The sequence below is a fragment of the Klebsiella sp. A-Nf5 genome (genome assembly GCF_002810545.1).
Classification (GTDB): domain Bacteria; phylum Pseudomonadota; class Gammaproteobacteria; order Enterobacterales; family Enterobacteriaceae; genus Klebsiella; species Klebsiella variicola.
This window is the reverse complement of sequence record NZ_PIOG01000222.1, coordinates 227,127-283,852: the sequence shown is the minus strand read 5'-3', so window position 1 is coordinate 283,852 and position 56,726 is coordinate 227,127. Positions and strand designations below refer to the sequence as shown.

The 56,726-nt window shown below is 57.5% G+C and carries 54 protein-coding genes, 1 pseudogene and 1 other annotated feature (1 of these 56 only partly in view); of the genes and pseudogenes, 26 read left to right on the top strand and 29 right to left on the bottom strand.

The features are described 5' to 3' along the window. Window positions 1–68: 68 nt before the first annotated feature. From CWM53_RS21875 to mnmH, 4 genes are all read left to right on the top strand, one after another. The gene (locus CWM53_RS21875; RefSeq protein ID WP_060876188.1) at window positions 69–407 is read left to right on the top strand and encodes a hypothetical protein; all 339 of its coding nucleotides are present in this window, start codon (window positions 69–71) and stop codon (window positions 405–407) included. Between the two features lie 96 nt (window positions 408–503). After that, a complete protein-coding gene (purE, locus tag CWM53_RS21865; protein ID WP_074386698.1) occupies window positions 504–1,013 on the top strand; it encodes a 5-(carboxyamino)imidazole ribonucleotide mutase in 510 nt (169 codons plus the stop codon). After that, on the top strand, window positions 1,010–2,077 hold the full coding sequence (purK, locus tag CWM53_RS21860; RefSeq protein ID WP_008805468.1) for a 5-(carboxyamino)imidazole ribonucleotide synthase: 1,068 nt from the start codon (window positions 1,010–1,012) through the stop codon (window positions 2,075–2,077). Before purE ends, purK begins: the two co-directional genes overlap by 4 nt. Before the next feature lie 111 nt (window positions 2,078–2,188). After that, window positions 2,189–3,265 carry a tRNA 2-selenouridine(34) synthase MnmH gene (mnmH, locus tag CWM53_RS21855; RefSeq protein ID WP_100729378.1) on the top strand — a complete coding sequence of 359 codons (1,077 nt, stop codon included), beginning with the start codon at window positions 2,189–2,191 and terminating at the stop codon, window positions 3,263–3,265. Window positions 3,266–3,372: 107 nt separating this feature from the next. Here the strand turns inward: mnmH and CWM53_RS21850 are convergent, their stop codons facing one another. After that, window positions 3,373–4,518 carry a porin gene (locus tag CWM53_RS21850; protein WP_074386700.1) on the bottom strand — a complete coding sequence of 382 codons (1,146 nt, stop codon included), beginning with the start codon at window positions 4,516–4,518 and terminating at the stop codon, window positions 3,373–3,375. 91 nt (window positions 4,519–4,609) lie between these two features. Here CWM53_RS21850 and CWM53_RS31300 point away from each other — a divergent pair, with 91 nt between their 5' ends. After that, window positions 4,610–4,738, top strand: coding sequence for a hypothetical protein (locus CWM53_RS31300; protein ID WP_165784178.1), 129 nt, complete (start codon window positions 4,610–4,612; stop codon window positions 4,736–4,738). Here the strand turns inward: CWM53_RS31300 and ybbP are convergent. Beyond that, window positions 4,700–7,114: a putative ABC transporter permease subunit YbbP gene (gene ybbP, locus CWM53_RS21845; RefSeq protein ID WP_100631444.1), complete on the bottom strand. Its 2,415-nt coding sequence runs from the start codon at window positions 7,112–7,114 to the stop codon at window positions 4,700–4,702. The genes CWM53_RS31300 and ybbP overlap by 39 nt on opposite strands. Next, window positions 7,111–7,797: a putative ABC transporter ATP-binding protein YbbA gene (ybbA, locus tag CWM53_RS21840; RefSeq protein WP_074386810.1), complete on the bottom strand. Its 687-nt coding sequence runs from the start codon at window positions 7,795–7,797 to the stop codon at window positions 7,111–7,113. Before ybbA ends, ybbP begins: the two co-directional genes overlap by 4 nt. Here ybbA and tesA point away from each other — a divergent pair. Genes tesA through CWM53_RS21825 form a run of 3 tightly spaced genes read left to right on the top strand, consistent with a single transcriptional unit; the run spans window position 7,768 to window position 10,103 of the window. Next, window positions 7,768–8,391 carry a multifunctional acyl-CoA thioesterase I/protease I/lysophospholipase L1 gene (gene tesA / locus CWM53_RS21835; protein WP_165785114.1) on the top strand — a complete coding sequence of 208 codons (624 nt, stop codon included), beginning with the start codon at window positions 7,768–7,770 and terminating at the stop codon, window positions 8,389–8,391. The genes ybbA and tesA overlap by 30 nt on opposite strands. Beyond that, a complete protein-coding gene (locus CWM53_RS21830; RefSeq protein WP_165785110.1) occupies window positions 8,381–9,190 on the top strand; it encodes an SDR family oxidoreductase in 810 nt (269 codons plus the stop codon). Before tesA ends, CWM53_RS21830 begins: the two co-directional genes overlap by 11 nt. 58 nt (window positions 9,191–9,248) lie before the next feature. After that, complete coding sequence (locus CWM53_RS21825; protein WP_074386703.1) at window positions 9,249–10,103, top strand: co-chaperone YbbN; 855 nt, start codon at window positions 9,249–9,251, stop codon at window positions 10,101–10,103. 96 nt (window positions 10,104–10,199) lie between these two features. On the opposite strand, the gene fetB is transcribed toward CWM53_RS21825, so the two are convergent. Together fetB and fetA are read right to left on the bottom strand one after the other, a co-directional pair. Beyond that, window positions 10,200–10,982, bottom strand: coding sequence for an iron efflux ABC transporter permease subunit FetB (gene fetB / locus CWM53_RS21820; protein WP_012968803.1), 783 nt, complete (start codon window positions 10,980–10,982; stop codon window positions 10,200–10,202). Further along, entirely contained in the window at window positions 10,969–11,646 is a 678-nt protein-coding gene (gene fetA, locus CWM53_RS21815; protein WP_074386704.1) for an iron efflux ABC transporter ATP-binding subunit FetA, read from the bottom strand. Before fetA ends, fetB begins: the two co-directional genes overlap by 14 nt. 140 nt (window positions 11,647–11,786) lie before the next feature. On the opposite strand from fetA, the gene CWM53_RS21810 reads away from it, so the two are divergent. Together CWM53_RS21810 and CWM53_RS21805 are read left to right on the top strand one after the other, a co-directional pair. Beyond that, window positions 11,787–12,704: an SPFH domain-containing protein gene (locus CWM53_RS21810; protein ID WP_074386705.1), complete on the top strand. Its 918-nt coding sequence runs from the start codon at window positions 11,787–11,789 to the stop codon at window positions 12,702–12,704. Continuing rightward, window positions 12,701–13,159, top strand: coding sequence for an NfeD family protein (locus CWM53_RS21805; RefSeq protein WP_061155507.1), 459 nt, complete (start codon window positions 12,701–12,703; stop codon window positions 13,157–13,159). The genes CWM53_RS21810 and CWM53_RS21805 overlap by 4 nt, the downstream gene beginning before the upstream one ends. Here the strand turns inward: CWM53_RS21805 and cueR are convergent. Then, a complete protein-coding gene (gene cueR, locus CWM53_RS21800) occupies window positions 13,156–13,566 on the bottom strand; it encodes a Cu(I)-responsive transcriptional regulator (protein ID WP_002892208.1) in 411 nt (136 codons plus the stop codon). The two genes, CWM53_RS21805 and cueR, sit on opposite strands and share 4 nt — an antisense overlap. A gap of 107 nt (window positions 13,567–13,673) precedes the next feature. Here cueR and copA point away from each other — a divergent pair, with 107 nt between their 5' ends. The 3 genes from copA to ybaK all read left to right on the top strand — a co-directional run bounded on the left by copA (window position 13,674) and on the right by ybaK (window position 17,780). Next, entirely contained in the window at window positions 13,674–16,175 is a 2,502-nt protein-coding gene (gene copA / locus CWM53_RS21795) for a copper-exporting P-type ATPase CopA (protein ID WP_100729379.1), read from the top strand. A gap of 129 nt (window positions 16,176–16,304) precedes the next feature. Further along, window positions 16,305–17,099: a TraB/GumN family protein gene (locus CWM53_RS21790; RefSeq protein WP_100729380.1), complete on the top strand. Its 795-nt coding sequence runs from the start codon at window positions 16,305–16,307 to the stop codon at window positions 17,097–17,099. A gap of 201 nt (window positions 17,100–17,300) precedes the next feature. Beyond that, window positions 17,301–17,780: a Cys-tRNA(Pro)/Cys-tRNA(Cys) deacylase YbaK gene (gene ybaK / locus CWM53_RS21785; RefSeq protein WP_004204728.1), complete on the top strand. Its 480-nt coding sequence runs from the start codon at window positions 17,301–17,303 to the stop codon at window positions 17,778–17,780. A 105-nt stretch (window positions 17,781–17,885) separates the two neighbouring features. On the opposite strand, the gene ushA is transcribed toward ybaK, so the two are convergent. Continuing rightward, on the bottom strand, window positions 17,886–19,538 hold the full coding sequence (ushA, locus tag CWM53_RS21780) for a bifunctional UDP-sugar hydrolase/5'-nucleotidase UshA (protein WP_032734896.1): 1,653 nt from the start codon (window positions 19,536–19,538) through the stop codon (window positions 17,886–17,888). Between the two features lie 295 nt (window positions 19,539–19,833). On the opposite strand from ushA, the gene CWM53_RS21775 reads away from it, so the two are divergent. Continuing rightward, window positions 19,834–21,054 carry an MFS transporter gene (locus tag CWM53_RS21775; protein ID WP_100729381.1) on the top strand — a complete coding sequence of 407 codons (1,221 nt, stop codon included), beginning with the start codon at window positions 19,834–19,836 and terminating at the stop codon, window positions 21,052–21,054. 225 nt (window positions 21,055–21,279) lie between these two features. Further along, on the top strand, window positions 21,280–22,956 hold the full coding sequence (gene ybaL / locus CWM53_RS21770) for a YbaL family putative K(+) efflux transporter (protein ID WP_061155513.1): 1,677 nt from the start codon (window positions 21,280–21,282) through the stop codon (window positions 22,954–22,956). 34 nt (window positions 22,957–22,990) lie between these two features. Here the strand turns inward: ybaL and CWM53_RS21765 are convergent, their stop codons facing one another. From CWM53_RS21765 to CWM53_RS21720, 9 genes are all read right to left on the bottom strand, one after another. Continuing rightward, complete coding sequence (locus CWM53_RS21765; RefSeq protein ID WP_074386709.1) at window positions 22,991–24,295, bottom strand: inosine/guanosine kinase; 1,305 nt, start codon at window positions 24,293–24,295, stop codon at window positions 22,991–22,993. A 63-nt stretch (window positions 24,296–24,358) separates the two neighbouring features. Next, window positions 24,359–25,321, bottom strand: a complete 963-nt coding sequence (hemH, locus tag CWM53_RS21760) for a ferrochelatase (protein ID WP_100631440.1) — start codon at window positions 25,319–25,321, stop codon at window positions 24,359–24,361. A gap of 128 nt (window positions 25,322–25,449) precedes the next feature. Next, window positions 25,450–26,094: an adenylate kinase gene (gene adk / locus CWM53_RS21755; protein WP_002892184.1), complete on the bottom strand. Its 645-nt coding sequence runs from the start codon at window positions 26,092–26,094 to the stop codon at window positions 25,450–25,452. Window positions 26,095–26,316: 222 nt separating this feature from the next. Next, entirely contained in the window at window positions 26,317–28,191 is a 1,875-nt protein-coding gene (gene htpG / locus CWM53_RS21750) for a molecular chaperone HtpG (protein WP_012542661.1), read from the bottom strand. A 112-nt stretch (window positions 28,192–28,303) separates the two neighbouring features. After that, window positions 28,304–28,909 (bottom strand): recombination mediator RecR, encoded by a 606-nt coding sequence (recR, locus tag CWM53_RS21745; protein ID WP_008805449.1) that lies wholly within the window; start codon window positions 28,907–28,909, stop codon window positions 28,304–28,306. After that, window positions 28,909–29,241, bottom strand: a complete 333-nt coding sequence (locus CWM53_RS21740) for a YbaB/EbfC family nucleoid-associated protein (protein ID WP_061155516.1) — start codon at window positions 29,239–29,241, stop codon at window positions 28,909–28,911. Before CWM53_RS21740 ends, recR begins: the two co-directional genes overlap by 1 nt. A gap of 57 nt (window positions 29,242–29,298) precedes the next feature. Continuing rightward, a complete protein-coding gene (dnaX, locus tag CWM53_RS21735; protein WP_074386710.1) occupies window positions 29,299–31,206 on the bottom strand; it encodes a DNA polymerase III subunit gamma/tau in 1,908 nt (635 codons plus the stop codon). Beyond that, window positions 29,902–29,966, bottom strand: a sequence feature (DnaX frameshifting element). Its footprint overlaps the gene before it by 65 nt. Window positions 31,207–31,298: 92 nt before the next feature. After that, a complete protein-coding gene (gene apt / locus CWM53_RS21730) occupies window positions 31,299–31,850 on the bottom strand; it encodes an adenine phosphoribosyltransferase (RefSeq protein WP_012542663.1) in 552 nt (183 codons plus the stop codon). 150 nt (window positions 31,851–32,000) lie between these two features. After that, window positions 32,001–32,378 (bottom strand): DUF454 family protein, encoded by a 378-nt coding sequence (locus CWM53_RS21720; RefSeq protein WP_008805444.1) that lies wholly within the window; start codon window positions 32,376–32,378, stop codon window positions 32,001–32,003. Between the two features lie 69 nt (window positions 32,379–32,447). Here CWM53_RS21720 and priC point away from each other — a divergent pair, with 69 nt between their 5' ends. The 3 genes from priC (at window position 32,448) to CWM53_RS21705 (ending at window position 34,128) form a co-directional block, all read left to right on the top strand. Next, on the top strand, window positions 32,448–32,975 hold the full coding sequence (gene priC, locus CWM53_RS21715; RefSeq protein ID WP_061155518.1) for a primosomal replication protein N'': 528 nt from the start codon (window positions 32,448–32,450) through the stop codon (window positions 32,973–32,975). Window positions 32,976–32,987: 12 nt separating this feature from the next. Next, window positions 32,988–33,161 (top strand): pleiotropic regulatory protein RsmS, encoded by a 174-nt coding sequence (gene rsmS, locus CWM53_RS21710; RefSeq protein WP_008805442.1) that lies wholly within the window; start codon window positions 32,988–32,990, stop codon window positions 33,159–33,161. Between the two features lie 67 nt (window positions 33,162–33,228). Further along, entirely contained in the window at window positions 33,229–34,128 is a 900-nt protein-coding gene (locus tag CWM53_RS21705) for an Rpn family recombination-promoting nuclease/putative transposase (protein ID WP_074386712.1), read from the top strand. 35 nt (window positions 34,129–34,163) lie between these two features. Here the strand turns inward: CWM53_RS21705 and mscK are convergent, their stop codons facing one another. Next, window positions 34,164–37,511: a mechanosensitive channel MscK gene (mscK, locus tag CWM53_RS21700; RefSeq protein ID WP_100729382.1), complete on the bottom strand. Its 3,348-nt coding sequence runs from the start codon at window positions 37,509–37,511 to the stop codon at window positions 34,164–34,166. A gap of 127 nt (window positions 37,512–37,638) precedes the next feature. Continuing rightward, window positions 37,639–38,289 carry a multidrug efflux transporter transcriptional repressor AcrR gene (gene acrR, locus CWM53_RS21695; RefSeq protein ID WP_100631438.1) on the bottom strand — a complete coding sequence of 217 codons (651 nt, stop codon included), beginning with the start codon at window positions 38,287–38,289 and terminating at the stop codon, window positions 37,639–37,641. A 142-nt stretch (window positions 38,290–38,431) separates the two neighbouring features. Here acrR and acrA point away from each other — a divergent pair, with 142 nt between their 5' ends. From acrA to maa, 5 genes are all read left to right on the top strand, one after another. Continuing rightward, on the top strand, window positions 38,432–39,625 hold the full coding sequence (gene acrA, locus CWM53_RS21690) for a multidrug efflux RND transporter periplasmic adaptor subunit AcrA (RefSeq protein ID WP_074386714.1): 1,194 nt from the start codon (window positions 38,432–38,434) through the stop codon (window positions 39,623–39,625). Window positions 39,626–39,647: 22 nt separating this feature from the next. Continuing rightward, a complete protein-coding gene (gene acrB, locus CWM53_RS21685) occupies window positions 39,648–42,794 on the top strand; it encodes a multidrug efflux RND transporter permease subunit AcrB (RefSeq protein WP_074386715.1) in 3,147 nt (1,048 codons plus the stop codon). A 481-nt stretch (window positions 42,795–43,275) separates the two neighbouring features. Beyond that, window positions 43,276–43,650, top strand: coding sequence for an Hha toxicity modulator TomB (gene tomB, locus CWM53_RS21680; protein WP_074386716.1), 375 nt, complete (start codon window positions 43,276–43,278; stop codon window positions 43,648–43,650). A gap of 26 nt (window positions 43,651–43,676) precedes the next feature. Beyond that, on the top strand, window positions 43,677–43,895 hold the full coding sequence (locus CWM53_RS21675; protein ID WP_002892050.1) for an HHA domain-containing protein: 219 nt from the start codon (window positions 43,677–43,679) through the stop codon (window positions 43,893–43,895). A gap of 157 nt (window positions 43,896–44,052) precedes the next feature. Further along, complete coding sequence (gene maa, locus CWM53_RS21670) at window positions 44,053–44,619, top strand: maltose O-acetyltransferase (RefSeq protein WP_074386717.1); 567 nt, start codon at window positions 44,053–44,055, stop codon at window positions 44,617–44,619. Here maa and CWM53_RS31290 read toward each other — a convergent pair. Beyond that, window positions 44,591–44,722, bottom strand: a pseudogene (locus CWM53_RS31290) (hypothetical protein). The gene maa and the pseudogene CWM53_RS31290 sit on opposite strands and share 29 nt — an antisense overlap. A 33-nt stretch (window positions 44,723–44,755) precedes the next feature. On the opposite strand from CWM53_RS31290, the gene CWM53_RS21665 reads away from it, so the two are divergent. Continuing rightward, entirely contained in the window at window positions 44,756–45,226 is a 471-nt protein-coding gene (locus tag CWM53_RS21665) for a YlaC family protein (RefSeq protein WP_061155526.1), read from the top strand. Here CWM53_RS21665 and CWM53_RS21660 read toward each other — a convergent pair. Further along, the gene (locus CWM53_RS21660) at window positions 45,195–46,652 is read right to left on the bottom strand and encodes a PLP-dependent aminotransferase family protein (protein WP_074386718.1); all 1,458 of its coding nucleotides are present in this window, start codon (window positions 46,650–46,652) and stop codon (window positions 45,195–45,197) included. The two genes, CWM53_RS21665 and CWM53_RS21660, sit on opposite strands and share 32 nt — an antisense overlap. Before the next feature lie 100 nt (window positions 46,653–46,752). Here CWM53_RS21660 and CWM53_RS21655 point away from each other — a divergent pair, with 100 nt between their 5' ends. Further along, window positions 46,753–47,451 carry a GNAT family N-acetyltransferase gene (locus CWM53_RS21655; RefSeq protein WP_074386719.1) on the top strand — a complete coding sequence of 233 codons (699 nt, stop codon included), beginning with the start codon at window positions 46,753–46,755 and terminating at the stop codon, window positions 47,449–47,451. Here CWM53_RS21655 and ykgO read toward each other — a convergent pair. The 3 genes from ykgO to CWM53_RS21640 all read right to left on the bottom strand — a co-directional run bounded on the left by ykgO (window position 47,448) and on the right by CWM53_RS21640 (window position 49,038). Beyond that, window positions 47,448–47,588, bottom strand: a complete 141-nt coding sequence (ykgO, locus tag CWM53_RS21650; protein ID WP_002892018.1) for a type B 50S ribosomal protein L36 — start codon at window positions 47,586–47,588, stop codon at window positions 47,448–47,450. The genes CWM53_RS21655 and ykgO overlap by 4 nt on opposite strands. Beyond that, window positions 47,588–47,851, bottom strand: a complete 264-nt coding sequence (locus CWM53_RS21645; protein WP_074386720.1) for a type B 50S ribosomal protein L31 — start codon at window positions 47,849–47,851, stop codon at window positions 47,588–47,590. The genes ykgO and CWM53_RS21645 overlap by 1 nt, the downstream gene beginning before the upstream one ends. A gap of 116 nt (window positions 47,852–47,967) precedes the next feature. Continuing rightward, complete coding sequence (locus tag CWM53_RS21640) at window positions 47,968–49,038, bottom strand: LacI family DNA-binding transcriptional regulator (RefSeq protein WP_008805430.1); 1,071 nt, start codon at window positions 49,036–49,038, stop codon at window positions 47,968–47,970. A gap of 270 nt (window positions 49,039–49,308) precedes the next feature. Between CWM53_RS21640 and CWM53_RS21635 the strand changes: the two genes are divergently transcribed. Beyond that, window positions 49,309–50,580: a maltoporin gene (locus tag CWM53_RS21635; protein WP_061155530.1), complete on the top strand. Its 1,272-nt coding sequence runs from the start codon at window positions 49,309–49,311 to the stop codon at window positions 50,578–50,580. Between the two features lie 137 nt (window positions 50,581–50,717). Here CWM53_RS21635 and CWM53_RS21630 read toward each other — a convergent pair whose 3' ends face one another. From CWM53_RS21630 to CWM53_RS21605, 6 genes are all read right to left on the bottom strand, one after another. Then, window positions 50,718–51,032 carry a glucose PTS transporter subunit EIIB gene (locus CWM53_RS21630; protein WP_012542670.1) on the bottom strand — a complete coding sequence of 105 codons (315 nt, stop codon included), beginning with the start codon at window positions 51,030–51,032 and terminating at the stop codon, window positions 50,718–50,720. A 64-nt stretch (window positions 51,033–51,096) separates the two neighbouring features. Then, the gene (locus tag CWM53_RS21625; protein WP_074386721.1) at window positions 51,097–53,154 is read right to left on the bottom strand and encodes a beta-galactosidase; all 2,058 of its coding nucleotides are present in this window, start codon (window positions 53,152–53,154) and stop codon (window positions 51,097–51,099) included. A 30-nt stretch (window positions 53,155–53,184) separates the two neighbouring features. Then, complete coding sequence (locus tag CWM53_RS21620) at window positions 53,185–54,387, bottom strand: arabinogalactan endo-beta-1,4-galactanase (protein ID WP_100631437.1); 1,203 nt, start codon at window positions 54,385–54,387, stop codon at window positions 53,185–53,187. A gap of 4 nt (window positions 54,388–54,391) precedes the next feature. After that, entirely contained in the window at window positions 54,392–55,243 is an 852-nt protein-coding gene (locus CWM53_RS21615) for a sugar ABC transporter permease (protein ID WP_004204761.1), read from the bottom strand. 10 nt (window positions 55,244–55,253) lie between these two features. Continuing rightward, window positions 55,254–56,561, bottom strand: coding sequence for a carbohydrate ABC transporter permease (locus CWM53_RS21610; RefSeq protein ID WP_008805425.1), 1,308 nt, complete (start codon window positions 56,559–56,561; stop codon window positions 55,254–55,256). A gap of 62 nt (window positions 56,562–56,623) precedes the next feature. Then, window positions 56,624–56,726 carry the 3' end of a maltodextrin ABC transporter substrate-binding protein gene (locus tag CWM53_RS21605; protein WP_100729383.1) on the bottom strand. The gene runs 1,130 nt beyond the window's last position, so 103 of the gene's 1,233 nt are visible here — the last part of the coding sequence; its start codon lies beyond the right edge, outside the window; it ends in the stop codon at window positions 56,624–56,626.

Here is a 56,726-nt window from a genome sequence, read left to right as displayed (position 1 = left end):
GGCGAAGGTGCGCGCTTCCCCGCGTCCTGCATGCTAGTCTCCCACGACATCACTCTCAAGGAACGAGCATGAACAGGAAAAAGTGGAGTCAGCCGCTGATGTGGGGAATGATCATCGCGATCCTCAATCCGTTAGGGGTAAGTTATATCGCCTTAATCGGCGTCGCTATCGGCAACACGCTGACGTTTGTCTGGTGTGCAATGCTGGCGTGGGCCATCTATTTCTATGCCATTTATTTGCTCTGTACCCGCCCTCACGATAGTCGGCTGGTACAAATCTATTTACTGATTATGGGCACCCTGATGCTCCCGTGGGGGTTAGTGCTGCTTATCACCTGTATCATGAATGAGATAAAGGCCAATAAGCCGCGATCGACGTCATCACTGAACGAGACAAAAGACGGCTAACCATGCGCACGCAACCGTTTTCCTTGCTGGCAGTTCATGCTATTCTCTGTGGCCTCTAAAGCAGTGTGAAACACACCCACAGGAGTTTTAAGACGCATGTCTTCCCGCAATAATTCGGCGCGTATCGCCATCGTGATGGGGTCCAAAAGCGACTGGGCTACCATGCAATTTACCGCAGAAATCCTTGATGCCCTGAACGTTCCGTACCATGTCGAGGTGGTCTCCGCCCATCGCACGCCCGATAAGCTGTTCAGCTTCGCTGAAAGCGCCGAAAGCAATGGCTATCAGGTGATTATTGCAGGGGCAGGCGGCGCGGCACATCTGCCGGGCATGATTGCGGCGAAAACCCTGGTGCCAGTGCTCGGCGTACCGGTTCAGAGCGCGGCCTTAAGCGGTGTCGACAGCCTCTACTCCATTGTGCAAATGCCGCGCGGCATTCCGGTCGGTACGCTGGCCATCGGCAAAGCCGGGGCCGCTAACGCCGGCCTGCTCGCCGCGCAGATCCTCGCTCAGCATGATGCCGAACTTCACCAGCGCCTGAGCGCCTGGCGTAAGGCGCAAACGGATGAAGTGCTGGATAACCCGGATCCGCGGGGTGCGGCATGAAACAGGTATGCGTGCTCGGTAACGGTCAGTTAGGTCGCATGCTGCGCCAGGCCGGTGAACCGCTGGGCATCGCCGTCTGGCCGGTGGGGCTGGAAGCCGACCCGGAAGCGGTGCCTTTCCAGCAGAGTGTCATCACGGCAGAAATTGAACGCTGGCCGGAAACCGCCCTCACCCGCGAGCTGGCCCGCCATCCGGCGTTCGTCAACCGCGATGTCTTCCCGATTATCGCTGACCGCCTGACGCAAAAGCAGCTATTCGACAAGCTTGGCCTCGCCACTGCCCCGTGGCAGCTGCTGGCGGATAAAAGCGAATGGCCGGCGGTGTTTGCTCGTCTCGGCGAGCTGGCGATCGTTAAGCGTCGCGTCGGCGGCTACGACGGCCGCGGCCAGTGGCGCCTGCGCGCTGACGAAACCGCGCAACTCCCGGAGGATAACTACGGCGAGTGCATCGTCGAGCAGGGGATTAACTTCTCCGGCGAAGTGTCGCTGGTGGGCGCCCGCGCTCATGACGGTAGCACCGTCTTCTACCCGCTGACCCGCAACCTGCATCAGGACGGTATTCTGCGCGCCAGCGTGGCCTTCCCGCAGGCCAATGCCCGCCAGCAGGAACAAGCGGAAAGCATGCTGACGGCGATCATGAACGAGCTGAACTACGTCGGCGTGATGGCGATGGAGTGCTTCGTCACCGCCGAGGGGCTGCTGATCAACGAGCTGGCGCCGCGCGTGCACAACAGCGGCCACTGGACGCAAAATGGCGCCTCCATCAGCCAGTTTGAACTGCATCTGCGAGCGATTACCGACCTGCCGCTGCCGCCGCCGGTGGTCAACAGCCCGTCGGTGATGATCAACCTGATCGGCACCGATCTCAACTACGACTGGCTGAAGCTGCCGCTGGTGCACCTGCACTGGTACGATAAAGAGGTGCGTCCGGGTCGTAAAGTCGGCCACCTGAACCTCACCGACAGCGATACCGATCGCCTGAGCGCGACGCTGGAAGCGATCAAGCCACTGCTGCCGCCGGAGTACACCAGCGGCCTGTTCTGGGCGCAATCGCAGCTCAGCTAAGCCCTTCGTGCCGGGGATTTGATCTATCCCCTTCCCCGGCACACCTTGAGGCGCGTACAATCCCCCCCTTGCTATAAAGCCCATTTCTGTTTTGACTTCAGAGGATACCCCATGACCAATGGGACGGATTATCGCGCCATTCTCGCCAGCGATACGCCACTGATTGACGTACGCGCCCCGGTGGAGTTTAGCCAAAGCGCGATGCCGGCGGCGATCAACCTGCCGCTGATGAATGATGAAGAACGCGCCGCGGTCGGCACCTGCTACAAGCGCCAGGGGCCAGAGGCAGCGCTGACGCTCGGCCATAAGCTGGTTGATGGCGACCTGCGCGCCAGCCGGATCCAGGCGTGGCTGGAAGCCTGCGCCCGTTACCCGCACGGTTACCTGTGCTGCGCCCGCGGCGGCCAGCGATCGCATATCGTCCAGCAATGGCTGAAAGAAGCTGGCGTGGATTACCCCCTGATCGTCGGCGGCTATAAAGCGCTACGCCAGGCGGCGATCCAGGCCACCGACGAACTGGTGCAGCGCCCAATCGTGCTGATTGGCGGCTACACCGGCAATGGCAAAACTCAGCTGGTTTGCTCGCGCACGGACGGTATCGATCTGGAAGGGCTTGCCCATCACCGCGGTTCTTCATTCGGTCGAACCCTGCAGGATCAGCACCCACAGGCCACCTTTGAAAACCATCTGGCGGTCAGCCTGCTTAAAAAAGCCGAACAGCAGACCCGCTGGGTGCTGGAAGATGAAGGCCATATGATCGGCGCCAACCATCTGCCGGAGTGCCTGCGCCTCCGCATGGCGCAATCGCCGCTGGCGGTGGTGGAAGATCCGTTTGATGTTCGCCTCGAACGGCTGCGCGAAGAGTATTTCGATCGCATGTATCACGACTTTATCGCCGCGTATGGCGAAGAGAAAGGCTGGCAGACATACGGCGAGTACCTCCATCACGGTCTGTTTGCCATCCGCCGTCGCCTGGGGCTGCAGCGTTTTGCTCAGCTGACTGAACGGCTCGATGAGGCGCTGGCGCAGCAGCAGCGCACAGCCAGCACCGAGGCGCACTTCGCCTGGCTGGTGCCGCTACTGGAAGAATATTACGATCCAATGTATCGCTATCAGTTGGGGAAAAAAGCCGGGAAGATTATTTTTCGTGGCAACTGGCAGGAAGTCGCCGCCTGGCTGGCGAAGTAATCGCATGCTCTATTGTCCCGGCTTGCGGCGTAAACGCCTTAGCCGGGCTAGCGGTCGGCGCGATTTGTAGCCCCGGTAGCGCAGCGCGACCGGGGGGTTGTGACCGCTTAGAAGTCGTAACGCAGACGCACCAGGTTCATATCCCCCAGGTTGTCGGTGCTGGAGGTAAACACGTGTTCGTAGTCAACGCGGAAACCGTAATCCAGCTGGAAGCTGATCCCCAGACCGTTATCGATACGCTGATAGTTGCGGCCATTCACGTACTGCAGGCGGTCGCCCATAAAGTACGGCTGAATAGATTTAACAGCGTATTGATTGATCGGGAATTTATAGCCCGCAAAATATTCAATCCCCCAGGCGTCGCCGGCGAAGTAGTTATGCACATCGGTTTTTTTGGTGGTGAGGAAGTTCTGATACCAGCCGCCGCCAAAGGAGAAGGTCCAGTTATCCGGGGTCCAGCTCAGCGCGGTACCGACGATGTTCTGGTCATAGGTTTTGTTGTCGGAACTTGACGGGTCGCGCATTTCGGCGCGAGTGTAGTTCCACGCGGTCCCCCAGGTCAGGTCCTTCATGATGTGGTAGTCCGCACCAATAGAACCGCCGCCTTTACGCTTGTAGCGCAGGCCGTTGCCAGGCAGATACTCACTATCTTCGAACAGATAAGAGCCGTAAAGATCGACATCACCCACGGTTTTCTTATATTTCAGCATATTACGTGAACGATAAGAACCATCGTAATCGCCGTTAATACCGTTGCCTGGGGCCTGTCCGATCATATCGTAGTCCCAAATATCGGTTTTCGCGCCGACCACATCATAGTAAATGCTGTTCTGCTGCCCGTAGGTTAACGTCCCCCAGGTATCGCTTTTCAGGCCGGTATACAGCATGCGGCGGGTGGTATTGTTTGCGCCTTCCGCGTAGTGGTTATCCCAGTCAAACAGTGCCGGAATGTTCACCCCCAGTTCGTAGTAGCTGATCCAGCTAATATCATCGAACAGGTAGTAATCCGCCGCGAAGCGGAAACGGGTGCCACCGTCGAAACCGTTACGCTTATAGGATCCTTTATCACCATCGCCGCTCATCATGTTGAACTGCGGACGAATACTCCCGCCGACGGTAAAGTTAAGCCGACTTAACGGATCGCCCGCCTGCGGATCTTGTTTCAGCAGCGTGATCTCCGCGTGGGAAGCAAATGACGTTAACGCTAATGCTGCGCCGATCGAGATCGCCAGCGCTTTTATTTTATGTGCCATAGTTTTTCCTTGATTAATAAGCAACCTTATATTTACCAGCTGAATATTAACCGCGAATCCACACAGTGTGTTGTCGGTTTTTTAATGTTTTGTGCGCTTAAAAATCAACTGGTTATCAATTTGTGCGCTTAAAATAAAAGCGCCGCCAAAAACGGCGGCGCATCATCGAAATGCAATAATCTTACTGGCTAAACTGGCGGAACAACGCTTTCCCTTTTAACAAACGCAGCCCCAGCCCGCCGCCGCACAGAGATAACAACACCGCTCCCGTCAGCGGCAGCATCACCCACAAGCGCCAGTCCGGCGCCCAGGGGAAATCAAAGACTCGGGTCTGCAGCATCGCCAGCGCCACTTCCGCGCCTATCGCCGCCACCAGTCCGGAAACCAGCCCCAGCAGGGCAAACTCCGCCCACAGCGTGGCACGCAGCAGAGATTTACCGGCCCCCAGCGTGCGCCAGACCACCAGCTCCTGATGCCGCTGGCGCATACCGACCTGGACCTGCGCCAGCAACAACAGCACGCCGCAGGCCGTCACCAGGCCCACCATCACCTCCAGCGCCCGGCTGACCTGGGAGAGCACCTGGCCGACCTGACGCAGGATGGCGCCGATGTCCAGCAGGCTAACGGTGGGAAACTCGCGGTTCAACTGGGTCAGCATCGCGGGACCGTTATCCCAGCGGAAGCTGGTGAGCCAGCTCTGCGGCTGCCCGTCCAGCGCCCCGGAGGGGAAAATAAAGAAGAAGTTTGGCCGCAGGCTCTCCCAGTCAACTTTGCGCACGCTGCTGACCTTCGCGCTGAAGTCCTGGGTATCGCCGGTAAAGGTCACCGTATCGCCGATCTTCACCCCCAGCCGCTGCGCCAGTCCCTCTTCAATCGACACCTCGCCCGGCTTCGGCGGCCAGTTGCCGGCCACCAGCGGATTATGATCCGGACGATCGGCGCTCCAGGTCAGATTGAGTTCCCGGTTAAGCGCTTCATCTTTGTTACCGTCCGTGGAGTGACCGTTGATCTGCGTCAGACGAGCCCGGACGATCGGATAAAATTCCGCCGCCCGGGTCTGGTGTTCGGCGAGGAAAGTCTTCACCGGCATTATCTGCTCAGGGGCGATATTGATCAGAAAGTAGTTCGGGCTTTCCGGGGGCAGCTGCTGCTGCCAGCGGTCAAGCAGATCGCCGCGCAGCACCAGCAGCAGCGCCAGCAGCATAAACGACAGGGAAAACGCCGCCAGCTGGCTGAGGGTCGACCACGGCTGGCGCAGCAGGCGGTTCACCGCCAGGCGCAGCGGCAAGGCTTTGAGCGTCAGGCGTTTGAGCAGCCACAGCAATCCCCAGCCCACCAGGCCGCACAGCAGCGCCAGTACCACTGCCCCGGCCAGTACAGACCACAGCAGCGGGCTGCCGCCCATCAGCCAGGCCAGCCCCCCGACCACTATCGCGCAGACCACAGGAATATAGTGTTTCAGCGGCCAGACGTTAGCCACGACATCCTGACGCAGCACCCGCAGCGGCAGGGTCGCCAGCAGCAGTCGATACGGCCGCAGGCCCACCAGCAGGGAAATGACGCCTGTCGCCCCGATAGCCCACAGCCACGGCCAACCGCTGGCAGCGGGTAGTGCGGCGGGCAGCACCGGTTTGAGCATCAGCAACAACAGGCGCTCCAGCGCCAGGCCCACAACCCCACCGGTTATCACCGACAGCGTCAGCAGCAGCAGCCACTGACCGACGATAAGCTTGCGCAGCTGCGCCCGCCCCGCGCCCAGCGTCTTCAAAATCGCGACCAGATCGTAGCGGCTGCGACAGTAGTGGCTCATCGCCACCGCCACCGCGGCGACGGCCAACAGCAACGTCAACAGCGCGGATAACAGCAGGAACTGCTGCGAGCGTTCGAGGGATTTGCCCAGCGCGCTGTCGTCCTGTTCGAGGCCAATCCAGCGATGTTCCGCGCCGAGCTTCGGCAGCAGCCATTGTTCATAATCCGCCAGCTGTTGCGCGTTACCGGCGAACTTATAGCGCCATGCGACGCGACTGCCGGGCTGCACGGCCCCGGTTTTTGCCACGTCGGCCATATTCATCATCAGTCGCGGCGCCATCTGGAAGGGGTTAAACCCCGCGTCTGGCTCCTGAATCACTTCCCCGGCAATACGCAGCGTGGCATCGCCCACGTCAATCGTATCGCCGGTTTTCAGGTTCAGGAGCGCCATCAGCCTTGGCGCCAGCAGCACGCTCCCCGACTGCGGCCTCAGCCCCGGCGGTTGCGTTTCGAGGGTGCCATACAGCGGATAGCGGTCGTCCACCGCCTTAACGTCCGCCAGCTGCGGCGTATCACCGGCGAATGTCATGGTGGCGAAGCTCAGCTGCTCGCCGACGGTCAGCCCTGACTTCCGCGCTTGCGCGATCCACTCGGCGGGTACCTCGCGGGAACTGCGCAGCGTACGGTCGCCGGCCATAAACTCCCGGCTTTGCTGGCTAAGGCCTTTCTCCATCCGATCGCTTATCGACCCCAGAGCCAGCACGCAGGCCACAGAGAGACTTAACGCCAGCCAGACGATCAGCAGCGACGGCGAGCGCCATTCGCGCCAGAACCAGCGGGCGATCATGCTTCCTCCCGCAATTGGCCATCCACCAGGCGCAGACGGCGATCGCAGCGCGCCGCCAGCAGCGGATCGTGAGTGACGAGGATCAGGGTGGTACCGTGTTCGCGATTAAGCGAGAACAGCAGATCGGCAATTTTGTCCCCGGTCTGGCGATCGAGGTTGCCGGTGGGTTCATCAGCGAACAGGAGGGCCGGGCGACCATTAAAGGCCCGGGCCAGCGCCACCCGCTGCTGTTCACCGCCGGAGAGTTGCGCCGGCAGGTGGTGCAGGCGTTTGCCAAGCCCCAGTTGCTCAAGCAGCGCGCGGGCATCGCCCTGACTCTCGCTGTCGCTGGCGCCGCGCAGCAGCGCCGGCAGCTCGACGTTCTCCAGGGCGTTGAGCGTTGGGATCAGCATAAAGGACTGAAAAACAAAGCCAACGTGCTGCGCCCGCAGCGCCGCCCGCGCCTCTTCATCCATTTGGTGCAGTGGTTTGCCCAGCATTGAGACTTCCCCGCTGCTGCCATCGTCCAGGCCAGCGAGGATCGCCAGCAGGGTCGATTTGCCGGAACCCGACTCACCAATCAAGGCGATGGTCTGCTGCGGTTTGACAACCAGCTCAACTCCGGTGAGGATGGAGAGCTGATGCTCTCCCTGACCGACGGATTTCTTAAGATGATGAACTTCAAGTATGTTTTCCGCTGGCATGTGCCTTTCCTGTTTTTGTTCCTGTTTACCTGCCGCGCGATGGCGGCGGACACGCTGCTAATACTCGGCGACAGCCTGAGCGCTGGCTATCGAATGGCGGCCAACGCCGCCTGGCCTGCGCTGCTCAATGAGAAGTGGCAGGCGAAAACGCCGGTAGTGAACGCCAGCATCAGCGGCGATACCTCGCAGCAGGGGCTGGCCCGCCTGCCTGCGCTGCTTAAGCAGCATCAGCCGCGCTGGGTGCTGGTTGAGCTCGGCGGTAATGACGGACTGCGAGGCTTTCCACCGCAGCAAACCGAGCAGACGCTGCGCACCATTATCAAGGATATCAAAGCGGCCAACGCCGAGCCGCTGCTGATGCAAATTCACCTGCCGGCGAACTATGGCCGCCGTTATAATGAAGCCTTCGGCGCGATTTACCCGGCCCTGGCCAGGGAGTTCAAGATTCCTCTCCTGCCCTTTTTTATGGAAGAGGTGTATCTGAAACCGCAATGGATGCAAGACGACGGCATTCACCCGAATCGCGACGCGCAGCCGTTTATCGCCGACTGGATGGCGAACCGGCTGGCTCCCTTAGTTAATCATGACTCCTGAACGCCAGGGGTCGCTGACAGGTAAAGTTATGCAAAAAACGGTTTTAGTGACAGGCTGTTCCAGCGGAATTGGTCTGGAAAGCGCGCTGGATTTAACCCGCCAGGGCTTTCGCGTGCTGGCGGCCTGCCGCAAAGCGGAGGACGTCGCGCGGATGCAGGAGCGGGGGCTAACCGGTATTTTGCTCGATCTGGATGACCCGCAGAGCGTGGAGCGCGCGGCAGCGGAGGTGATTGCGCTGACCGATAATCATCTCTATGGCCTGTTCAATAACGCCGGATACGGCGTCTATGGCCCGCTGAACACCATCAGCCGCCAGCAGATGGAACAGCAGTTTTCCGCCAACTTTTTCGGCGCGCATCAACTGACCATGCTGCTGCTGCCGGCGATGACGCCGCACGGCGAAGGGCGTATCGTGATGACCTCCTCCGTGATGGGGCTTATTGCCAGTCCCGGTCGCGGCGCCTATGCCGCCAGTAAATACGCCCTCGAGGCGTGGTCCGATGCGCTACGCATGGAACTGCGCCACAGTGGTATTCAGGTCAGCCTGATTGAACCGGGCCCGATCCGCACCCGCTTTACCGATAACGTCAACCAGACGCAAAGCGATAAACCCGTAGAAAATCCGGGCATTGCCGCCCGCTTTACCCTCGGGCCGGAGGCGGTGGTGGAAAAAGTGCGCCACGCTTTTACCAGCGATAAGCCAAAGCTGCGCTATCCGGTCACCCTGGTCACCCATGCGGTGGCGCTGCTCAAACGCCTGCTTCCCGCCCGCGCGATGGACAAAATTATCCACGGCTGAGTTGAAGCGCGGCATGCCGCCCCCATGTAAAACAGAAATCGACTAACGAGAAATGCCCATGTCCGAACAGAATATTGTCAATATTAGCGAAGCGAACCTGCAGCAGACGCTACAGCAGTCCATGAACGCCCCGGTGCTGTTTTATTTCTGGTCTGCCCGCAGCCAGCACTGCGAACAGCTGACCCCGGTACTCGAGCGACTGGCCGCCCAGTACAACGGCCAGTTCACGCTGGCGAAGGTCGATTGCGACGCCGAGCAGATGCTCGCTTCACAGTTTGGTCTGCGCGCCATCCCTACGGTTTATCTGTTCCAGAACGGCCAGCCGGTGGACGGTTTTGAAGGCCCGCAGCCGGAAGAAGCGATTCGCGCCCTGCTGGATAAAGTCCTGCCGCGCGAAGAGGAGCTGAAAGCCCAGCAGGCGCTGGCCCTGATGCAGGAAGAAAAATACGCCGAGGCATTACCGCTGCTGAAGGAAGCCTGGCAGCTGTCGAATCAGGACAGCCAGATTGGTCTGCTGCTGGCGGAAACGCTGATTGCCCTGCACCGGTCTGATGAAGCGGAAAGCGTGCTGAAAACCATCCCGCTGCAGGATCAGGATACCCACTATCAGGGGCTGGTGGCGCAGATTGAGTTGCTCAAACAGGCCGCCGACACCCCGGAAATCCAGCAACTGCAGCAGCAGGTGGAACAGAATCCGGACGATGCGCAACTGGCCTCCCAGCTGGCGCTGCAGCTGCATCAGGTCGGGCGTAATGAAGAAGCGCTGGCGCTGCTGTTCAGCCATCTGCAGAAGGATTTAGGCGCCGGCGATGGCCAGGCGCGCAAGATGCTGCAGGAGATCCTCGCCGCCCTCGGTACCGGCGATGCGCTGGCCGCCAAATATCGTCGTCAGCTGTATTCGCTGCTGTACTAATCCGTTGCCCTTACCCGGATAGCGCTGCGCTTACCCGGGCTACAGATTACGCCGTGGTAACCCGGGTACGGCATGAACACCGCAACCCGGGATCGTTCACGGGCGCTTTTTCAGCTGTGTCACCACCAGCTGATGGCGGGCATTGAAGAACTTCCGGTAGGTCAGATAGCCGGCGATAATCGTCGACAGGCTGGCAGTCGACAGCAGCATAAAGGTCACCATGATCTGGTACTTAATCGCCTTCACCGGGTCAATACCGGCAAAAATTAGCCCCGACATCATCCCAGGCAAGCTCACAAGCCCGACCGTTTTCGCTGAATCGACGGTGGGAATCAATGACGCGCGAATGCTCTCGCGAATCAGCCGCGCCGCAGCCATCTTCGGCGTCGCGCCGAGGCTCAGCTTCTCCTGAATCTGCTGCTGCTCGCTGCTGAAGCGCTGGCCCATATTGTTGTAGCACAGCCCCACCGCCACCATGGCGTTACCGGCCACCATCCCGGCAATTGGAATAACCTGCATCGGCACAAAGGCGATCGACCCCGAGAAGACCAGTACCGCCAACGTTAGTCCGGCGCCAGTGGTAATCGCGATAAACGACGAGACAAAAGCTTTATCGATATATTTACTGCGCTTCTTCGCATTCCACGCCGCGTTAAAGCAGATAAACAGCACCATCAACAGCGTCAGAACCGCATGATTGACGTTAAAGATATATTTCAGCACATAGCCGACGATAATCAGCTGCACGATCGCCCGGCAAATGCTCCAGATAATATCTTTTTCCAGTGCCAGTTTTTCCCGATAGCTGACCAGAATAGCGATCAGCACCAGCACCATCGACAGCGCCAGCGATTCGTTCGTAATGTTATGCCCGTTCATGCTGTACCTCCTGCATGTTTCCGCCGGCAGGTTGCAGCGTAATCACTTCATCGGCATGCGAAATTTCATTGCGATCGTGGGTGACCCACAGAACAGCGACCTGTTTTTCCGTCGCGTAGCCATGAATAATTTCATTCACATTCTGTTTATTACTTTCATCCAGCGCGCTGGTAATTTCGTCCAGCAGCAGCACGCGCGGCAGAAATTGTAAATTGCGGATCAGCGATACGCGCTGCTTTTCCCCGCCGGACAGTTCGTTAATAGACTTTTCCAGCATATTTTCGCCAAGGCCAAAGCGCTGCAGGTCAGCCACCAGCGCCTGCGGATCGGGTTGTTTATTGCGGATCTGCCACGGAAAAACCAGGTTATCGTAGACTGAATCACCGAACAGCGCCGGCGTCTGCGCGCAGTAAGACACCTGCTGACGATAGGTTTCCGGCGACAGCGTCGCGATATCCACATCGTCAAAAAACAGGCGTCCGGAGGTTGGGCTGAGCAGCGAGGCGATAATCTTCAGCAAGGTGCTTTTCCCGCAGCCGGAAGGCCCGGTAATCAGCTTAAATTCTCCGGGTCTGAGCTGAAGATTGATATTGTGTAAAATAACTGCGTCGTCGGTCTTAAACCCCACACCTTCGAGACGCAAAAGCGCGTTATTTTCCTTCATGAGTCTTCCTGATTATTTTCTGAAACACCGCTAGTTTACCCCACTTTCCTTTCTCCAGGATGAGGAGAAAGATATACTCAGTTTAAACATGCGCTATTTCCTTGTAGCGCCCCACCAGGCAACAAGACAGGAGGTTTTTGATGCTGATTTTTATTCCTATCCTTATTTTCGTCGCTCTGGTCATTGTGGCCGCGGCGGTGAAAATTGTTCCGCAAGGCTATCAGTGGACGGTAGAGCGTTTTGGGCGCTTTACCCAGACGCTGCAGCCAGGATTAAGCTTAGTCGTGCCGTTTATGGACCGAATCGGCCGCAAAGTGAACATGATGGAGCAGGTGCTCGACATCCCCTCGCAGGAGGTTATCTCCCGGGATAACGCCAACGTCACCATCGACGCGGTCTGCTTTATTCAGGTGATTGACGCGCCAAAGGCCGCCTACGAGGTCAGCAATCTTGAGCTGGCGATCGTCAACCTGACGATGACCAACATCCGTACCGTGCTCGGCTCGATGGAGCTGGATGAAATGCTCTCCCAGCGCGACAGTATTAACACCCGACTACTGCATATCGTTGACGACGCAACCAACCCGTGGGGGGTGAAAATCACCCGCGTCGAAATTCGCGACGTTCGCCCACCGGCGGAGCTTATCGCCTCGATGAACGCCCAGATGAAAGCCGAACGTACCAAGCGTGCCTATATTCTGGAGGCGGAAGGGATCCGCCAGGCGGAAATTCTGAAAGCAGAAGGGGAAAAACAGTCGCAGATCCTCAAAGCCGAGGGCGAACGGCAGTCCGCGTTCCTGCAGGCGGAAGCTCGCGAACGTTCCGCCGAAGCGGAAGCCCGCGCCACCCAGATGGTGTCATCGGCGATCGCCTCGGGCGATATTCAGGCGATCAACTACTTCGTGGCGCAGAAATATACCGACGCACTGCTCCAGATTGGATCCGCTAACAACAGCAAAGTAGTGATGATGCCGCTGGATGCCAGCAGCCTGATGGGATCGATCGCCGGGATCAGCGAGCTGATTAAGGAAGGCGCTGGCGATCGGAAAAAATCATGATCGACATGATCCTCGCCCACCCCCATCTGTTCTGGCTAAGCCTGGGCGGACTGCTGCTGGCGGCCGAGATGCTTGGCGGCAGCGGATACCTGCTGTGGAGCGGCGTCGCTGGCGTGGTGACCGGCGCTCTCACCTGGCTCCTGCCGCTGAGCTGGGAATGGCAAGGGACGCTGTTTGCCGTTCTCACCCTTCTTGCTGCGTGGCTGTGGTCGAAATGGCTGCGCAAGCGCGTCAAAACGCAGCGCCCGGCCGATGCTCAGCTTAACCAGCGCGGGCAGCAGCTGGTTGGCCGCCGCCTGACGCTGGATGCCCCGCTGGTAAATGGCCGCGGCCACGTGCGCGTGGGCGACAGCTCCTGGCCGGTAATTGCTGACGAAGACCTCGCGGCGGGCAGCAAGGTCGAAGTGGTCGCCGTCGAAGGGATTACGCTACGGATCAGGCCCGCTGTCCGTTAAGCCTGCGCCTTGCGATGACAGCAGCCGGAAAGATTATCGATAATCGGGCACTCCGCGCTGTCATCGCCGGGGCAGGATTCGGCCAGCGCCAGCAGGTGCGCGCGCATATTTTGCAGCTCGCGGATATGGTTCTCGATATCCGCCACTTTCTCCAGCGTGCGTTTTTTCACATCAGCGCTGTGGCGCGACGGATCGTTAAATAAGGCCACCAGCTCGCGGCACTCTTCCAGATTAAACCCCACCTGTCGCGCCTGGCGCAGCAACGTCAGCTCATCGAGATGCTGCTGACTGTAGGTGCGGTAGCCGTTTTCGCTCCGCAACGGCGGCGTCACCAGCCCCTTCTCTTCGTAAAAACGAATCGCTTTGCTGGTTAAACCGGTTTTTTTCGCCACATCGCTGATATTCATTTTTTCTCCTTGACCTTCCCCTTGCTGGAAGGTTTAACCTTCTTAATACTCGATGAAAGAGTGGGTCTGGTCAATCGTTGACCGGAAAATTATTCAGGAGTTTTTGTATGTCTAACACTATCGACCTGACGCTGGATGGCCTCTCCTGTGGGCATTGCGTCAAACGCGTGAAAGAGAGTCTGGAACAGCGTCCTGACGTTGAGCAAGCCGAGGTGACCCTCACTGAAGCCCATGTCACGGGTAGCGCCAGCGCGCAAGCGCTGATTGATACCGTGAAACAAGCCGGATACGGCGCGGAGCTCAGCCACCCAAAGGCTAAACCGCTGGCAGAATCATCAATCCCGTCGGAAGCACTGACAGCGGCCACTCCTGAGCTTCCGGCAGCCCATGACGAAGATGACAGTCAACAGCTGCTGATCAACGGCATGAGCTGCGCCAGCTGCGTCTCCCGGGTACAAAACGCGCTTACCGCGGTGCCGGGCGTCTCACAGGCGCGGGTTAACCTGGCGGAACGCACGGCGCTGGTGATGGGCAGTGCGTCCGCCGCAGAATTAGTGCAGGCGGTGGAAAAAGCCGGCTATGGCGCGGAGGCGATCGAAGACGATCTGGAACGCCGCGAACGTCAGCAGGAAACCGCTATCGCTACGATGAAGCGTTTTCGCTGGCAGGCGATTGTCGCCCTGCTGGTCGGCGTGCCGGTGATGGTCTGGGGGATGATCGGCGATAACATGATGGTCAGCGACGACAACCGTTCGCTGTGGCTGGCCATCGGTCTTGTCACCCTCGCCGTCATGGTCTTCGCCGGCGGCCACTTCTACCGCAGCGCGTGGAAAAGCCTGAAAAACGGCACCGCCACCATGGATACGCTGGTGGCGCTCGGCACCGGCGTCGCCTGGCTGTACTCGATGAGCGTCAACCTGTGGCCACAGTGGTTCCCGATGGAAGCCCGGCATCTCTATTACGAAGCCAGCGCGATGATTATCGGCCTGATTAACCTCGGCCATATGCTGGAGGCCCGCGCGCGCCAGCGCTCCTCGAAAGCGCTGGAGAAACTGCTCGATCTGACGCCGCCTTCAGCCCGCGTGGTGACCCCTGAGGGGGAAAAGGATCTGCCGCTCGCGGAAGTTCAGGCCGGCATGACCCTGCGCCTGACCACCGGCGACCGCGTTCCGGTCGACGGCGTGATAAGCCAGGGCGAAGCCTGGTTTGATGAAGCGATGCTCACCGGCGAACCGGTGCCACAGCAAAAAGGCGATGGCGATGCCATTCACGCCGGCACCGTGGTGCAGGACGGCAGCGTGCTGTTCACCGCCAGCGCCGTCGGCAGTCAGACCACGCTGGCAAGAATTATCCGTATGGTGCGCCAGGCGCAGAGCAGCAAGCCGGAAATCGGCCAGCTGGCGGATAAAATCTCTGCAGTATTTGTTCCGGCGGTAGTCGCCATTGCGCTGATCAGCGCCGCGATCTGGTACTTCTTCGGCCCGGCGCCGCAGATCGTCTATACCCTGGTCATTGCCACCACGGTACTGATTATCGCCTGTCCATGCGCGTTAGGCCTGGCGACGCCGATGTCGATTATCTCCGGCGTTGGCCGGGCGGCAGAGTATGGTGTGCTGGTGCGCGACGCCGATGCGCTGCAGCGCGCCAGCGAACTCGACACCCTGGTGTTCGATAAAACCGGCACCCTGACCGAAGGCAAGCCGCAGGTGGTGGCGGTGAAAACTTTCTCAACCTTTGATGAATCCACCGTCGTGCGTCTTGCCGCCGCGCTGGAACAGGGCTCAAGCCATCCGCTGGCGCGAGCGATCCTTGATAAAGCCGCCGACAGTTCGTTGCCGGAAGTCAGTGGCTTCCGCACCCTGCGCGGCCTTGGCGTCAGCGGCGAAGCGGAAGGTCATCGCCTGCTGCTCGGCAACCAGGCACTGCTCAACGAGCAGCATATCGCCACCGGCGATATAGAAAGCGAGATGACGGCGCAGGCCTCACACGGCGCCACGCCGGTGCTGCTGGCGGTGGATGGCCAGGCCGCCGCGCTGTTCGCCATCCGCGACCCGTTACGTGAGGATAGCGTCGACGCGCTGGCGCGCCTGCATCGTCAGGGTTACCGTCTGGTGATGCTGACCGGGGATAACCCCACTACAGCGAATGCCATCGCCAAAGAAGCGGGCATTGATGAAGTGATCGCTGGCGTACTGCCGGACGGTAAAGCCGATGCCATTAAACGTCTGCAGAGCCAGGGACATAAAGTCGCGATGGTCGGCGACGGTATTAACGACGCTCCGGCGCTGGCCCAGGCCGATGTCGGGATCGCCATGGGCGGCGGCAGCGATGTCGCCATTGAAACCGCGGCGATCACCCTGATGCGCCATAGCCTCAACGGCGTGGCCGATGCGCTGGCAATTTCGAAAGCAACGTTACGCAATATGAAGCAGAACCTGCTGGGCGCGTTTGTCTACAACTCGCTGGGTATCCCGATTGCCGCCGGGATCCTCTGGCCGCTGACCGGCACCCTGCTGAACCCGGTGGTCGCCGGTGCGGCGATGGCGCTGTCGTCGATCACCGTGGTGAGTAACGCCAACCGCCTGCTGCGCTTTAAACCGAAAGAGTAAACCCGTCACATGAAACGGGCGCCGACGTTGTTCGGCGCCCGTTTTTTGCTGAGACAAGAAAAGCCCGCCGGAAGGGTGACGTGTATCACCATATGCGCTAGCATGAAGTCCTCACACTTCGGAGCGCGTATGGGCCTGTTAAACCGGATAAAAATGCTGTGGCGAGCCGCCGTCGGCCCGTCTTATTCCTGGCCTGCAATGGATATCGTCCTGCCCGGCGAACGCTATTTGCACCTCGTCGGCAGCATCCATATGGGCACCCGCGACATGGCGCCGCCGCCAGCGAAGCTTCTGAAAAAAATACGCCAGGCCGATGCGTTAATCGTCGAGGCCGATATCAGCGGCAATGAAACCCCGTTTAGCAACCTTCCCTCTTACCCGCCGCTGGCAGAACGTCTGAGCGATGCACAGCTGAGCGAGCTAGAGGCGCGAGCCGGCGAGCTGGGCCTGTCGGTCGGGCTGTTCGATAACCAGCCGCTGTGGCAGGTGGCGATGGTCCTGCAGGCCACCCAGGCGCAAAAGCTGGGACTGCGACCGGATTACGGCATCGATTATCAGTTGCTGATGGCCGCCCGCGAGAGCAACATAACGGTGATGGAACTGGAAGGCGCCGACAGCCAAATCGCGCTGCTGCGCGATCTGCCCGACGGGGGGATGGCCCTGCTGGAAGACACACTGAGCCACTGGCGGACCAATGCCCGCCTGCTACAGGTGATGATCGGCTGGTGGCTGGAACAACCGCCATCGCGCGGTGCGGTATCTCTGCCGACGACTTTCAGCCAGTCTTTATATGATGTGCTGATGCACCAGCGCAATCTCGCCTGGCGCGAGACGCTGCTGGCCTTGCCGCCGGGGCGCTACGTGGTTGCCGTCGGCGCGCTGCACCTGTATGGCGAAGGGAATCTGCCGGACATGCTGACATAAAAAAATGGCCAATATTGCTATTGGCCCGTCAAAGAGGAATTTCATCATTATTATTATCCCGGGATATACATCCCGGATCGTCTGATTGTCGCTCAAAGTGACCATCACTGCCAATACTATTGCGCAAGATGGTACTATTTTTTATACAACCTGCGGGCGTATTCTGACGCCACGCAAAACCGGTTGGTAAGAAGGATAGCTATGACTCCCGCCGTTAAATTACTCGAAAAAAACAAAATCCCCTTTCAAATCCACAGTTACGATCACGATCCCAATGAGACCAACTTCGGTGATGAAGTGGTGCGCAAGCTCGGCCTCAATGCCGACCAGGTTTACAAGACCTTGCTGGTCGCCGTTAACGGCGATATGAAGCATCTGGCGGTCGCCGTCACCCCGGTCGCCGGGCAGCTGGATTTGAAGAAAGTGGCTAAAGCGCTGGGCGCTAAGAAAGTCGACATGGCCGACCCGATGGTGGCGCAGCGTATCACCGGCTATCTGGTGGGCGGCATCAGCCCGCTGGGGCAGAAGAAGCGCCTGCCGACGGTGATTGACGCTCCGGCGCAGGAATTTGCCACCATCTATATTTCCGGCGGCAAACGCGGTCTGGATATTGAGCTGGCGGCCAGCGATCTGGCGCAGCTTCTGGACGCTAAGTTCGCCGATATCGCCCGCCGCGATTGAGCACACCATCCCGGATAGCGGCGCACGCGCCTTATCCGGGTTACCCAACTCGTAGCCCCGGTAAGCGCAGCGCCACCGGGGAAATAGCCAACCTGAAGCCCAGGCTTACTGCCAGCTCACCTCGCCTTTCGGCTCGTAGGCTGCCGCATCCAGCGGCGAGTTCTTCTCGATATACTCTTTCAGCACTTCGGCATCGATAAAGCCGGTATTCACATACCCGGGTTTATCGGCAATGTTCGGATAGCCATCGCCGCCGGTAGCGTTAAAGCTCAGCGTCGCCATCCGGTAGGTCTTCGCCGGATCCACCGGTTCGCCTTTGATTTTCAGATCGTTCAGTTTGCCATCTTTGGCTACAAAGCTGACGTTGGCAAACTGCGGATAGGCGCCGGAATCCGGCTTCATCTGCGCGACGGCGGTCAGGTAATCCACCACCTCCTTGCCGCTCATATCGACATAAGTCAGCACATTGCCGAACGGCTGGACCTTCATCACATCCTTGTAGGTGATATCGCCCGCCTCGATGGAGTCGCGGATCCCACCGCCGCTCATCACCGCGAAATCCGCGTTGCTGCGCGCCATTTGCGCCGCCAGCAGCAGGTGACCCATATTAGTCTGCACGAAGCGCACTTTACTGCGATCGCCCTCCAGATGACCATTCACACTGCCGATTTTGACCTGCAGTTGCGCTTTGCCTTTGTTCTGGAACGGCGTCAGCAGCGACATCATCTGCGGGTTCTCCGCGATCTGCGGCGTATACAGCACCCGCTCGCTTTGGCCGTTATCGTAAGTCACTTTTTTCTTCAGGTTCACCGGGATCAGCTGGTAATGCACCAGCTTCATCTCGCCGTTGCGGAACTCAAAATCGGCGCGGCCGACATATTTTCCCCACTCATGCGCCTGGACGATCCAGATGCCGTTCTGACGATCCGGGGCGCACGGCGTACCTGGCACATAATCGACCTGCTTTTTATTTTCCGACGCCATGCACACCGGATCCTGTGAGTGACCGCCGACGATCATCGCCAGCGATCCGGCAGGTAAACTCCGCGCCATTTCAACGTCGCCCGGCGCGTTGGAGCCGTGGTTGCCATTGTCGTAATGACCCATATGGGTGGTGGCCAGGATCACGTCCGGCTTTTCATTCTGCTGCAGCTCCTGGATAACCAGCTTCGCCTCTTCCGCCGGTTTGCGGAATTCGATATCGGTGAAATATTCCGGATTGCCGATCTTGGCCGTATCGTCGGTGGTTAAGCCAATCACCGCGATTTTCAGCCCGCCGCGCTTAAACAGCGCCCAGGGTTTAAACAGCCGTTCACCCGTGCTTTTCTGATAAATATTGGCCGACAGGAACGGGAACTTAGCCCACTTTTCCTGCTGGCGCAGCACGCTCAGCGGATTATCAAATTCATGGTTACCCACCGCCATCGCGTCGTAGCCGATCAGGTTCATGCCGCGAAAATCGGGCTCTGCATCCTGTAAATCAGATTCTGGCACGCCGGTATTAATATCGCCGCCGGATAACAGCAGGACGCTCCCCCCTTCCGCCGCCACCTCTTTGCGGATGCCATCGACCAGCGTTTTCTGCGCCGCCAGACCATATTCGCCGTAGTCATTGCGCCAGAAATGGCCGTGGTGATCGTTGGTGTGCAGGATGGTAATTTTATAGGTTTTGTCCTGCTCATAGGCCTGCGCGGACAGGCTGCCCAGCGATAAGGCGGCAAATAACGCCAGCGCCACGCTGTGTTTGAAATAATGCATGCTTCACTCCCTGACTTAATCCCAAGTGCCGAAAGTATAGCGAGTTAGCCGCGTTGACAAATATGTTTTCAGAATTGCGACTTCCTTCAAACCTTATCAACAGGTATGTTAGTTGGATAATAATTCTACCCGTCATACTTCAAGTTGCATGTGCGTTGGCTTTCCTCGCTCACCCCAGTCACTTACTTGAGTAAGCTCCTGGGGATTCGCTGCGTCGCCGCCTTCCTGCAACTCGAATTATTTAGGGTATCAACCTGCATTCTCTACAACAAATAGAACTCGCTGAAGTGAACCTATGACAACCAACCAATCCGCTCAGACCTTACCCAGTACCGACGCGCCGCCGCAAAAAGCACGCACCTCGTTTGGCATCTTAGGCGCGATCAGCCTGTCCCATCTGCTTAACGATATGATCCAGTCGCTCATTCTGGCTATCTATCCGCTGCTGCAGGCGGAGTTCTCCCTTACCTTCGTGCAGATCGGGATGATCACCCTCACCTTCCAGCTCACTTCATCGCTATTCCAGCCGGTGATTGGCTACATCACCGATAAACGCTCGATGCCGTGGTCGCTGCCGGTGGGCATGTGCTTCACCCTCTGCGGTTTGATTCTCCTGGCGCTGGCCGGGAGTTTCGGCATGGTGCTGCTGGCTGCCGCGCTGGTGGGTACCGGCTCCTCGGTTTTCCATCCGGAATCGTCCCGCGTGGCGCGGATGGCCTCCGGTGGCCGTCACGGTCTGGCCCAATCACTGTTCCAGGTCGGCGGTAACTTCGGCAGCTCGCTTGGCCCATTGCTGGCGGCGGTGATTATCGCCCCCTATGGCAAAGGCAATGTCGCCTGGTTCGTGCTGGCCGCCCTGCTGGCTATTGTGGTGCTATCGCAAATCAGCCGCTGGTATGCCGCGCAGCACCGGATGAATAAGGGCAAACCGAAGCCGGTCATCGTCAATCCGCTGCCGCGCAATAAGGTCATTCTGGCGGTAAGCATTCTGCTGATGCTGATTTTCTCGAAATATTTCTATATGGCGAGCATCAGTAGCTATTACACCTTTTATCTGATGCATAAGTTCGGATTATCGGTGCAAAACGCGCAGCTTCATCTGTTTGCCTTCCTGTTCGCGGTTGCCGCCGGGACAGTGATCGGCGGGCCGGTTGGCGATAAAATTGGACGTAAATATGTGATTTGGGGCTCTATCCTCGGCGTAGCACCGTTTACCCTCGTTTTACCCTACGCCAGCCTTGAATGGACGGGGATTTTGACGGTGATTATTGGTTTTATCCTCGCCTCGGCCTTTTCCGCTATCCTGGTCTATGCGCAGGAGCTGCTGCCGGGCCGAATCGGCATGGTTTCTGGCCTGTTCTTCGGCTTCGCCTTTGGCATGGGGGGCCTTGGCGCCGCGGTGCTGGGCCTGTTGGCGGACCATACCAGCATCGATCTGGTGTATAAAATCTGCGCCTTCCTGCCGCTGCTGGGTTTCCTGACGATATTTCTTCCTGATAACCGGCAAAAAGTCTGATTATCCGGCGGCCAAAGTGCAACGCTGGCCGCCGTTATCCCTTGCGCCATCAGCCTGGTGCGCACATAGCCCCCGCGATTTTCCCTTCTGTGCCTTTTAGTTGGCTAATTCCATTTTTTGGCGCAATTCAAGAATTATTCATAAACAAAGTGAACGTTTTTGTCATAAACTATTACCCGGATAGGGTAGCAAAATGGACCGATACACCACTGGAAAGGAGACGGAATGCACCACGCAACACCGCTTATCACCACCATTGTCGGCGGCCTCGTGCTCGCCTTTATTCTCGGCATGATTGCCAACAAGCTACGTATTTCTCCTCTGGTGGGATATCTCTTAGCGGGCGTGCTGGCCGGACCTTTCACCCCTGGTTTTGTTGCTGACACCAAACTGGCTCCTGAACTGGCAGAACTCGGCGTGATCCTGCTGATGTTCGGCGTCGGGCTGCATTTTTCCCTGAAAGATCTGATGGCGGTAAAGTCGATCGCCATTCCCGGGGCCATCGCCCAGATAGCCGTGGCGACGCTGCTGGGTATGGCACTTTCCGCCGCCCTTGGCTGGTCGCTGATGACCGGCATCGTCTTTGGCCTGTGTCTCTCCACCGCCAGTACCGTGGTGCTACTGCGCGCGCTGGAGGAGCGACAGCTGATTGACAGTCAGCGCGGGCAGATTGCCATCGGCTGGTTGATTGTGGAAGACCTGGTGATGGTCCTGACGCTGGTCCTGCTGCCAGCGATTGCCGGGATGACGGAGAAAGGTGACGTCGGCTTCGCCTCTCTGGCCCTCGACCTCGGGATCACCATTGGTAAAGTGGTGGCCTTTATCGCCATCATGATGCTGGTCGGTCGCCGGCTGGTGCCGTGGATCATGTCGCGCAGCGCCGCCACCGGATCACGCGAGCTGTTCACCCTGTCAGTTCTGGCTCTGGCGCTGGGCATCGCCTTCGGCGCCGTGGAGCTGTTTGATGTTTCCTTCGCCCTTGGCGCCTTCTTCGCCGGCATGGTGCTTAACGAATCTGAGCTGAGCCACCGCGCCGCCCATGACACCCTGCCGCTGCGCGACGCCTTCGCGGTGCTGTTTTTTGTCTCCGTCGGCATGCTGTTTGACCCGATGGTGCTGGTCCAGCAGCCGCTGGCGGTGCTGGCAACGCTGGCGATTATTATCTTTGGTAAATCCGCCGCCGCCTTTTTCCTCGTGCGTATGTTTGGTCATTCGCCGCGTACCGCACTGACCATTGCCGCCAGCCTGGCGCAGATTGGTGAGTTTGCCTTTATTCTCGCCGGTCTGGGGATGGCGCTTAACCTGCTGCCGCAGGCCGGACAAAACCTGGTGCTGGCCGGGGCGATCATCTCGATTATGCTCAACCCGGTGCTGTTTACCCTGCTGGAAAAATATCTCGATAAAACCGAAACCCTCGACGAGCAGACACTGGAAGAGGTGCTGGAAGATGAGAAGCAGGTGCCAGTCGATATCTGCAACCACGCGCTGCTGGTTGGCTTCGGTCGCGTCGGCAGCCTGCTGGGCGAGAAGCTGATGGCCCAGGGGATCCCGCTGGTAGTGGTTGAGACTTCGCGCACCCGCGTGGATGAGCTACGCGAGCGCGGGATCAGCGCGGTGCTGGGCAATGCCGCCAATGAAGAGATCATGGAGCTGGCGCATCTCGACTGCGCCCGCTGGCTGCTGCTGACTATCCCCAACGGCTACGAGGCCGGAGAGATTGTCGCTTCCGCACGGGAAAAATGCCCGAACATCGAGATCATTGCCCGCGCCCATTATGATGATGAAGTGGACTACATTATTGAACGCGGGGCCAATCAGGTGGTGATGGGCGAGCGGGAAATTGCCCGTGCCATGCTACAGCTTCTGGAAACGCCACCGGCCGGTGAAGTGGTCACCGGCTGATGCACTCCCCTCACCCATCGGGAGAGGGGCTCGCTTAACGCTCCCAGTATGCCTCTTCCAGGCTGTCCTCACGTTCCGGCAGGCCGCGGGTTAAACGCGGCGAGTGCTGGTTCAACACCTGATAGCTCACGCGGTTGGCATATTTACACACCTGCGCCAGCGACGAGTAGGTCAGCCAGTTGCATTTGTGCTTGCTGGAGTTGGGCACATTATTACGATGGTAGTTATTGGCGGTGATGTCATGTAGCAGCGCCGCCAGCGCGCCGTCGCCTGCGCCGTTGGTATTCATGATTTTTTCAGGCCCGCCCATATACGGGGCGATATGGGAATAGATACGCAGCGGATTAACGCAATCCTGGTGGCGCATCGCACGGCTGAATTCAAACTGGTTAAACTCCGGGATCGCCCCCGGCAGCAGCGGATGCTGGGTTTTCCGCTTCGCCTCTTCTTCGGTAAAGCCCGCCATATACAGGCCCGCCGGCCCGGCGGTGCACAGCACCAGGTCGACCCAGTCCAGCGCTTTATCCGCCGCCGACAGCGGATCGGCAAAACCGGTCAGGGCTTCCCCTTCCTCTTCATTCATCGCCAGAATCGAGACATGCTCCTGCAGGAACTGCTGCCACCACGCCGGGTTATCGGCAATCACGTATTTGGTCCCGAGAGTTAACACCACCGGCACATCGTGCTTTTTGGCGTACTCGATGGCTTTCATCGTGGCGTCCGGCATTGGCTCGCCCGGCTTGCAGCGTACCAGGTAAGAGGTCAGCACCAGCGCCGAGGCGCCGGCGATCACCGCTTCCGGAATGCTTTCCGGGCGCAGCTTGTTCATATGGCCCGGGCTGATGGCGAAGGTGCGCTCGCCGCTGTCGCTGATCAGGGTAAAACAGCGGCCAATGGCGCCGTCGACGCCCTGCAGATAGTTCAAATCGGTGCGGCTGGAGGTATTGCACAGGTAGCGATAGGCATAGCCGCCGATGTCGATATTGCTGCACATCACGCCAAGCAGCACCGAGCGATCGTCCGCCAGCACCGAGTAGTTGTGCATGGTATTGCCGATGGTGCCGCCGGCAAACTGATGGGTAATGAGATTGTTGCGTACCAGCTCCTGGTACAGCGCCTCGGCGACATCATCTTCAATCACCAGAGAGTGGCCTGCACTCAGGCCATAGCGCACGATAAACGCTTCATCCACTTTCGCTTCGATATCCACCAGCGTCTGGTCGATACCCACCACCCAGGAGACGCTGGATTCATTCTCCGGCTGTATTTGCTGGAGCAGCGGGTCGCGGGCGTTAACGGGAAAATAGTGTTTGGATTTGCGTTTACCGGGAAATTTCATAGTGGCGCTTAAATAACAGGGAACAAGCGGGAAATAGTAGCATATTCCCCGCCCTGCGCGCGATCAGCGATAAGGCGCCGTCAGGTTGACCATCATCTCAATATGCGCCACATCCGCGTTTAGCGCCGGAATATATTCATACTGCTCGCCACCCGCTTCGAGGAAAACTTCCCGGTTCTGAACGGCAATCTCTTCCAGCGTCTCGAGACAGTCGGCGGAAAAACCCGGGCACAGCACCTGAATATGCTTCGTCCCCTTCTCGCCAAGCATTTTCAGCGTTTCATCGGTGTAGGGCGTCAGCCAGGGCTCGCGGCCAAAGCGCGACTGGAAGGTCATCATCACCTGCTCCGGCGGCAACCCCAGCGCGGAGACCAGTTCCCGCGTGGTATCGCGACAGCGCTGGGGATAATCATCCCCCTGATTGGCATAGCGCTGCGGGATCCCATGATAGGAGAGCAGCAGCAGATCGGGTTCACCGTGCACGGCGAAGGAGGCGCGCACGCTGGCCGCCAGCGCATGGATATAGTCCGGATGTTCGGCATAGTCGCGAATAAACGAGATACCGGGAATGGCGCGCTTTTTCGCAAGGATCCGCGCCAGCTCATCCCAGACGGCAGCCACCGTCGAGCAGGAATACTGTGGGTACAGCGGCAGCACTACAATGTGCCCCACCCCCTGCGCCAGTAAATCATCCACCGCGCTGGCCAGCGACGGCGAACCATAGCTCATGCCCAGCGCCACCGGCGTATCCGGCAGCCTGGCGGCCAGCGCCTGCTGCTGGCGACGGCTATATACCATCAGCGGCGATCCCTCATCCATCCACACGGACTGATAGAGCTTCGCCACGCGCGGGGAGCGAATCGGCAGTATGACGCCACGCAGCAGCGGCCACCATAGCAGACGAGACGTATCCACCACCCGTTTGTCGCTGAGGAATTGTCGCAGATAGCGCTTCACCGCACCGGGGGTGGGCGCATCGGGAGTGCCTAAATTGGCCAGCAAGATACCTGTTTTCGTCTGATGCATTACCGCCTCTTAACCATTTGAATCGCAGCCAATTGTAGCTGAAATGGCGCTAAACGGAACCAATCATAGCAAAAGGTAGAAATGAGAGGAGTTCTCATCCTGCCGCAGCAGGATGAGAAAAGGCTTTATCAGCCGAGGATTTTTTCCAGTTCGGCGCGCACGTCAGCCACCGCTTTGGTGCCGTCGACTTTGGCGTATTTGGTGTTGCCCGCCTGCGCTTCTTTGGTGTAGTAGCCGATCAGCGGCGCTGTCATCTGATGGTATTCCACCAGGCGTTTACGCACGGTCTCTTCCTGGTCGTCTTTACGGGTGGTCAGCTCTTCGCCGGTCACGTCGTCTTTGCCTTCCACCTTCGGCGGATTGAATTTGATGTGGTATACGCGACCGGATGCCGCATGAACGCGACGGCCAACGATGCGGTCGACGATCAGTTCGTCCGGCACGTCGAATTCCAGCACGTAATCAACGGTAATACCCGCTTCTTTCATGGCGTCAGCCTGCGGAATGGTGCGCGGGAAGCCGTCCAGCAGGAAGCCGTTACGGCAATCTTCCTGGGCGATACGCTCTTTCACCAGCGCGATGACCAGCTCATCGGTTACCAGCTTGCCGGCGTCCATAATGTCTTTCGCTTGCTTACCGAGCTCAGAGCCGGATTTTACCGCCGCGCGCAGCATATCGCCGGTGGAGATTTGCGGAATACCGTATTTCTCCATGATGAACTGAGCCTGAGTTCCTTTACCCGCGCCCGGAGCGCCAAGCAGAATAATACGCATTACGAAAATCCCCTCAAAAGTCGATTCAATTTTTCAAAAACGCTAAACCATACCACCAGAACGGCGATGGCTCAAGGAAGGCGGTGCGGCTGAAACGGTTAATGGTGAGATATTTTATGCAATCCAATGTGAAATGCCCCGCCGGAGCAAATTGCTCAGGCGGGGCATTTATCCCGTTCCCGGCGTCGCGTCGCTCGGCCGGGCTACTCGTTCAGGTTCGCGTCAGGAAGCCAGCAGCTGGTTCATACGACGGATAAACTGGTTCGGATCTTCCAGCGTGCCGCGCTCGGCCAGCAGCGCCTGATCCAGCAGCAGTTCCACCCATTCGCCGAACTGCGCGTCATCCTGGGTATCGGCGGCGCGTTTCACCAGCTGATGCGCCGGGTTCAGTTCGAAGATGTATTTCACTTCCGGTGCCGCCTGGCCCGCTGCCGCGAACAGCTTCGCCATCTGCGTGCTCATCTCATCGGCATCGGTAGTGACAATCGCCGGGGTGTCGGTCAGACGATGGGTCAGACGCACCTCTTTCACCCGGTCGCCAAGCAGGTTTTTCACACGCTCAACGAACGGCTCCAGCGCTTTTTCAGCTTCTTTGGTGGACTCGTCCACTTCATCCGCCAGCTTGTCCAGCGACTCGTCGGCTTTCGCCACCGACTGGAACGCTTTGCCGTCGAACTCGGTCAGGTAGCTCATCATCCACTCGTCGATGCGATCGGAGAGCAGCAGAACTTCAATCCCTTTCTTACGCAGCAGTTCGAGGTGCGGGCTGCTCTTCGCCGCCGCATAGCTGTCGGCGGTGATGTAGTAGATCTTCTCCTGGCCTTCTTTCATGCGCGAGACATACTCTTCCAGCGACACGGTCTGTGCGGAGGAGTCGGTATGCGTCGTCGCGAAGCGCAGCAGTTTGGCGATCGCTTCCTGGTTGCTCGGATCTTCCGCCGGGCCCTCTTTCAGCACCAGGCCGAACTGTTTCCAGAAGGTTTGATATTTTTCAGCGTCATCTTTCGCCAGCTTATCCAGCATCTGCAGCGCGCGTTTGGTCAGCGCGGTGCGCAGGTTGCGGGTCACGCTGCTGTCCTGCAGGATTTCACGGGAGACGTTCAGCGGCAGATCGTTGGAGTCGATCAGGCCGCGCACGAAGCGCAGGTAGTTCGGCATAAACTGCTCGGCGTCGTCCATAATGAACACACGCTGCACGTACAGCTTCAGGCCGTGTTTATGATCGCGGTTCCACATATCCCACGGCGCCTGCGACGGGATATACAGCAGGCTGGTGTACTCCTGCTTACCTTCCACGCGGTTGTGGCTCCAGGTCAGCGGGTCGCTGTAGTCGTGAGCGATATGCTTGTAAAACTCTTTGTATTCGTCGTCGTTAACTTCGGACTTGCTGCGGGTCCACAGGGCCTGCGCCTTGTTGATTTTTTCCCACGAAATCACGGTTTCGCCGTCTTTTTCTTCCTGCTTTTCAATCTCAACCGGCAGCGCGATATGGTCGGAATACTTGCTGATGATGGAGCGTACGCGCCAGTCGTTGAGGAAATCGTCTTCGCCTTCACGCAGATGCAGGGTGATTTCGGTGCCGCGATCGGCTTTGGTGATATCAGCAACGGTATATTCCCCTTCGCCGGCGGATTCCCAGAACACGCCGTTCTCAGGTTTATCGCCCGCCGCACGGGTACGCACGGTCACTTTATCCGCCACGATGAAAGCAGAGTAGAAGCCGACACCGAACTGGCCGATCAGCTGGCTGTCTTTCGCCTGGTCGGAACCCATCGATTCCAGAAACGCTTTGGTACCGGATTTAGCGATGGTGCCGAGATGGTCGATAACCTCTTCCCGGTTCATGCCGATACCGTTATCGGCAATGGTCAGGGTGCGGTTGTCTTTATCAAACGAAACCCGTACGCGCAGCTCACCATCGCCCTCATACAAATCCGGCTGCGACAGCGCGCGGAAACGCAGCTTATCGGCCGCATCAGAGGCGTTGGAAATCAGCTCACGCAGAAAGATTTCTTTGTTGGAATAGAGGGAATGGATCATCAGGTGCAGAAGTTGCTTTACCTCTGACTGAAAACCACGAGTTTCTTGTCCTTTCATCTGATTCAACCTCAACAATGCCATTTTAAATGGGGTAAAAAACCGTTGAGTGGGAGATGGGGACTGCGGGGAAATTTTTCAAGCGGAGACGGCGCTGGCCGCCTCCATTTGTTCAGAAAGTAATCTTGTGACGACCGGCCAGCGAGTGGGACAGCGTGGTGCCGTCAACCATCTCCAGCTCACCGCCCACCGGCACGCCGTGGGCGATTCGGCTGGCATCAACGCCATACTGCGCGCACAGCTCCGCGATGTAGTTGGCCGTCGCCTCGCCCTCAACGGTCGGGTTGGTGGCAAGGATCACCTCGGTGATCGACTCCGCTTCCAGCCGTTGTTCAAGGCGATCGAGCCCGATGTCATCTGGCCCAATGCCGTCGAGCGGCGACAGGTGCCCCATCAGCACGAAGTAGCGGCCGGAATACTGCCCGGTCTGCTCAATGGCGTGGATGTCCGCCGGACTCTCCACCACGCAGATCTGGCCGTTTTCCTGGCGACGCGGGTTGCTGCAGATATTGCACACCTCCTGCTCGGTGAAGGTGCGGCAATCGGCGCAGTGGCCGATTTCCGACATCGCACGCGTCAGCGCCTGCGCCAGGCGCATACCACCGCTGCGATCGCGCTGCAGCAGGGTAAACGCCATGCGCTGCGCCGACTTCGGGCCAACGCCCGGCAGACAGCGCAGCGCTTCCATAAGCTGAGTTAACAGCGGGCTGGTTTGCATCAGAACGGCATCTTAAAGCCTGGCGGCAGCTGCATACCGGCAGAAACGGAAGCCATCTTCTCTTTCTGGGTCTCTTCAATGCGGCGCGCGGCGTCGTTAAACGCGGCAGCCACCAGATCTTCCAGCATGTCTTTGTCGTCTTCCAGCAGGCTTGGGTCGATTTCCACACGGCGGCAGTTGTGCGCGCCGTTAATGGTCACTTTCACCAGACCCGCGCCGGATTCGCCGGTCACTTCCAGCTGAGCGATCTCTTCCTGCATCTTCTGCATTTTGTCTTGCATCTGCTGGGCCTGCTTCATCAGGTTACCCAGGCCGCCTTTTCCACCAAACATAGGCTTCTCTCTCAGTCAGTCATCGTTAAAGGTACTGAATGCCAGTCAGACTGGCGTTCAAATGGGGCGGATACTCTCTTCATCCAGATCGGCGTCGAAGAAACGACGCAGGGTCTGAATGTTATTATCCGCAATAATGGCTTCGCGCGCCTGCGCGAGCTTCTCTTCATAAATTGCCTGCCGCCACTCCAGCGGCGTACGCATCGCGGGATTATCGTCTTCCACGATGGTCAATTCAACCGGCGTACCGTACAACACCCCCAGCGCTTCAGCCAGTTTTTGCTGCGCGCCGGCGGAATTGAGGTGACGCTGGCTGGGGCGCAGATGCAGACAGACGCGGCTGCCCTCCTGCTCTTTCCACGCGTTGAGCGCCACCTGCTCGACCAGCTTTGGCACCGCCAGCTGGCTCACTTCCGCCGCCCAGCTGTCGCGCTCGACCGCTTCTTCGGCGAGCTTGGCCGCCAGCTCCGGCGTCTTCTCATGCTCCAGTGCCTTTTTCAGCGCTTTTGGCGTGGCGACTTCGACTTTGGTCTCTTCAACCACTGTCGTCGCCTTCCAGCGATAGGCCTCTTTCTTCGCCGGGGCCTGCTCAAGCGCAGCCGCCGCCGGACGAGCCTGTACGCGCTCGCTAATTGAACTCAGTCGTTCCAGCGCAGCGTTATTCACCGGCCGCGCGCGGGAAGCGGCTGCCGGTTCACTCTTTTTTGGGGTGGTTGCTCCCTGGCTGCGCTGCAGATGGCTGCGGGCCGCCAGCACCTGGCTGGTGGTCGGCGGCAAACTCTGCGGCGGCTGTTGCGGTGGCGCCGCGGGAGCAACGGGCTGACGCGGCGCGGGTGCGGCGGTCTGTGCCGGCTGCACTTCCGGCTCTGGCAGCGGCTTACGCGGATGAAACGCCAGCGCGCGCAGCAGCGTCATTTCGACGCCCATTCGCCGGTCCGGCGCATAAGGCAGCTCTTTGCGGCCCATCAGCAGCGTTTGGTAGTAAAGCTGAACGTCACCCGGCGGTACGGTTCGCGCCAGTTCGCGCATCCGCACTTCGACCGTGGCCATATCGGCGCCCAGCGCCGAAGGCGACAGCTGAACCATGGCGATGCGGTGCAGCAGGCTCTGCATCTCCACCAGCAGTGCCTCCCACTCGACGCCGCGTGCGGCGGCGTCATTGACGCCTGCCATGACCCGCTCGCCGTCGGCAGCGACCAGCGCTTCAATCAGCGACAGCGCCTGATCGTCATCAAGGGTGCCGAGCATAGTGCTCACCGATGCGGCCGTCAGTTGCCCTTCTCCACTGGCAATCGCCTGATCGGTCAGGCTTAAAGCATCGCGCAGGCTGCCGTCAGCTGCCCGCGACAGCAGCTGCAGCGCGCGAGGCTCAAAGGCAATCTGCTCTTCGCCAAGAATATGCTCCAGCTGATGGCGGATCTGTTCAACATCCAGGGCTTTGAGATGGAACTGCAGGCAGCGGGATAAGATCGTCACCGGCAGCTTCTGCGGATCCGTCGTCGCCAGCAGGAATTTGACGTGCGCCGGCGGCTCCTCCAGCGTTTTTAATAACGCGTTGAAGCTGTGGCGCGACAACATATGAACTTCGTCGATGAGATAGACCTTAAAGCGGCCGCGGGCCGGCGCGTACTGGACGTTATCCAGCAGGTCGCGGGTATCTTCGACTTTGGTTCGCGAGGCGGCGTCAATCTCAATCAGATCGACAAAACGCCCCTGTTCAATTTCCCGGCAGTTATCGCACACGCCGCAGGGGGTGGCGGTGATGCCGGTTTCACAGTTTAACCCTTTCGCCAGCAAGCGGGCGATAGAGGTCTTACCGACCCCGCGGGTACCGGAAAAAAGATAAGCGTGATGAATGCGCCCTAACGACAAGCCGTTCGCCAGTGCGGTCAGCACATGTTCCTGGCCGACGACGTCAGCAAAGGTTTGTGGGCGCCATTTACGGGCTAAGACCTGATAACTCATGGGCTGGCTCTGAAACGCTGGAAGGTGAAATCACGAAGGGGTCATGCTATCACAGCCCCGCCCGATCGGCGAGGCTATGTGGAGGGATTTGCTTAGTGGCCCGGGAACGGCACCAGGCTGTAGCAGTGGATCCCCAGCTTCTCCAGGCGCTGTTCGCCGCCCAGATCGAACAGGTTGATAATGAAAGCGGCATCGTGCACTTCGCCGCCGAGACGGCGGATCAGTTTGACCGTCGCGTCGATGGTGCCGCCGGTCGCCAGCAGATCGTCCACCACCAGCACCTTGTCGCCCGGTTTGATCGCGTCAACGTGGATCTCCAGCTGATCGGTGCCATACTCCAGCTCATAGCTCTCGGCAATGGTTTCACGCGGCAACTTACGCGGCTTGCGAACCGGAACAAAGCCCACGCCCAGCGCCAGCGCGACCGGGGCGCCGAACAGGAAGCCACGCGCCTCAGTCCCTACCACTTTGGTAATACCCGCGTCTTTGTAGCGCTCGGTCAGCAGTTCAATGCTAAGCGCGTAGGCCTTCGGGTCTTCCAGTAAGCTGGTGACATCGCGGAAAAGAATGCCAGGTTTTGGATAATCCTCGATACTCTGGATGCTGTTCTTCAGATATTCAAGCTGCTGTGCAGTTGCGGTCATAAGTGTATGCCTGATTGAAACGGTGTTACCCACGGGCGTGCAAAAGGGGCCAAAGAAACATTTGTTTAACCTTTGACCAGGCTTGCCCGCGCTCGAAAACGCCAGAATTTACTGGCTGTCAGCAACAATTGCAACAGGCATTATTGCGCATCAGTGCTTTTGTTGCTTTGCGTCAACCACCGGAATGCGCCACATAAAGATCAGCAGACAGGCCAGAATGACCAACAGCATGATGCGCACCCACGTAAGCTTAACCAGCCACAGCGAAATAGCAAAAGTCACCACGATCATCGCAATGGCGCGCGGTTTGGCGCCGCGAGGCATCGCACGGTACTGCTGCCAGTGGCGAAGATAGCCGCCAAACCAGGAGCGATACAGCAGCCATTGGTGAAAGCGCGGCGATGAGCGAGCAAAGCACCAGGCGGCGAGCAGAATAAACGGCGTCGTCGGCAGCAACGGTAAGAAGATGCCCAGCGTACCCAGCGCTACCGCCAGCCAGCCGATAATGGTTAGAATAACAGGTGGCATAATGCGAATCGTTATCAAACAGATGAGGCTACTGTAGCACAGTTGGCTGAAAGGGAATGGAGGGGTTTGGTGAAAACAGCTCAACTTTTACAAACGCTGAACGATCAGCTCAGCGAGCTGGCCGCGCTGGTTGCGCCGCTGGCGGAGCACGCGACCCTGAGCCCGCGCTTTGACCGTCAGCTCTTTCACACCCGCAGCACGCTGATGCAGGCCTATCTGGCGGAAGCCCAGCAAAATTTTACCCAACTGAGCCAGGCCGTCGAGCGCCAGCAGCTGCCGCAGGTGGTCTGGATTGCCGAGCGTCTGGCGGCGCAAATCGCCGCGCTACGTCGTGAAACCGCGACCTGGTCGTTGCGCAGTTGGGACCACGCCTCTCCGGCGCTGAGCCGCTGGCAGCGCCGTCGCCTGCAGCATCAGGAGTATGAGCGCCGCCTGCTGGCGATGCGCGACCAACGCCAGCGCCAGCTGACGCAGGCGACCAGCCTTGACGAACAGCAGCGACTGGCCAGAGAAGTTGAGGCCTACAGCGGCCGGCTGGCCCGCTGCAGGCAGGCACTGGACAAAATTGAAAACGTACTGGCGCGGCTGACGCGCTAACAGGAGAGCCCATTGTCACTGGAAAATGCATCCGATGAGGTCAAATTGGCCGTCGATTTAATCATGTTGCTGGAATCGCATCAGATCCCGGCGCAAACCGTGCTGGGCGCGCTGGAAATTGTCCGGCGGGATTATGCAAACAAGTTAAAAAACGCGGAAAGCGGGTCGCAAAACCCAGAGAAGTAGGATGTTGTCTCCGGCAGTGTGCTGGCAGTCTGGTCCTCTGCGCATGACGCCACTGGAGACAATATTCATGGAGAAAGTCAGTCAAACCCCACACGACGCGGTGTTTCGTCAGATGCTCATGCATCAGGCGGTCGCGAAGGATTTTTTGCAGTTGTACCTCCCCGCGCCGTTTCTGGCGATCTGCGAACTGGATTCGCTGCAGCTGGTCTCCGGTAGCTTTGTTGAAGAGGACCTGCGCGCCAGCTATTCCGATATCCTTTACTCACTGCGCACGCGTCACGGACCCGGCTATGTTTACGCGCTGATTGAGCACCAGAGTACCCCGGACAAGCTGATGGCGTTTCGCCTGCTGCGCTATGCGCTGGCCGCCATGCAGCGTCATCTGGACGCCGGCCACGACACGCTGCCGCTGGTGGTGCCCATTCTCTTTTATCACGGCAAAGTTAGCCCCTGGCCCTGGGCCCGTCACTGGCAACAGCTATTCGCCGATCCGGCGCTGGCGAAGGCGCTCTATAGTGATGATTTTCCGCTGGTGGACCTCACCGTTATGCCAGATAATCAGATCGCCCGTCATCGGCGGATGGCCATGCTGGAGCTGCTGCAAAAGCATATCCGCCATCGCGATCTGGCCGAGCTGCAGGTGCCGCTGATTGCGCTGATGACGCAAGGCTATCTGACCGAAGCGCAGCTGAATACGCTGCTGCGCTATATGTTGCAGGCGGGAACGACGGAACATCCGGGGGCGCTGATCCGCACGCTGGCGGCGCAGTCGCCCAGGCATAAGGAGCTGATGATGACCATTGCCGAATGGCTGGAAGAAAAAGGGCGTAAACAGGGACAGCAAGAGGGTGAGCAGGAAGCCACTCGCAGCATCGCCGCCAGAATGCTGGCGCGCGGCCTCGAACGTCAAACCGTGCAGGAGCTCACCGGGCTCAGCGATGAAGAACTCGCCGCGCTGGCACCCTGAAGCAGCAGGGGCGGCTTTGCGCCGCCCCTCTTCGATCAGGACGCGGTGGTGGGCGCCAGATCGTCCCCCTTCCCGTCCCGCTTCACTTCGGTGACTTCATCGCCTTTTTCATTGCGCAGATGAACTTCCAGCTGGTTAAAGGCAATGTTGATGTCATTCTCCCGGCACAGGCGGTCGATGGCGCGGTTGAGCTCATCCACCGTGTAGCTGCGATCGCGCAGTTCACGAACATACAGACGCAGTTCATGATCCAGCGTACTGGCCCCGAAGGTGGTGAAGAACACCGACGGCGCCGGCTCCTGCATTACTTTCGGATGATCGTGCGCGGCCTTCAGCAGCACCTCTTTCACTTTATCCAGGTCTGAACCATAGGCAACGCCGAGGCGGATCACCACGCGAGTCACGGTGTCGGAGAGCGACCAGTTGATCAAGCGCTCGGTAACGAACGCCTTGTTCGGGATGATCACCTCTTTGCGATCGAAGTCGGTGATGGTGGTGGCGCGAATACGGATTTTGCTTACCGTACCGGAGAAAGTACCGATGGTTACCGTATCCCCAATGCGTACCGGACGCTCGAACAGAATGATCAGGCCGGAGACGAAGTTACCGAAGATCTCCTGCAGGCCAAAACCTAAACCAACCGACAGCGCGGCCGCCAGCCATTGCAGTTTATCCCAGGAGACGCCCAGCGACCCGAACACCGTCATCGCACCGATGGCGATAATCGCATAATTAAGAATGGTGGTGATGGCGTAGGAAGTTCCCTGACGCATATTGAGACGCGACAGGACCAGCACCTCCAGCAGACCCGGCAGGTTGCGTATTAGCGCCCAGGCGACCATCGACGCCACAATGGCAAACAGCAGACTGCCCATCGTGACACTGCGCACCACGCTGGCCCCCGCTTCGGTACCGTTGTAGTGCCAGAGGGTAATGCTGTCGAGATAGGCGAAAACGGTGATCAGATCAGACCAAATCGCCCAGAACATGACGGCAAAAAGCGCGATCATCACTAACATGGTGATACGCAGCGTCTGCTGGTTGACCTGCTCAAGAGCAATGGCCGGCTCCTCCTGCGGCTCGGCGCCTTCCGCGCCCTCCTTCACCAGATGCTGACGGCGCGCCAGTGCGCGACGCCAGGCGATACGCCGCGCCGCCACGCTCAGACCGCGCAGCACGGTCTGGTACAGCAGGTTCCAGATCATCACCAGATACACGGTCTCGATCCAGCGTCCCGCCAGGCGCAGCGTGGTGTAGAAGTAACCCGTTGCCGTCAGCACCATCAGGGCTACCGGGACAATAGACAGCACGGTGATCGTCAGCAGGCGCAGGCTGTGCGACTCTTTATCGCGCCAGCTTTCCCGGCACATCGGCCAGACCAGCACGGCAATCAGCAGCAGATTGAAGAAAATCACAAACTGCCCCAGCACGTCGTCCATCAGGTTCAGTGGCGACAGCTCGGAAATCACCGACCAGAAATTCAGCGGCAGCAGCGCGAGGCTGACGCGAACAATCTGCCGCCGCCAGTGGCTGGTCAACTGCGCCGGCATATTAAAGTGGCTGACCGCCACGCCGTTCTTTTCCAGCACTTTCCAGCACAGGCCGAAGATCAGCCAGAACATGGCCAGCTTTTTACTGTATGCCCACAGCAGACCGCTGATATTGAGCTGCATGGTGAGTAAGATCAGGCCAATCGCCAAAATCACCAGCACCACCGGCAAGGCTCGAATCAGGTCAATAAGGATCGCCTTTGGCGTATGCAGCTGGGTATCGTTGCGCAGCTGCCCCACCTGGGAAGCCAGCTTAGCCTGATAATCCTTCAGCCACTGCAGACGCCAGCGGATCAGGCCGGCAATCAGCAGCAATGGTAAACCGGCCAGGAAAGCGATAAACACCGCGGGCCACGCTTTTTCCCAGTTCACGGTGATTTTCATCGCCTTAAACTGACCTTTCAGCGCTTCCGGGAAGGCCTTAATCCACTCCCAGTCCATCGGTTTATTGCTGTTCACCCAGAAAATTTGCTGGGTCAAAATTTCCCTCAGGCTGCTTGAGACACTCATCAGCTGTTGCTGATTGATCTGCAGATTGATGGCCATCATCAGCTGGTTACCCAGCTGTTTATTAAACTGGTCAAGCAGCTCGCGGCGCATGTCGATCACTTCCAGCAGCGCGGCGTGCACTTCATCGTTCACTTCGCTGCTGTGTCCCTCTTCCAGTTTGGCGACAAAGGCGTCGCTCTGGAACAGCGCGTCGCGCTGCTGGTTCACCTCAAACTGTTCGAGCCGCAGGTCGGCGATGCGGTTGGTCATATCCTGCAGTTCGTCCGCCGACGGCAGCGTCTGCTGCTGCTGATAAAGAATGCGCGACAGCAGCAGGCTGCCTCTGAGCACGGAAATTTGCTCTTTTATATCCCGCTCAGACTGCAGAGCGCGGTCGAGCCAGTTCTTCACCTGGATATTGCGCTGTACCAGCTGGTTGCCGTTCTCCGTCGCCTGGATCAGCTTCTCGCTCAGCTGGTGGTTGATATCCAGCTCTTGTTTGACCAGCGGATTGGCCTGAATTCGCGTGGTTTCATCCGGGGTGACCGCCTCCTGGGCGGTTTTCTCCGTCAGCGTCAGCCGCTTGCTATTCACCGCCTCCTGCAGCAGCTGCAGCTGATGCTCCAGGCGGTTGCTCCAGGCGGTGACGTAGTCACGCTGCTTCTGCAGGGTATCCTGCAGGACGGTGTTGCCTTCGAGGCTCTTGCGCTGCTGCTCGATCTGCGCGTTGAGCAATGCCTGTTGCGCTTGCAACAGCACCTGCTGGGTCGGGCGCAGCGTCTCGTCGCCCACCGAAGTGCCATTCAGCCGATTGCGGATCTGCTGCAGCTGCTGGGAGGCGTTATACATGGCGTTCTGCACACGTTCCGGCTGCGTTTGCAGGGAAACCAGCTGGCTGTTGTAAGTCGCCAGATCGTTTTGCGCATTCTGCAGGTCGTCCAGCGTCTGGGTGACGCGTGACTCCAGTTGACGCAGAGAGAGTGTACTGAGCGTTTTGCGGGTGGCGGCGTCGTCGGGGACGTCGCTCAGGTTGTTGAGACTATCCACCGCCTGGCGCAGCTTCGCCGGGGCTTGCTCGACCTGCTGGCGGAGCTGCGTCGTCTCGCTTTTGATACGCTCGATTTTATCCAGCGTTTCCAGCGTCTGGGTCAAATCCTGCTGGACCAGTTTGTCCTGCGGAGTCAGTTCTTTTTGCTTGTTTAACGCATTGAGCTGGCTCTGCACCTCTGCCCGGTCGGGGAGGTCCGCGGCGCGGCCCTGGACTGGGCTGAAAAGGCCAATAAAGCAGAGCAGCGTAATGAAAAAGATAAACGTGGCGCGTTGCCTGGAGATCGTGTGCAGCATAGTAATATGAATGATTGCAAATGCCGGAGAATACCGGGGGTCGTCGCAAGCGCGCAGAATAGCACTTCTCAGCGCTGGCGAATAGCGGCGGACGGCGCTAAAAATTCACGTTCATCCGCGCGCTACGTTAAGCTGTCAGGCTCTCCGGGCCACGTAGCGTGGGACAGAACTGATACATCTCCAGCAGGATGGCGACGTAGTCTCGCGCTTCCGCATGCAGGTCGAACGAATCAGGGTCAAACAGCCAGTTTTCCATCAGTCCGGAAAGGTAGCTGCGCATTAACACGGCCGCCCGCCGGGTGAGTAAATTGGCGGGCAATAGCTTCGCGGCGATGCACTCTTTTAAGGTCTGCTCGATACGCTCGTAGCTCGCCAGGGAGAGCTGCCGCTGGGCCTGCTGCACCACGGTCATCTCACCGACAAACTCACACTTGTGGTAGATAATCTCCATCATTAATCGTCGACGTTCCTCTGTCACTGTCGCTTCAAGAACATAGACTAATATCTCCCTGATAACTGAGAGTGGATCGTTGGGGAATTTTGCCCGATACTCAATTTCGAGATCGCTAATACTGGCGTCTGACAGCTCCCAAATTTCGTTGAATAAATCTGATTTATTCTTGAAATGCCAGTAGATAGCCCCCCTCGTTACACCCGCAGCTTTTGCAATTGTTGCCAACGAGGTAGATGATACGCCTTGCTGCGAAAACAGACGCAGAGCAACATCCAGAATCAGTTGCCGGGTTTCACGTGCCTGTTGTTTGGTTTTTCGTGCCATAGGTTAATGACTTTACAGAGGTTACGTTTACATACATTTGTGAATGTATGTACCATAGCATGACCATAATAGAAAGACTGTAGTGGGTTTGTGGTTGTTTGAGCCACTGAACATTTTGAAATTGGACACTCGAGGTTTACATATGAACAAAAACAGAGGGTTAACGCCTCTGGCGGTCGTTCTGATGCTCTCAGGCAGCTTAGCGCTAACAGGATGTGACGATAAACCGGCTCAACAAGGAGCCCAGCACATGCCGGAAGTCGGTATTGTGACGCTCAAATCCGCACCTCTACAAATAACCACCGAACTGCCAGGCCGTACCAGCGCCTATCGCATTGCGGAAGTCCGTCCTCAGGTCAGTGGCATTATTTTAAAACGTAACTTCGTGGAAGGTAGCGATATCCAGGCCGGCGTCTCCCTATATCAGATCGATCCCGCCACCTATCAGGCCAACTATGACAGCGCCAAAGGCGACCTGGCAAAAGCCCAGGCGGCGGCAAACATGGATCAACTGACGGTCAAGCGTTATCAGAAACTGTTAGGCACCAAATATATTAGTCAACAAGACTACGATACCGCCGTCGCAACGGCGCAGCAAAGCAATGCGGCCGTGGTCGCGGCGAAAGCTGCCGTTGAAACTGCGCGCATCAATCTGGCCTACACCAAAGTCACCTCGCCAATTAGCGGCCGGATTGGTAAATCCGCGGTGACCGAAGGGGCGCTGGTGCAGAATGGTCAGTCGACCGCGCTGGCAACTGTTCAGCAGCTGGATCCGATCTATGTTGACGTCACCCAGTCGAGCAATGATTTCCTGCGCCTGAAACAGGAGCTGGCCGATGGCCGCCTGAAACAGGAAAATGGCAAAGCGAAAGTAGAGCTGGTCACCAATGACGGTCTTAAGTATCCGCAGTCCGGTACGCTGGAATTCTCGGATGTGACAGTCGATCAGACCACCGGCTCTATCACGCTGCGCGCGATTTTCCCGAACCCGGATCACAGCCTGTTACCAGGGATGTTCGTCCGTGCGCGTCTGGAAGAAGGGGTCAACCCTGACGCCCTGCTGGTACCGCAACAAGGCGTTACCCGTACGCCGCGCGGCGACGCCAGCGTCATGGTGGTCGGTGAAGGCGATAAAGTTGAAGTCCGCCAGGTCACAGCGTCTCAGGCGATTGGCGATAAATGGCTGGTGACTGACGGTCTGAAAACGGGCGATCGCGTTATCGTCACTGGCCTGCAAAAAATCAAACCAGGCGTACAGGTAAAAGCGCAGGAAGTAGCTTCTGATGATAAACAGCAAGCCGCAGGCAACGCGCCATCAGAACAAACCAAGTCTTAACTTAAACAGGAGCCGTTAAGACATGCCTAATTTCTTTATCGATCGCCCCATATTTGCATGGGTGATCGCCATCATCATCATGCTGGCTGGGGGATTATCGATCCTCAAATTGCCGGTAGCGCAATATCCGACGATTGCGCCGCCAGCAATTTCCATTACCGCCATGTACCCCGGTGCTGACGCCGAAACCGTGCAGAACACCGTGACTCAGGTTATCGAACAGAATATGAACGGTATCGACCACCTGATGTACATGTCCTCAAATGGCGACTCCACCGGTACGGCGACCATCACCCTGACCTTCGAATCCGGTACCGATCCGGATATTGCCCAGGTTCAGGTTCAGAACAAGCTGGCGCTGGCGACGCCTCTGCTGCCGCAAGAAGTACAGCAGCAAGGGATTAGCGTTGAGAAAGCGTCCAGCAGCTTCCTGATGGTTGTCGGCGTTATTAACACCAACGGCACCATGAACCAGGACGATATTTCGGACTACGTGGCGGCCAACATGAAGGACCCGATCAGCCGTACCAGCGGTGTCGGCGACGTTCAGCTGTTCGGTTCCCAGTACGCGATGCGTATCTGGATGGATCCGAACAAACTGAACAACTTCCAGCTGACGCCGGTGGACGTGATCAGCGCCCTGAAAGCGCAGAACGCCCAGGTGGCCGCGGGTCAGTTAGGCGGTACGCCGCCGGTGAAAGGCCAGCAGCTTAACGCCTCGATCATCGCGCAAACCCGTCTGACCAATACCGAAGAGTTTGGCAACATTCTGCTGAAGGTGAACCAGGACGGTTCCCAGGTTCGTCTGCGCGATGTCGCCAAAATTGAACTGGGCGGCGAAAGCTATGACGTGGTGGCGAAGTTTAACGGCCAGCCGGCATCCGGTCTGGGTATTAAACTGGCTACCGGCGCGAACGCGCTGGATACCGCCAACGCTATTCGCGCTGAACTGGCGAAGATGGAGCCGTTTTTCCCGTCGGGCCTGAAAATCGTTTACCCGTATGACACCACCCCGTTCGTGAAAATCTCTATTCACGAAGTGGTTAAAACGCTGGTAGAAGCGATCATCCTGGTGTTCCTGGTTATGTATCTGTTCCTGCAGAACTTCCGCGCCACGCTGATCCCGACCATCGCCGTACCGGTAGTCCTGTTAGGCACCTTCGCGGTGTTGGCAGCGTTTGGCTTCTCGATAAACACCCTGACGATGTTCGGGATGGTGCTCGCCATCGGCCTGTTGGTGGATGACGCCATCGTGGTGGTCGAGAACGTCGAGCGCGTAATGGCGGAAGAGGGTCTGCCGCCGAAAGAAGCGACGCGTAAATCGATGGGACAGATTCAGGGCGCGCTGGTCGGTATCGCCATGGTGCTGTCGGCGGTATTTATCCCGATGGCGTTCTTCGGCGGTTCAACCGGGGCCATCTATCGCCAGTTCTCCATCACCATCGTTTCTGCGATGGCGCTGTCGGTACTGGTGGCGTTGATCCTGACGCCAGCGCTGTGCGCCACGATGCTGAAGCCTATTCAGAAAGGCAGCCATGGCGCGACCACCGGTTTCTTCGGCTGGTTTAACCGCATGTTCGATAAGAGCACGCACCACTACACCGACAGCGTAGGCAACATTCTGCGCAGCACAGGTCGTTATCTGGTGCTGTATCTGATCATCGTGGTGGGCATGGCGTGGCTGTTCGTCCGTCTGCCGAGCTCGTTCCTGCCGGACGAGGACCAGGGGGTATTCCTGAGCATGGCGCAGCTGCCTGCCGGCGCCACCCAGGAGCGTACGCAGAAAGTGCTGGATGAGATGACGAATTACTATCTCACCAAAGAGAAGGACAACGTGGAATCCGTGTTTGCGGTTAACGGCTTCGGTTTCGCCGGCCGCGGCCAGAACACCGGCATCGCGTTCGTCTCGCTGAAAGACTGGAGCCAGCGTCCGGGTGAGGAAAACAAAGTTGAAGCGATCACCGGCCGGGCGATGGGCTACTTCTCGCAGATTAAAGATGCGATGGTGTTCGCCTTTAACCTGCCAGCTATCGTTGAACTGGGTACCGCGACCGGCTTTGACTTCCAGCTCATTGACCAGGGCGGTCTGGGACACGAAAAACTGACGCAAGCGCGAAATCAGCTGTTTGGCATGGTGGCGCAGCATCCTGACGTGTTAACCGGCGTGCGTCCTAACGGTCTGGAAGATACACCGCAGTTCAAAGTCGATATCGATCAGGAAAAAGCCCAGGCGCTGGGTGTCTCCATCAGTGACATTAACACCACGCTGGGCGCAGCCTGGGGCGGGAGCTATGTCAACGACTTTATTGACCGTGGCCGCGTGAAGAAAGTGTACATCATGTCTGAAGCGAAATACCGTATGCTGCCGGAAGACATTGGCAAGTGGTATGTTCGCGGCAGCGATGGTCAGATGGTGCCCTTCTCCGCCTTCTCTACCTCGCGCTGGGAATACGGTTCACCGCGTCTGGAACGCTACAACGGTCTGCCGTCGCTGGAAATTCTCGGCCAGGCAGCGCCAGGCAAGAGTACGGGTGAAGCGATGAGCCTGATGGAAGAGCTGGCGGGTAAACTGCCTTCTGGTATCGGCTACGACTGGACCGGGATGTCTTATCAGGAACGACTGTCCGGCAACCAGGCCCCTGCCCTGTACGCCATCTCCCTGATTGTCGTCTTCTTGTGTCTGGCGGCGCTGTATGAGAGCTGGTCGATACCGTTCTCGGTCATGCTGGTCGTCCCGTTGGGTGTGGTCGGTGCGCTGTTAGCCGCCACCTTCCGCGGTTTAACCAACGACGTTTACTTCCAGGTGGGTCTGTTGACCACCATCGGCCTGTCGGCGAAGAACGCCATATTGATCGTTGAATTCGCCAAAGATCTGATGGAGAAAGAGGGCAAAGGGCTGATTGAGGCGACGCTTGAAGCAGTACGTATGCGTCTGCGTCCGATCCTGATGACCTCCCTGGCGTTTATCCTCGGTGTTATGCCGCTGGTTATCAGCTCGGGTGCCGGCTCCGGCGCACAGAACGCCGTAGGTACTGGCGTAATGGGCGGGATGGTGACGGCGACGATTCTGGCGATCTTCTTCGTGCCGGTGTTCTTCGTGGTGGTTCGCCGCCGCTTTAGCAAGAAAACGGAAGATATTGAGCACAGCCATCAGGTTGAGCATCATTAATCGTTACACCTGAACAAAGGGCCGCATTCGCGGCCCTTTTTTTGTCCCTCGCCGCAGGGCACATATTGCCATTGTTTATTTTTCGTGCTGCATTTAATATATATTGATATGGCCCTGGCTATTTTTCACATTGCCTTGCGCTCATGATCTTTACACGCTCATTGACCAGGAATAATCCTAATACCAGCGCCCTCGGCCGGCGGTTTCTGAACGCGACTGCTGCCAGCCTTAAGCCAATGATTGATAAGACTTCTCTATTTCTCAGGTTGTGCTCCAGGGCCAAAGAAATTAATTTGTCTATTTTTAAGATAATTTCTCTCTGATAATTGTAATTTTTCGTAATAGCACGATGAAATCTGTTGGAGAGTGGATTATAGTTAAATCAGCAGGATTACTCAGTTAGTGTCAGGTCGGTTAGTCGTGTTCATCCCACAACGGTGTTTGTTAGTCGTCGTTTAAACCACTCAAAAGGGGATGCGTTATGGACGAATACTCGCCAAAAAGACATGATATTGCACAGCTACGCTTTCTCTGCGAAACGCTGTATCATGACTGCCTTGCAAACCTGGAAGAGAGCAACCATGGCTGGGTCAACGACCCGACTTCGGCTGTCAATCTTCAGTTAAATGAATTGATCGAGCACATTGCCACGTTCGCGCTTAATTATAAAATTAAGTACACTGAGGATAATAAGCTGGTCGCCCAGGTTGACGAATATCTGGACGATACTTTTACCTTGTTCAGTAACTACGGCATTAACTCAGCGGATTTGCAAAAGTGGAAAAAATCCGGTAATCGGCTATTTCGTTGCTTTGTCAACGCCAGTCGGGAAAACCCGGCCAGTCTCTCGTGTTAGAATTATTACAATCAAAAGGTGGAATTATGTCTGATAAGCCATTAACTAAAACAGACTATTTGATGCGCTTACGTCGTTGCCAGACAATTGACACGCTGGAGCGCGTCATTGAAAAAAATAAATATGAACTGTCTGATAATGAGCTGGCGGTATTTTACTCAGCCGCTGACCATCGTCTGGCTGAACTGACTATGAATAAGCTGTACGATAAGATCCCCACATCAGTCTGGAAGTTTATCCGCTAATTACTGCGCACGTAATGTTTGCCGACCGGATGCTAACCGCCGGCATTTGCAGGGTATCTTTGTGACACGATTCACAGCATTCATTCAACAGCAACCCTGTAACCGGTTTCTTTTTTATACTGCTGCGACCATTAAAAGTCAGGTATAAGGAAGACCCATGAGTGAAGAAAAACGCAAAATGATCGCCGGTGAGCTTTATCTATCTGGCGACCCGACCCTTCGCGCCGATCGCCTGCGCGCCAGACAGTTATTGCATCGTTATAATCATTCCTCCCCGGATGCGCAGGAAGAACGTCAGCATATTCTGGCCGAGCTGTTCGGTCGCGCCGGCGATGCGTATATCGAGCCAAGCTTTCGCTGCGACTACGGCTACAATATCTTTCTCGGCAACGCGTTTTACGCCAATTTTGACTGCGTGATGCTGGACGTCTGCCCTATTCATATTGGCGATAATTGCATGCTGGCGCCGGGTGTCCATATTTATACCGCCACCCATCCGCTGGATGCTGAGGCGCGTAACAGCGGCCAGGAATATGGCAAACCGGTGACCATTGGCCACAATGTGTGGATTGGCGGCCGGGCGGTGATCAATCCCGGGGTGACCATTGGCGATAATGCGGTCATTGCATCTGGAGCGGTAGTGACCAAAGATGTCCCGGCCTGTGCTGTCGTCGGCGGCAACCCGGCGCAGATCATCAAGCGCCTTCCGGTACCAAATCCGTAACTGTTATGCTTTTCTGTAACTGATCTGTTACTTTCGCCTCGGAATATTGCAACATAAAATAGCCTTCAGGCTGAGCCTGCTACGCCTGGTCCGCCGGGCGCACGCGGTTGGCTCATTGCAGAATTCGGGGACCAAGATGACAGAAATACAACGCCTGCTGACTCACACCATTGACGAACTCAACGTTCAGGAAAAACGCGATAATCGCCCGCGTTTTAGCATCAGTTTTATTCGCAACCATCCGGGGCTGTTTGTTGCCATGTATGCCGCGTTTCTGGCGACGCTGGTGGTCATGTTGCGCTCTGAAACGCTGGTAGACTCGGTCTGGTTACTGGTGGTGCTGTTCATCCTGTTCAACGCTTTTTTCTTCTTTGACGTCTATCCACGCTATCGTTATGAAGATATCGATGTCCTCGACTTTCGCGTGTGCTACAACGGGGAATGGTACAACACCCGCTTTGTTCCCCGGCAGCTGATCGAGCGTATTCTTCAGTCGCCGGATGTCGATGGCGAGCAGAAGGCGCAGCTCAAAAAGATGGTCGCCACCAAAGGCGAGCTCTCCTTCTACGACGTCTTTACACTGACCCGCGCCGGTGCTGCACAATAAGACGATTTAGCGTCCGCAGCGCCAACGGATAGCGGGAAGCAGAAGTATTACCATATCCCAGCACCAGCCCGCTCCGCGCTCGCTGCGGGTCGAGATAGAAATGACTTAACGCGGCAGGCGCCAGTTGAAACTGACGCGCCTGCTGCGCAATCGCCTGGTCATCAATCCCTTCCATTGCCACCGTCAGATGGAGCCCCCCTTCCCCGCCATGGACGTCGCATGGCACGGTTATCTCTTGCGCCAGTGCCTCACGCAGCTGTTGTTGACGCTTGCGGTACAGGCGACGCATGGCCGCCAGATGGCGGGCATAGTGCCCCTTCTCAATAAACCTGGCCAGCGCCCGCTGTTCAGTGCGGTGTCCCCCACGCAGCAACGTGCCAATCGCACCCTGCGCGGCATCCGCCAGCGCGGGCGGCATCACCATGAAGCCAATACGCAGCGCCGGAAATAGCGTTTTGCTGAAGGTACCGAGATACACAACCGGGGCATCAGGCACCATTCCCAGCATCGCCGGGATCGGCTCTCCGCTATGGCGAAACTCGCTGTCGTAGTCATCCTCCACAATCCACGCCCCGTGCAGGCGGGCATACTCCACCAGCGCCAGACGTCGCGCAGCGCTCATGACGCTCCCGAGGGGATACTGATGTGAAGGAGAGGTGAAAATGAGCCGAGGCGGCTCCGCGACGCCGTTGGCGATACCCATCCCTTCGTCATCGACCGCCATCCCGCTGACCCGCAGCCCTGCCCGCTGGAAGCTGCTCCTGGCCCCCAGGTAACCCGGCTCTTCCACCCACACGCTGTCGCCAGGATCCGTCAGCAGCGAAGCGCATAAGTTCACCCCTTCCAGCGCCCCCTCGGTAATGACAATCTGCCGAATATCGCAACGGATCCCCCGGGACAGCGCCAGATGGCGAGCGATAGCCTCCCGCAGCAGAGAGTCGCCTGCCGCCTCACCATAGCCCAGCAGCGCGCTGCCCTCGTCACGTAAGACGTTATCCATCAGCCGCCGCCACAGCGGCAACGGAAAATAGTTCACCGCCGGCATGCCAGGGGTAAACAGCAGCGCCGGAGAGTCGCGACGCATCGCGGCTGGCAGCCCTTGCAGCCGCTCAGGCAGCACAACGGGCGGCACCTTCACGGCCTCTTCGCGGCAGGCGGCGAGCGGTACCACCTGCGTCCCCTGACGGCTCCGTGTCAGGTACCCCTCCAGCGCCAGCTGCTCCAGTGCAGCATTGACCGTATTCCGCGACAGCTGCAGCCGTCCGGCAATCACTCGCGATCCGGGCAAACGGCAGCTGGCCGCCAGGGTTCCCTGCAGGATGGCATGGCGCAATGTGTGGTAAAGGGCCCGCTGCAGGGTCTCGTCCATTCGGTCACGCATCCCCTGCGTCACCAGCGTAAAAAACCCATCGTCCGGTATGTTCATTTCACCTCCTCGTGGCCCTATAAAAACATACTCCTGTGGCACTTTTTATGGAACCAGTGAACGCGTACGCTGCCTGAAATACCCCGCTAAGGAAACCGCAATGTGTGAATACAATCAGTTTGGACAGAAGCTCGGCGCCGCGTTGCCTGACTGGCAACCGCGTCCATGGCCAGCACGGCAGGTATTACAGGGCAGCCGCTGCCGGCTCGAACCGCTGACTCTTGCTCATGCCAGCGATCTGTTTGCTGCTCACCAGCTGGCGCCAGACGCCCGGAGCTGGACGTGGCTGCTGCGGGAGCCTGAGAGCAACCTTGCAGAATTCAGTGCTTGGGTGGAGCAGGTCGCCACGCTGGCAGACCCGATCCATTTTGCCGTCGTTGACCAGCGGCAAGGGAAAGCGGTTGGCTCGCTGGCGTTAATGCGCATCGACGCCACCCACGGTGTGGTAGAGGTGGGACATGTGCATTTTTCACCGTTGCTGAGCCGAACGGCTATGGCCACCGAAGCGCACTGGCTGTTGATGCAGTATGTGTTTGATACGCTCGGCTATCGTCGCTATGAATGGAAATGTAATAGTCTCAATACGCCGTCGGGCCGGGCGGCAAGACGGCTGGGTTTTCAGTACGAAGGACGTTTTCGCCAGGCGCTGGTGAGCAAAGGACATAACCGGGATACGGACTGGTTTTCGGTGATAGACGGCGAATGGCCGCAGCTGGATAACGCCATGCGGCAATGGCTGGCCGACGACAATTTTACCGCCGACGGCCAGCAGCGCCGCACCCTGGAGAGTTTCCGTTAACGACGTTTTTTGCGCCCCTGCACCGCTTTAAAGCGGGGGTTGCTCTTACAGATAACGTACAGCCGCCCTTTGCGCTTGACCAGCTGACAATCCGGGTGGCGCTGCTTGGCGCTGCGTAATGAGTTAACGACTTGCATCATGCCTTCCTTTTCGCATCAATAAAGCCGCCGAAGCGCTGACGGAACCGGGCCGCACTGCCCTCGCTGGCGAAGGTTTTTTGTTTGCCGGTGTAGTACGGATGCGATTTCGAGGAGACCTCGATCGTTACATAGGGAAAAGTTTCGCCGTCGAGTTCAATCACGCGATCGGTGCGGATGGTTGAACCGACTTTAAAATACTCATTAACGCTGGTGTCGTGAAACACCACCGTGCGATAGGGGGGATGGATATGGGCTTTCATGATGACCTCGCCATTATGTTATAACATAACATTTAAATTACGCCGTTCCACGACAAAGATCAACCATGTTCAAATAAAGGGTAATGGGCCTAAGGCGAGTTTCCCCGCCTTTGGCTTCAGGGGGCCAGACGATGGGCGATAGCGCGCAGCTGTTCCGCGATGGCCTGCAGATCTTTGCCTTGCTCGGTTCTGGCGCCGCTGGAATGGCGTATCACCAGACGCGCCGGCAGGATGGAGGAAGTATGTGGCGCACCGCTGGTGCTGGCGAGGATCCGCCGCACCGCCTCTTTCCCCTGCAGATCGAGGTCCAGCGACACCGTACTCAGCGCCGGATAGAAAAAGGAGCTTTCGTAGGTATCGTCATAGCCAATAACGGACTTCTCCCCCGGCACCGCCACCTGGTGCTGATGGAAGGCGCTGAGCACCCCCAGCGCCATCTGGTCATTCCCCACCAGCACGGCGCTGAAATTGGGCGTTTCGCGCAGCATCTGCAGCGCACCGGCATAGCCGCTTTGCGCATCCCAGTTGCCGTGCAGGACGGTCACCGGCTTCAGGCCATAGCCCTCCAGGGTCTCCAGCCAGCTTTTCAGCCGGAGTTTGGCCGATACAGAGCTGTCCGGCCCCGCCAGCAGCGCGATCTCCCGATGCCCCATCTCATAAAGATATTTGACGCTGGCCCGGGTGCCATCTGCCGGGTTAAACGAAACGTTAAACACGGAACTATAAGGATCGACATCGAGAAAAAGGCAGACGATATCATCGTTGTCAGCGGCGATTTTCTGCGCCTGCTCGGTCTCCAGCGGCACGTTGATAATGACTTTATCCACCCGCTGAGACTTCAGCTCATTGATGGAATCCTGAATACTTTGGTTGACGCTCTCATCGATCATCGAAATCAGGACCTGGTAACCTTCCAGATTGGCATAGCGTTTTACCGCCGCCGCCACCTGGGAAGGCGCATGCCAGGCCAGCGAAATAGTCACCAGCCCAACCGTCTGGCTCTCCTTCCCTACCAGCTGCTGCGCCAGCCGGTTTGGCACATAACGTAAGGCCTCTATCGATTTCTCCACCTTGCGGCGCGTCGCTTCGGATACATTGGCAGATTTGTTGAGTACCCTGGACACGGTCTGGTAAGAGACGCCCGCATGGCGTGCGACGTCTTCCAGAGTAGCGCTTTTAGACTTCATGGTCCGGTTCCTTATGTTGTTATCCCATGATTGTAACAGGGGCCATTTGAAAAAACGCTCACCGCCACCTTCCATCGCAAAATCACACCCAAAAAAGTATTACGTTCACAATACAGTTAATTGTGAATTACCTCACCCATCACAACAAAAACTAGCATGATTATTTGCACTTAATCACACAATAATCATATCTCATTTGCCTGAAGTTACATTTAGGCATTTTATGACATCAGTTATGTGAACGTAATACAAAACAATAAGAGGATAGAGATGAATACGACACTGCGCGCCCTTTCCGCCGCGTTAGCCGCTGCGCTAATCGCCCCTTCCGCGCTTGCGGCTACCGCCGCGATCCCGACTATCGATTTCCATGGCTATATGCGCGCCGGGGTTGGGGTCTCCGGCGACGGTAGCGAAGCGGAATGGCAAAAGAACAAGCTGGGCCGTTTGGGTAACGAATCGGATACCTATGGTGAGTTAGAGCTGGGCTCCGAGGTCTACAAGAAAGATGACGTCAGCTTCTATCTCGACAGCATGGTCAGCATGGTGTCCGACGGCTCTAACGATAATGAAACCACGCTGAATGATGATGCGCAGTTCGGCTTACGTCAGCTGAACCTGCAGATCAAAGGGCTGATCCCGGGCGATCCGAATGCGGTGATCTGGGGCGGAAAACGTTACTATCAGCGTCACGATCTGCACATCATCGATACTAAATACTGGAATATTTCCGGCTCAGGAGCCGGGGTGGAAAACTACACCCTTGGCCCGGGCGCCGTCTCGCTGGCCTGGATCCGCGGCGATGCCAACGACGTCGACTATCGCGTCGATGGCGACAGCAACGTCAATATTAACTATATCGATTTACGCTACGCAGGCTGGAAGCCGTGGTCGGGTTCGTGGACCGAATTCGGCATCGACTATGCCATGCCGAACACCACCAAAAAACAGGACAGCTACGGCGGGCTGTACGATGCCGATAATGGCGTGATGCTGACCGGTGAAATCAGTCAGGATATGCTGGGCGGCTATAACAAAACCGTGCTGCAGTATGCCAACAAAGGGCTGGCGCAGAACATGGTCTCCCAGGGCGGCGGCTGGTACGATATGTGGAACTACGTGAACGATGCCACCGGCTATCGCGTGATTAACACCGGCCTGATCCCGATTACCGAAAAGTTCTCCATCAACCACGTTCTGACCTGGGGCTCGGCGGATGACATTACCGACTACACCGACAAAACGCGGATGCTGTCGCTGGTTGCCCGCGGGCAGTATCAGTTCACCGACTACGTCCGCCTGATTGGCGAAGTCGGCGGTTTCTATCAGAAAGACAGCTATAACAATGGCACCAGCTACAAACAGGCCGGTGAGAAATATACCATTGCGCTGGGCCTCGCGGACGGGCCGGACTTTATGTCACGCCCGGAATTACGCATTTTTGCTTCATACCTGAATGATTCCGAAGATGGTAAACCGTTTGAAGACCAGACGGCGAATAATACCTGGAATTTCGGCGTGCAGGTTGAGGCCTGGTGGTAATATCACGCCGGTAAGACAAGTACATTATTTTTATCTCCAACTGTAAGGTCGTTAATTACCCCTCCGGTAATCATTATTGCCACTGCTGTCTTTGTCTTATTTTCGGGATAACCTGTTTTCAGGTTATCCCGTTTTATTTATTTCCGGGTGGCAAAATGCTCATCCAGCAATTGACGCAGCGCATCGGACTGCTTACCGAAAATAGCATGAACCTGCTGACCGAGAATAATGACGCCCAGCGCGCCCTGCTGCTGTAATGCGTCAGTATCAACGGCCGCAAGATGACGAACCGTCACCCGCAGACGAGTAATACAGGCATCCACTTGCGTAATATTCGCTTCGCCACCAAAGGCCTGAATAAGCGCCTCGATTTGCTGTTTTTCCGCCTCGCTTAATGGCTGTGCCGGACGCGCAGGGGAGAAATAGTGCAGGAAAGATTTTAAACTCACCATCATAAACTCCAGGTTTAAGATAAAAAAAAGCCTGCTCAGCAGAGCAGGCGTGGAGAAAAAAGGATTAGGCGTGACGACGAAGAATACGGCAATCCCATGCTGTCAGGGTCAGCGGGTCCGACATCGCCGCGTCGGTCAGGCAATCCCGATACCCAGGCGGTAGAGTCAGGGTATGACTTTGCGCGCTGTAGTTCTGCAGGAAGACAAACGTGCTCTCACCGTCGGTGCGCGCGGTAGCCACCACGCCGGGTGGTAAATCCGCCGCTATCGCCCGCGGCAGAGCCAGCTCCCTGCTCAGGGCGGCAAAGAAGTCGCGCTGGAAGGCTAAATCGTTGCGGGAGGCGACATGCCAGGCTTTACCGTTCCCGAAATCGTTCACCGTCACCGCCGGCCGTCCGGCATAGAAATCATCCCGGTAGGTGGCCAGCGTCTGAGCGCTCTCGGTATGGATTAGTTCACAGAGATGGCGCACCTGATAGGGACCCTGCAGACCGCACTGATTCCCGGCAAGCCCCTGCACCAGATTAAACTCGCCGTCATTCAGACAGTCGATCTCTTCCGCCCAGATCCCCAGCAGATTGCGCAGCGGGCCCGGGAAGCCGCCGAGATAGCAGAGATCGGACTCATTGACGATGCCGGTCCAGTAGGTGGTCACCAGGTGGCCGCCGCTGGCGACAAACGCCTCTGCCCGCGCGGCAAAGCCGTCGCGCACCATATATAACATCGGGGCAATCACTAACCGGTATGGCGTTAAATCGACATCAGCGTCAATCACATCGACGGCAATGCCCTGTTCCCAGAACGGACGGTAGTGTTCGTTGACCGTCTTCTCATACTCCATACCCAGATTGCGCGGCCCCTGGGCGTCATCAAGCGCCCAGCGGTTTTGTTGGTCGAAGATAATCGCTACTTTCGCCTCGGTGCGACAGCCCCGGACCTCCGGCAGCTTGCTCAGTATCTCACCGAGCTGGCTGACTTCACGGCCAATGCGGGTATCGATGTGCCCGACGTGGTCAATCACCGCGCCGTGAAATTTCTCAACCGAACCGCGACTTTTCCGCCACTGGAAATACTGCACCGAGTCGGCGCCATGCGCCACCGCCTGCAGCGAGGAGAGAATATGCATTCCCGGCTTCTTCAGTTTGCTGGTCGGCTGCCAGTTGGTGGCGCCCGGTGTGGACTCCATCAGCACAAACGGTTTGCCGCCCTTCAGACTGCGCATCATGTCGTGATACATCGCGGTGTAGCAGGCCAGTGCGGTTTCGTCTTTATCGCGGTGCCACATCGGATAGCTGTCCCACGAGATAAAGTCCAGCGCCTCTGCCAGCTGCCAGTAGTCGTAATCGTAGAAATACTCCATAAAGTTGGTGGTCACCGGCAGGGAGGCGTTCGCCGCCTTCAGCGGGGCAATTTCATGGCGGCAGAAGTCGGTCACCTGAGCGGTGTTAAAGCGATGCCAGTCAAGATTGAGACCGTGGATTGACACCTCGCCCTGTGGCGCAGGCGATTCAATCTGCGACCAGTCGGTATAGGTATGACTCCAGAAGGTGCTCCACCAGGCCTGGTTGAGGTTCTCCAGGGTCTGGTAACGCGCCTTCAGCCAGTCGCGAAAACGGTTCTGGCAGAGATCGCAATGGCATTCGCCGCCATATTCGTTGGAAATATGCCAGCCCAGCACCGCCGGGTGCGCGGAATAACGCTCCGCCAGCAGGGTATTGATTTTCAAGGTCTTCTCGCGATAGACCGGTGACGACATACAGTGGTTGTGACGGCCGCCGTGCAGGGCCGGCACCCGATCGCGCCCCACCCGCAGAACCTGCGGATAGCGCTGAGACATCCACGCCGGACGCGCGCCGCTCGGTGTGGCCAGAAAAACATGAATGCCGGCGGCATACAGTTTATCGAGGATAGTATCCAGCCAAGCGAAATCAAATACCCCTTCGCGTGGCTCCAGTTTCGCCCAGCTAAATATTCCCACCGACATCACATTGCATTTTGCCTGCTGCATCATGGCAATGTCTTTATCAATAATATCGGGGTCACTCTCCCATTGCTCCGGATTATAATCCGCGCCATGCAGCAGCGTACTAACCTTCGGATGTAAAGGTGCAAATTTATTCATAATAAACTTCCTGAAAAAGACGACAAAAAATTAATTAAAAACTTTTACCGACGGCAATACTTTTCCCTGGCAATCAAATAGCGCCTGATTTTCACGTGCATTGCCTTCTTTCCACTCGTCATGGATATATTTCATCCCCGCTGGGGTGGCCCAGGTATTTCCCGGTACGGCAATCCACGTGGGCTCCCAGTAAAAAATACCTTTGCCGCGCTGGTTGGGAACATCTATTACGGCCTGCATCAGATCGTGAATATAATGATATTGCCCCTGCACGGTGGCGGGATACCCCCCGTCCTTTTCCTCTTTCGCCTGGAAACTATTTTCCGCGTTGTCGCAGTTGGCCAGGGTATAGGCATAGGCCGCCTCGACGACGATGACGTCTTTGTTATAGCGTTTGCTGATGTCATCCATGTTAGCCTTCAGGGCGCTGATCGGGCCATTCCAGTAGGTGTACATCGACAGACCAATCACGTCATACGGTACATGGCGCTTGTCAATCTCATCAAACCACCAGCGGAAGGTATCGTTCTTGGTCCCTTCGGCCAGATGCAGCATGATTTTCACCTGCTCGCCGTTGTGCAGGTTCTCCTTCAGGCCATCAATAGCCGCGTTCAGCAACCCGGCCAGCCGGTCGAATTCTCCGCCGCCCTGCCCCCAGCTTTTCCCTTCCGGCCACAGGATGCCGCCGTTGATTTCGTTGCCGATCTGCACCATATCCGGCAGGACGCCCGCCTGCTTAAAGCGGGCAATGGTATCGCGGGTATAGTCATGAATCGCCATTTTCAGCTGCGGATAATCCATCTTTTCCCAGGCTTTCGGTTTGAACTGCTTGCCGGGATCGGTCCAGAAATCGCTGTAATGAAAATCGAGCAGCAGCTTCATCCCCTGGGCTTTCGCCCGTTTCGCGAGGGCCAGGGTGGTGGCCAGGTCGTTATTTCCGCCGCCATAGCCCTCGCCGCTTGCCGATTTCGGATCCACCCACAGACGGAGGCGAACATAGTTGACGCCGTTCTCTTTCAGAATCGAGATCGGATCCTTGCGCTGATTATTCTGGTCGTAGAACGTCGCCCCGTGCTTTTCGGCATCCAGCAGCGTGGAGATATCCGCGCCTTTGATAAAGTCCGCCGGCATGCCCTGAAACGCGCGGGTTTCAAGCGCGTCCGCGGCCAGAGAAGGGGTGGAGAAACTGCATGCCAGACAAACCGCAAGCCATGCGGGTGTGAATCTTTTCATGTGCTTATCCTTTAGTACTGCCCGAGGTCAGGCCGGAGACAAAGTATTTTTGTAACGCCAGGTAGAGGATCGCCACCGGTACGGCAATCAGCACCGCCCCCGCCGCGTAGGTGGTGTAGCTGGCACCCATTTTTTGTGCCACCAGGTTATACAGACCAATAGGCAGCGTGTATTTATCCGGGGTACGCAGGATGGTGCTGGAGAGAATGAAATCCCCCAGCGGACCGGTGAAAGAGAATAGCGCCACCACCGCGAGGATAGGCCTCGACAACGGCATGATGATCTCGATAAAGATGCGAAAGCTGCTGGCGCCATCCATGCGGGCGGACTCATCCAGATCTTTGGGGATCGCGTCGAGATACCCCTTCATCAGCCAGGTATTCATCGGGATCATCCCCCCGACGTAGATCAGCACCAGCGCCAGATGGCTGTTAATCAAGCCCAGCAGTTGCGACAGCACAAAGATCGCAATCAGCGCGGAAAACTGCGGGATCATCTGCAGCAGCAGGAACAGCATCAGCCCGTTCTGCCGCCCTTTAAAGCGGAAGCGGGAGAAGGCGTAAGCGGTAAAGCTGACGCTAATCAGGGTCAGCACCATGGTCAGGAAGCTGATTTTCATCGAGTTCCAGTACCAGGTGAGGTAATTCACATTGCCATTGAACAGATCGGCATAGTGCTGGAACGACAGGTTTTCCGGAATGATCGAGGTACTGAGCAGGCTATTGCCGGCGTTCAGCGACGCCCCGACCGTCCAGACCAGCGGATAGATAATCACCACCGAGACCAGAATAACCACCAGCCAGGTAAGAGAGAGTCGGATCCACTTTTCGCGTTTAATACTGGGTGATTGAGCCATGTTACTTCCCTTACGCCATATCGTCATTTTTGAAGGATTTGGTGGCGCGGAACTGCCACAGCGCCAGGCCGACGACGAAGATCGACAGCAGGATCGTGATGGTCGCCGCGATGGCGTACTGCGACGAGGACATCGTCAGCTTATAGATCCACGACACCAGAATATCCGTCCCACCGGCGTTGGAGCCCGCCACCGCAGGACCGCCGTTGTTAAACAGATAAATGATGTTGAAGTTATTAAAGTTGAAGGTGTACTGGGTGATAATGATCGGCGCGATCGCGTACAGCACCAGCGGCAGGGTGATGGTGCGCAGACGAGTAAAGGCGCTGGCGCCGTCCATCGTCGCCGCTTCATACAGATCGTCCGGGATCGCCTGCAGCACGCCGGTGGTCATGGCAAAGACAAACGGGAAGCCAAGCCAGGTCTGCATCATGATCAGCGCCGTTTTAGTCCAGAACGGATCGGTCAACCATGCCTTCGGGCTGATGCCGAAGAACGACAGGATCGCGTTGTTGATGACCCCGAATGAATCGTTAAACATCCCGGCAAAGACGAGGATGGTGACAAACCCCGGCACCGCCCACGGCAAAATAAAGATGGTGCGGATCAGCGGCTTAAAGCGCAGATCTTTTTGGTTCACCAGAATCGCCAGCAGCACGCCCACCGTACACTGCAGGGTGGTCGCCAGCAGCGTCCACACCACGGTCCACTGCAGCACATCCAGGAATGTGGAGCGCCAAATGGAGAGGGTGAAAATATTGACGAAGTTTTTCAGGCCCACCCAGTCCACCAGCTTCGCCGGCGGCGTGTGGTACAGGTTGTAGTTGGTGAAGGCGATGGCGAAACCGAACAGAATCGGAAAGATCACCACAAACACCAGCAGAATAAAGCCCGGGGTGATCATCAGATACGGAAATCCGTCGCTCAGCAGCATCTGGTACTGCTTACGCACGCTGTTCAGGGCGATCCCCTCATCGCGTTTTTTGCCGTTCAGCCACGCATCCCGCAGCGAGAGAAAATAGATCAGCACGCCGAAGGCGACAATCAGCACGCTGATAATCCCCTCCGCTAACAGGAAGATAGAGTTATCCCGGGGCACCTCTTCGCCCAGGGTATATAACCCCCACAGCCCCTCGCGCAGGAAATCATAAAAAATGCCCAGAAAGCTGCTCAGCAGCACCAGGAAGACCAGCCCTTTCAGCCACTGGCGATGATAAAACTGACCGAAACCCGGCACGATTGCCAGCAGCAGGCCGCACCACGCATGGCGCCCGGGCCCGCGCGCGTCGCTAAAATTTTCGCTGGAATGGATGCTCACACTCAACTCCTTCTACAAACGGGAGGTCCCCCTCCCGCTCGGTGACTTCACGTAACGGTGAATTACTGATTGCTGGCCTGCATTGCTTCGATCTGCATCGTGATCTGTTTCACCGCATTATCGAGTGCGGCCTGCGGCGCCTGCTTACCGGTGAGGCTCAGTTCA

Bases quoted from the DNA above. Each gene is read 5' to 3' on its own strand.
- CWM53_RS21875 (WP_060876188.1), top strand. From the start codon at position 69: ATGAACAGGAAAAAGTGGAGTCAGCCGCTGATGTGGGGAATGATCATC.
- purE (WP_074386698.1), top strand. From the start codon at position 504: ATGTCTTCCCGCAATAATTCGGCGCGTATCGCCATCGTGATGGGGTCC.
- purK (WP_008805468.1), top strand. From the start codon at position 1,010: ATGAAACAGGTATGCGTGCTCGGTAACGGTCAGTTAGGTCGCATGCTG.
- mnmH (WP_100729378.1), top strand. From the start codon at position 2,189: ATGACCAATGGGACGGATTATCGCGCCATTCTCGCCAGCGATACGCCA.
- CWM53_RS21850 (WP_074386700.1), bottom strand. From the start codon at position 4,518: ATGGCACATAAAATAAAAGCGCTGGCGATCTCGATCGGCGCAGCATTA.
- ybbP (WP_100631444.1), bottom strand. From the start codon at position 7,114: ATGATCGCCCGCTGGTTCTGGCGCGAATGGCGCTCGCCGTCGCTGCTG.
- tesA (WP_165785114.1), top strand. From the start codon at position 7,768: ATGAACTTCAAGTATGTTTTCCGCTGGCATGTGCCTTTCCTGTTTTTG.
- ybbA (WP_074386810.1), bottom strand. From the start codon at position 7,797: ATGCCAGCGGAAAACATACTTGAAGTTCATCATCTTAAGAAATCCGTC.
- CWM53_RS21830 (WP_165785110.1), top strand. From the start codon at position 8,381: ATGACTCCTGAACGCCAGGGGTCGCTGACAGGTAAAGTTATGCAAAAA.
- CWM53_RS21825 (WP_074386703.1), top strand. From the start codon at position 9,249: ATGTCCGAACAGAATATTGTCAATATTAGCGAAGCGAACCTGCAGCAG.
- fetB (WP_012968803.1), bottom strand. From the start codon at position 10,982: ATGAACGGGCATAACATTACGAACGAATCGCTGGCGCTGTCGATGGTG.
- fetA (WP_074386704.1), bottom strand. From the start codon at position 11,646: ATGAAGGAAAATAACGCGCTTTTGCGTCTCGAAGGTGTGGGGTTTAAG.
- CWM53_RS21810 (WP_074386705.1), top strand. From the start codon at position 11,787: ATGCTGATTTTTATTCCTATCCTTATTTTCGTCGCTCTGGTCATTGTG.
- CWM53_RS21805 (WP_061155507.1), top strand. From the start codon at position 12,701: ATGATCGACATGATCCTCGCCCACCCCCATCTGTTCTGGCTAAGCCTG.
- cueR (WP_002892208.1), bottom strand. From the start codon at position 13,566: ATGAATATCAGCGATGTGGCGAAAAAAACCGGTTTAACCAGCAAAGCG.
- copA (WP_100729379.1), top strand. From the start codon at position 13,674: ATGTCTAACACTATCGACCTGACGCTGGATGGCCTCTCCTGTGGGCAT.
- CWM53_RS21790 (WP_100729380.1), top strand. From the start codon at position 16,305: ATGGGCCTGTTAAACCGGATAAAAATGCTGTGGCGAGCCGCCGTCGGC.
- ybaK (WP_004204728.1), top strand. From the start codon at position 17,301: ATGACTCCCGCCGTTAAATTACTCGAAAAAAACAAAATCCCCTTTCAA.
- ushA (WP_032734896.1), bottom strand. From the start codon at position 19,538: ATGCATTATTTCAAACACAGCGTGGCGCTGGCGTTATTTGCCGCCTTA.
- CWM53_RS21775 (WP_100729381.1), top strand. From the start codon at position 19,834: ATGACAACCAACCAATCCGCTCAGACCTTACCCAGTACCGACGCGCCG.
- ybaL (WP_061155513.1), top strand. From the start codon at position 21,280: ATGCACCACGCAACACCGCTTATCACCACCATTGTCGGCGGCCTCGTG.
- CWM53_RS21765 (WP_074386709.1), bottom strand. From the start codon at position 24,295: ATGAAATTTCCCGGTAAACGCAAATCCAAACACTATTTTCCCGTTAAC.
- hemH (WP_100631440.1), bottom strand. From the start codon at position 25,321: ATGCATCAGACGAAAACAGGTATCTTGCTGGCCAATTTAGGCACTCCC.
- adk (WP_002892184.1), bottom strand. From the start codon at position 26,094: ATGCGTATTATTCTGCTTGGCGCTCCGGGCGCGGGTAAAGGAACTCAG.
- htpG (WP_012542661.1), bottom strand. From the start codon at position 28,191: ATGAAAGGACAAGAAACTCGTGGTTTTCAGTCAGAGGTAAAGCAACTT.
- recR (WP_008805449.1), bottom strand. From the start codon at position 28,909: ATGCAAACCAGCCCGCTGTTAACTCAGCTTATGGAAGCGCTGCGCTGT.
- CWM53_RS21740 (WP_061155516.1), bottom strand. From the start codon at position 29,241: ATGTTTGGTGGAAAAGGCGGCCTGGGTAACCTGATGAAGCAGGCCCAG.
- dnaX (WP_074386710.1), bottom strand. From the start codon at position 31,206: ATGAGTTATCAGGTCTTAGCCCGTAAATGGCGCCCACAAACCTTTGCT.
- apt (WP_012542663.1), bottom strand. From the start codon at position 31,850: ATGACCGCAACTGCACAGCAGCTTGAATATCTGAAGAACAGCATCCAG.
- CWM53_RS21720 (WP_008805444.1), bottom strand. From the start codon at position 32,378: ATGCCACCTGTTATTCTAACCATTATCGGCTGGCTGGCGGTAGCGCTG.
- CWM53_RS21705 (WP_074386712.1), top strand. From the start codon at position 33,229: ATGGAGAAAGTCAGTCAAACCCCACACGACGCGGTGTTTCGTCAGATG.
- mscK (WP_100729382.1), bottom strand. From the start codon at position 37,511: ATGCTGCACACGATCTCCAGGCAACGCGCCACGTTTATCTTTTTCATT.
- acrR (WP_100631438.1), bottom strand. From the start codon at position 38,289: ATGGCACGAAAAACCAAACAACAGGCACGTGAAACCCGGCAACTGATT.
- acrA (WP_074386714.1), top strand. From the start codon at position 38,432: ATGAACAAAAACAGAGGGTTAACGCCTCTGGCGGTCGTTCTGATGCTC.
- acrB (WP_074386715.1), top strand. From the start codon at position 39,648: ATGCCTAATTTCTTTATCGATCGCCCCATATTTGCATGGGTGATCGCC.
- tomB (WP_074386716.1), top strand. From the start codon at position 43,276: ATGGACGAATACTCGCCAAAAAGACATGATATTGCACAGCTACGCTTT.
- CWM53_RS21675 (WP_002892050.1), top strand. From the start codon at position 43,677: ATGTCTGATAAGCCATTAACTAAAACAGACTATTTGATGCGCTTACGT.
- maa (WP_074386717.1), top strand. From the start codon at position 44,053: ATGAGTGAAGAAAAACGCAAAATGATCGCCGGTGAGCTTTATCTATCT.
- CWM53_RS21665 (WP_061155526.1), top strand. From the start codon at position 44,756: ATGACAGAAATACAACGCCTGCTGACTCACACCATTGACGAACTCAAC.
- CWM53_RS21660 (WP_074386718.1), bottom strand. From the start codon at position 46,652: ATGAACATACCGGACGATGGGTTTTTTACGCTGGTGACGCAGGGGATG.
- CWM53_RS21655 (WP_074386719.1), top strand. From the start codon at position 46,753: ATGTGTGAATACAATCAGTTTGGACAGAAGCTCGGCGCCGCGTTGCCT.
- ykgO (WP_002892018.1), bottom strand. From the start codon at position 47,588: ATGCAAGTCGTTAACTCATTACGCAGCGCCAAGCAGCGCCACCCGGAT.
- CWM53_RS21645 (WP_074386720.1), bottom strand. From the start codon at position 47,851: ATGAAAGCCCATATCCATCCCCCCTATCGCACGGTGGTGTTTCACGAC.
- CWM53_RS21640 (WP_008805430.1), bottom strand. From the start codon at position 49,038: ATGAAGTCTAAAAGCGCTACTCTGGAAGACGTCGCACGCCATGCGGGC.
- CWM53_RS21635 (WP_061155530.1), top strand. From the start codon at position 49,309: ATGAATACGACACTGCGCGCCCTTTCCGCCGCGTTAGCCGCTGCGCTA.
- CWM53_RS21630 (WP_012542670.1), bottom strand. From the start codon at position 51,032: ATGGTGAGTTTAAAATCTTTCCTGCACTATTTCTCCCCTGCGCGTCCG.
- CWM53_RS21625 (WP_074386721.1), bottom strand. From the start codon at position 53,154: ATGAATAAATTTGCACCTTTACATCCGAAGGTTAGTACGCTGCTGCAT.
- CWM53_RS21620 (WP_100631437.1), bottom strand. From the start codon at position 54,387: ATGAAAAGATTCACACCCGCATGGCTTGCGGTTTGTCTGGCATGCAGT.
- CWM53_RS21615 (WP_004204761.1), bottom strand. From the start codon at position 55,243: ATGGCTCAATCACCCAGTATTAAACGCGAAAAGTGGATCCGACTCTCT.